The organism is Rhizobium sp. A37_96, assembly GCF_053521765.1.
On record NZ_JBNWDS010000022.1, the window covers coordinates 1 to 55049 of the forward strand.

Sequence of the window (55049 nt, forward strand, 5' to 3'; positions counted from 1 at the left end):
GAACCAGCAATCAGCATCGCAGCCAATCCAGGAAACACCAGAGCGAAGGACTTCGTCGCCAGCAGCGCCGCCGCCCTCGTCAGTGATCGGGCTTATAGATTGGCCGGCATGAAATCGTCAATGGCCAAAATCGATCCTCGTTCATGTTTTTTATAACTTATTGTAATTGCTTTATAATTTATCCAGGCTCGATAAAGTGCTCCATTTGAGAGCCTTCCAGAGCCTCGCATGACATCCGATCGAGTAGGCTTTGTTTTCTCGCGAGACGGATTTTCGAAAATCGACCATCCGGCAATGAACCATCGACGCCAGTTTCCACATCTCCCGCCATCGAACTCTAACAAATGGTCCCGCCAACGTGCTCGTCGCCAAGGCCATTGGACGGACGCAGGCACAATCGTCCGCCTTTAGCCGACCGGAGCCATGAGACCCGCACCGGCGCATGTTTGCGCCGGTGCTTCCTTTGCCGCCAGCCAGGCCCGGCCATTAGGGCCAGAGCCGCTCCTTCACCCAGCCGGCCTTTTCCCGCCGATACCGCAGGCGATGATGCCGGCGCTCGCTATCGCCCTGCCAGAACTCGACCTCATGCGGCATGACGATGAAAAGCGCCCAGCCCGCGGCAACAAGATCGGGTTCCTCCCGCAATCGCCTGTTCTGCAGGGCCAATGAATCCTCGAGGTCCCGCGGCGAGCCCAGAACCTCGCTCTGCCGTCCCGTCAACGCGACCGCCTTGGCGCCCGGCGCACGCGCGCGAAAATCGGCATAGCGCTCGTGGGCCTCGGCCTGAAACGCCATTCCCCGCAAACGCACTTGCCGGCCAAGCTGCGGCCAGTAGAAGGTCAGCGCCACGGACGGATTGGCGGCAATCTGCCGACCCTTCGGGCCGCCGCCCGTCGTTGCGAAGTGCCAGCCGCGCTGGTCGAGGTTCTTCAGGATGAGAACGCGGGCATCCGGCACGCCAGTCTCGTCGATCGTGGACAGCACCATGGCGTGCGGCTCCTTGATACCCGCCTCGATGGCATCGCGCAGCCAGACGGAAAACAGGTCGCGCGGCTCGTCGGGCGTCAGATCCGCCTCGAACGAGGGAAACGGCCCGGCCAGGGATTTCAATGCGCGCAGTTCTTCCCTCACGGTATCCCTCCTCATGGCCGCGCGATGACGAGCCGCAGCGAACCCTCGAAGAAAGGCTGCGTGCGAAGGGCGCCATGGCGACGGTCCCAGGATCCATCGGCCAGATCGCGACCGAGCTCGGCAACGAAACGCTCGCCGACAGAAGCATCGACGAAACTCCATGCGGAATTGGCAAGTCGAGCGCCGGGATCGAGCATTCGCTCAGGCCTGCCGTAATAGGCTTCGCCGAAGCCATCGATGCAATTCAGCGGAATCGGCACTGCCTTGACCTCCACATTACCGCCAAGAGCCGCCGCAATCGCATCCATGGCAGGATAGCGCCTCGCCTCGACGGCGATCATCTCCGGCGCATAGGCGTGCAGCCATGAGCGTTCCAGCAGATCCGGATCGCAGCTCAGCACCAGAACCGGACCGCGCGTGACGCGACGCATCTCGCCGAGCCCTCGCCTGAGATCCGACCATTGATGGACGGTAAAGGTCGCCATCGCGGCATCGAAGCTCTGGTCGGCGAAAGGAAGCTGTTCGGCCGTGCCGTCGATCGCGGCGGGCAGATGTTCCGGCCGCTGGGCCCGCATGGAGGCCGATGGCTCGACGGCGGTCACCTGCCGATCGACCGGCTCGTAGGAGCCCGCCCCCGCGCCGACGTTCAGCACGGTCCTGGCATCTCCAAGGGCGGCGCGGATGAATTCGGCAATATGGGGATCCGGCTGTCGATAGCGGGTATAGCCCGATCCGATCACGCCGTAATTCGCGTCGCCTGCGCTGCCGTCCCGATGTCTGTCTTGCATATCATGCCTCCGTTGCTTCTGGCGGACAAAGCTTCGCCGCACGCGAAAATGCCATCGCATCGCCGCACTATTGTTCGGTGTTGACACTGCCCTTTTGTTTCGTTGGCAAAAAACACGTTATTTTCTGGAAAGAAAACCGATATGTTCGAACACTCGATGTTCGGAAAACGCACATGGCTAGACGAATTCCCTCCCTGAATGCCCTACGCGCCTTTGAAGCGGCCGGCCGACTCGGCCGCATGACGCTCGCCGCAGACGAACTCAATGTGACGCACAGCGCCGTCAGCCGCCAGATACAGCATCTCGAGGAGGTGCTTGGCGTTCCCCTGTTCGAGGGGCCGAAAAATCGGTTGAGGCTCACCGAAGGCGGCGCGACCCTGCTGTCCGGGCTGACGACCGCGTTCGACCAGATGGACCTGTCGGTGCGCGCCGTGGCCGACACCGAAGACGGCCAGCTCGACGTATCCTGCCCCGGCACCTTCACCATGCGCTGGCTCATTCCCCGCCTTTATCGGTTTCAGGCGAACTACCCCAATATAGAGGTGCGCCTGTCGGCTTCATCGAAGCCCGTCGATTTCAACCGCGACGGTTTCGACGTGGCGATCCGGGTTGGCACTGCGCCATGGCCTGCCGGCGCCGACGTCATTTCTCTGTTTCCGGAACAGACGGGTGCCGTGCTCGCTCCGTCACTCCTTGCCGAATCCACGCCTGAATTCGACGGCCTGCCTCAACTCCACACACGCACGCGGCTGCGCGCATGGGGCGACTGGCTCGCCCGGTCTGGACGATCGGTCTCAACCGGGCCGCGCGTCGAGTACGAGCATTTTTACTTCATGCTCGAGGCCGCCAGCGCCGGCCTCGGGGTCTGCGTCGCTCCATGGCCCTATGTCAGCGACGACATCCGCTTTGGCCGGCTGATGGCGCCCTACGGGTTTCTGGAAAGCGGCCATGAATATGTCGCCCTTCGCCGCGCCCGCCGTAACCGGAAATCCGCACTCTTCTGCGAATGGCTGCATAGCGAGGCCGAAACCTACGCGCGCTCCAGCACGCCTCCGAGAAGCTGATATCTAAAGACGCGCATCGAAGCTGCGGGTGGCGACCGTCCGCACGGCAGATCAGCTGATTGGAGAAAAGCCGGCTTTGCTTAGGATCTCCTGTCCGGTCGCCGACAAAAGAAAATCCCGCAGGTGTCTGGTTTCGGCATCCGCATTCCTGCGAGTTGCCATACCGTATTCGATGATCGGCTGAAACTCGCCGGGAATATCGACGACACTGAACGCCCGGTCTACGGCCAGCAGGCGTGCGTTCGAATAATAGCTCATCATCAAATCGACCTCCCCGTCGGTGATCAGGTAGCCGGCTCCCTTGCCCGCCGGGGCAGGCGGCGAGTTGCGGCCGCCGACCAGTTGCAGAGATCGGGATTTCATCGCCTCGCCCCTCCCCGGATATCGGGCTTCGATGCGGTCGAAGACCTCGAAGGCATAGTCGCCGCCCGGATCGTCGCCCGGCGTGGACGTGCCGATCCGCACGGCCGGATCGGATAGAACCGCAAGGAAATTCTCCCTTGTCAGATCAAGGTCGGCGCGCGCGAGCACACAGAGCCGATTGCGGGCAAAGCATATGGCATCTTCCGCAAGCCCAAGCGACGCAAGGCGCCGGGGATGCGCCATATTGGCGGACGTGAAGAGATCGAATCCGACGCCCGCTTCGATCCTTTCCCGCAACAGTCCCGCAGGCCCGAGCGTCAGCGAAATCGCGATGCCGCTTTCCTGCCCGAAGGCATCTATGAGTGCCGGAAAGGCATGACGCAGACTGCCGGCGGACAGGACTTGAACAGCATCGGTCACGGGCGAATTCCTTTCCTGTCTCTTTGCCGGAACAAGGGCACGAAAGCGACGTCCACGGGCTGGCTACTGTCGAGTTTTGCCGAGCGGACGGGGATGCCATAGAGCGCTTCGAGATTGTCTTCCGTCATCACCTCATCGGTGGCGCCGAAGACGGTTCTTGCCTGGTCGAGCATGAGCAGCACCTTATCGGCCACGGCAAGCGCGTGGTTCGGCTGATGCGTGGTGAAAGCGACGGCCAATCCCTCGCGGTCGGCCAGGGTGGCAAGCAGCGACAATACGACGTCCTGGTTCTTGAGGTCCAGCGCCGAGGCAGGCTCGTCGAGCAGCAGCACTGCGTTTTCGCCTGCCAGCGCCCGCGCGATCAGCACCAGCTGACGCTCGCCGCCGGACAGCGACTCGATATTGCGTTGCGCATAGTCGGCCATGCCGGTGAGGCTAAGCGCCTCCATCGACTTATCGACATCGATCTTGCGTGGCGTCCGGAAGAGCCCGATGTGGCGGGCGCGGCCCATCAGCACCACGTCGAGCACCGAATAGGGAAAGGAACCGGAAAACTCCTGCGGCACGAAGCCGGTGCGCGGGTTCAGGTGCATGGTACCGGCAGTCGGCTTCAAGAGCCCTGCCAGCACGCGCAGCAAGGTGGACTTGCCACGCCCGTTCGGCCCGAGAATGGCGGTGATCTCGCCGGCGCTCAGGTCAAAGTCGAGCGCGCGGAACTGCCAGCGCGCGCCATCATAGGATTGGCTGGCTCGTTCCACGCGCAGATTGACCCCATCAGAAACCACGGGCGCCTCTCTGGGTCTGTCTCAGCACCAAGGCGAAGACCGGCGTGCCGATCAGCGCGGTCAGAATGCCGAGCGGGATTTCGGAACCGGTCGCGGTGCGCGCGATGGTGTCGATAACAAGCAGATAGAGCGCGCCGATCAGCAGCGAGGCCGGCATCATCACCCGGTGATCCGGGCCGACGAGCATGCGCGCCATATGCGGAACGACGAGGCCGACCCATCCGATGATGCCGCTGACGGCAACCTGCGCTGCGACGATGCAGGAGACCAGCACCAGGATCAGCCAGCGCAGCGGCTCGACATTGACACCGAGAGCGCGGGCATCCTCGTCGCCGATCGACAGGAGGTTGATGCGCCAGCGCAGGCCCAGCAACAACAGGCTGCCGATGACGACGGGACCGGCGATCAGCCAGAACTTCTCCCAATTGGCCGTCGCAAAGCTGCCGAGCAGCCAGAACACCATGGCCGGCAGCTTGTCTTCGGTATCGGCGAGATATTGCACAAGGCTCACCAGAGCCCCGAAGAAGCCGCTCACCACGACGCCGGCAAGGACCAGCGCGAGGATATTGCGGCGGGCAACGATGCCGTTCAGGGCGTAGACGATGACGAGCGCGGACAGCCCGAATGCGAATGCCGCGCCAAGCAGGCCGTAGCGCGAGAAGCTTAGGAGGATGGCAAGCGTGCCGCCGAATGCGGCGCCGGACGAAACGCCCATCACCTGCGGCCCCACAAGCGGATTGCGGAAAACGCCTTGCAGCGTGGCGCCCGACAGGGCCAAACCGGCACCGGCCAGGAGCGCCAGCAGGATGCGCGGCATACGCACGGTAAAGACGACATTCGCCTCGGTCGCCGTCACCGGCACCTCCGGCGCCGAGATCGGCGCCCAGAGGATCTGCACGACCCGCGGGAATGGAATGTCATAGCGGCCGACCCCGAGCGAAACGACGGCAACGACCGCCAGCAGGATCGCCAGCGCGGCGATCTTGACCCTTGGCCCACTCCGGCGAGAAGCCTCCACACTCATTGCGCGGCGCGATAATCGGTGCGGTAGAACTCCTTGTAATAAGCGTCGGCTTCCTTCTGCATGTCGATATCCTTGAACCGCTCGGGATAGAGTTCCTTCGCCATCCAGAGCTCGCCGAGCGCCATGGCCTCCGGCATCGGATAGCCCCACGCCTTGGCATATTCCGGCATCAGATAGATGCGGCCGTTCTTGACCGCATCGATCGTCTGCCAGGAATCGGCCTTCTTGATTTCATCCACGAGCGTCGGATAGCGCTCCTGAACGAAGATCACCGATGGGTTCCATGTCAGCACGTCCTCCATCGTCACCTGCTTGAAGCCGCTGACCGCGTTGGCCACGTTGCGGGCGCCGGCGCGCTCCATCATCAGGCCGGTATATTTGCCACGTCCATAGGTCGTGAGGTCGGGATTGGCCATATAGACCGGCACGCGCTTGTCTTCGGGAATATCGGCGAGGCGATCGGCAACGAGCTTGCGGGTCTTTTTTGTTACCGCAATCATCTCCTCGCCCTTTTCCTTGCGCCCGAGGACATCGGCAATGAGCCGCACGCCGGTCGCAAAGCCGGAGTCGATCGCGGCCGGCTCATCCTTGACGGAAGGGTTGAGCTTGACTGCTTCTGCCGGCGGCACGTCCAGCAGCGAGATTGCGACGACGGAAAGGCCGGCATCCTCGATCTGCTTCACCATGTCGGCCGGCGCGTAATTGGTCACGAAGACTACGTCCGGCTTCAGTTTCAGCAGTTCCTCGATATTCACTTTCGTAAGACCGCCCGGCATCGGCAAATTCGGCAGCTGCGGCGCGAGGCGCACATAATTGGCGCCAAGCTGCTTTTTCCATTCGTCGAGAACGCCGACCACCTTGTCCATCGCATCGAGCTGAACCGCGATGTTGAGGGTCTGATGCTGCAGGATGACGACGCGGTTGACCGCATCCGGGATATGCACCTGCCGACCGATCTGGTCGGTCACGACACGGTCGGCCCAGGCGGGAGCGGAAAACAACAAACTGCTGAAAAGGATGGCTATTTTAGCGACGGAAAACAAATGACGGAGCTTTAACATGGGCTTCTCCCGAAAGGTCCCCAATCGCTACCATTATATTTCGCTGTATACAACGACGGCCTATCGCACGTGTGACGAGCTTCCCCGCCCGAACGAAATCTGCTGCTTGGCCGCAGGTCGAGCTTACCTGAAGGCACCGATTTGCACGGCGGCGGATGTGGAACCGCCGTTACCTCGTCATGGATCTGGCGCACAGCGCAGCGGTGATGGAATGCCGGCTCCGGTCGACGATTTGCATTCCGCCGGAGATTGCCCCGTCCGCCAGGGTCCAGACGCGACTATCAGTCCGCAGCCGAACGGACCTTCCCGAAATGCAGCGAAAGGTAGGTGCCGAGCACCAGCGCGCCAGCCGCCGCCGCGATACATGTCCCATTGACGCCCAACTCGACCCCAGCGATCTTGCCGAGGGCAAGACTGACGGCGAGATTGAAGCCGCCCCAGAGGAAATTGACGAGGGGCGAGGAATTGCCGACGCCGCGGGGCTTTGCGAATGGTGTCGGGAAGGGAGTGCCCTGAAGCCCGGCCGTCAGGTGGGGCAGGCAGTTGCACAGGAACGCGCCGGCAAAGAAAGAAGCGATATAGGCCATAACAATTACCTGCAGTTGATAACGTAAGAAAAATTCGCGATCGACGAGCTGCCGGATCAGGGCGCGAGCGTGAAGCAATTCGCGGTCTATGTACACCACGGCTTTGCGGCGATGCGCCCGATCGACCGGTTCGGCCGCTCAAAGAATTTCGGGCACCATCTGGCGCAGGATCTTTCTAAGAAGCGGGCGCACGGCGGTCGTCGCGGGCGAGAGGGTGCGCTCCCTTGCGGTGATGATGCTCACTTGTCGGGTGATTGCCGGGTCCGTCAGCGGACGGGCGGCGATCCCGCGGCCGTTCAGCGCGGCAAAGGCGTAGGTCGGCAGTACCGCGACGCCGGCGCCGCTTTCGACCAGCGAAAGCGCGGTGTGAATCTGATGCACCTCCAGATGCGGGCGAAGCGGCAGACCGGCCGTCTCGAAACCGATTTCGGTCAGCAGGCGGATATTGCTCTCTCGCGTGAGAGTGATGACGCGCTGGTCGTGCAACGCCTTCCAGCCCACCTCCTCCAGTGATTTGAAAGGGTGATCCATTTCGATGAAGACCATCAGCCGGTCGCTGAGCACATGCTGGCGGTCTATCCCTTCCTCGTCGGTGTTGAATGTGCCGATGCCGATCTCGTAAAGCCCGTTGCGCACGCGCGGCACGATCAGGTCGGTTCCTACATCCTCGATGCGCAGCTTCAGGCTCGGATGAAGTTTGGCGACTTCCTGCAGAAGCCGTGGAAGGACGGTGGCGCCCAGGAGCGGCGGCGCCGCGATACGAACCAACCCGGTCCGCAGCTCGCTGAGGTCGCGCACGGACTCTACGGCCCGTTCGATTTCGGCGAGTCCCGGCAAGACGCCGGCCGCGAAGATCTGGCCCGCCTCGGTCAATTCCACCCGCCGCGTCGTACGGTCGAAGAGCCGCGTGCCCAACAGCGCCTCGAGATCGTGGATAGCATGGGAGACACCGGCTTGGCTCGTGCGCAGCCGCTCGGCTGCCCGCGAAAAGTTGCCGAGCTCGACGACGGCCTGGAAGCATTTGATCTGGCGTAAATTGATCATGAACCTATCCATACTGAAATTCACATGAATATATGCATATTCCACCTGTTCTTGAATAAAAAAATCTGCTGCTTAATGGCTCGGGAGACAGGATGTCGGCAAAGACGCCGCGTCCACGGCTCGGCATTCGCAATGCACGGAAACGGCGGAAAATAGCCGCGTTTGAGGCATTTCCGCCGGGGTGCGCGACCGACACGCCGTCTTGATACGGTTCCCCGAGCATCCGGGCGATCGAGGAGGATGAATGAAATACGACCGCAAGAACGCCAAGGCTCATTCGCGCGCAACGATGCGCGGCATCTGGGCTGCGGCCAACACGCCTTTTCGCCCGGACGGCGCCATCGATGAGGATGGCTTCCGCCGCAACATGGACCATTGGATCGCTGATCTGGGCATCGACGGCTTCTTCATCGCCGGCAAGCAGGGCGAATTCTTCTCCATGTCTCTGGACGAGCGCAAGCGCCTGTTCGACTTCTCGGTCGAGGCGACCGCCGGCCGGGCGCAGACGATCATGTCCTGTTCCGACCAAAACATGGATGTCGTCGTCGAGCTCGCCAAACATGCGCAGGCCTGCGGCGCCGACTATATCGTCGTTCATGCGCCGATCCTGCATTTCTCCAAAGCGCAGGACGAAACACTGCTGCGCTACTACGAGACGATCTCTTCAAAAGTCGATATCGGCATGGCGCTGTGGTCGCACCCCGATAGCGGCTATCTGATGAGCCCCGAGCTCTGCAACCGCCTCGCTGATATCGAGACCGTGGTTGCCATCAAATATTCCGTGCCGCGCGAGATGTACAAGACGCTCACCGCGCTTGCCGGCGACCGTATTCTCGTTTCCACCGCATCCGAGGAGGAATGGCTCGACAATGTGCTGGAACTCGGCTGGCAGCTCTATCTTTGCTCGTCTCCACCTTACACGCTGCAGACAAAAGTCGACCGGCGCATGCGCGATTACACCGACCTCGCCTTTGCCGGCAGGGCCGCCGAGGCCAAGGCGGTGAGCGCAAGCCTCCAACAGGTCCGCGACGCCTTCAAACGGTCCCGCCCGGCCGAAAAGCCGCACGCCCACCAGAAATACTGGCAGGAGTTGCTGGGACAGGCCGGCGGACCGGTACGCGCTCCATTGCTGGAACTCACCGAGGCAGAGAAGCGGCTGACGCGCGACGCCTTCGAACAAAGCGGACTGAAGCTCGGCTAATCCACAAAAGAGAGGAACGACAATGACCAGACTGAGCGCATTCAATCTTCAGAAATGGATCGACGAGCACCGCCATCTGCTGCAGCCGCCCGTCGGCAACCAGCAGATCTGGAAGGACGGCAACCTGATGGTGACGATCGTCGGCGGCCCGAACCGCCGCACCGACTATCATGACGATCCGTCGGAAGAATTCTTCTATCAGCTCAAGGGCGACATGGTGCTCAAGCTCTATGACGGCAAGGAGTTCTATGACGTCCAGATTCGCGAGGGCGATGTCTTCCTGCTGCCCGCCCATGTCCGCCATTCGCCACAGCGTCCCCAGGAAGGCTCGATCGGTCTCGTCATCGAAGCGGTGCGCGAGGAAGGAGCTCTTGACGCGGTAGAGTGGTATTGCTTTGAATGCACAACCCTGGTTCACCGAGCCGAAGTCGATCTGGAGTCCATCGTTGACGACCTTCCTCCGCTTTACGCGAAATTCTACGCAGATGAGAAACTTCGGACTTGCCCGAAATGCGGAACGATTCATCCCGGCAAGACGCCGCCGGAAGGCTGGGTGAAACTGCAATAACCTCCGCCCCGGGAGAGGCGGAGGGGAACCGTATAAATAAATGCAATAACGAAAATGATGGGGAACCCTATGACATTGAAGAATACCTTACTCGCGCTGACCGTTGCGCTTGCCAGCGCAACCGCCGCGTTCGCGGCCGATCCGGTCAAGATCGGCGTCATCACCACCCTGTCCGGTCCCGGCGGCTATCTCGGCCAGGACGTCCGCGACGGCATGAAGCTCGCAATCGACATGGAGGGCGGCAAGCTCGGTGGCGTGCCGGTCGAACTCGTCGTCGAGGATGATGCCAACAAGCCGGCCAATGGCCGCCAGATCGCCGAAAAGATGATGGGCGACGAAAAGATCAAGCTTCTCACCGGCATCATCTTTTCCAATATCGCCGGCGCAGTGGTGCCGGACGTCGTCGACAACGGTGCGATCTACGTCAGCGCCAATGCCGCGCCGTCCAATCTCGCCGGCCCGGACTGCAATGCGAACTATTTCGTCGTTCCCTGGCAGAACGACTCGCTGCACGAAGCCTCCGGCATTGCGGCCAAGGAACTCGGCTACAAGCGCGCCTTCATTCTGGCGCCGAACTATCAGGCCGGCAAGGACGCACTGGACGGCTTCAAGCGTACCTTTGGCGGCGAGATCGTCGGTGAGGTCTACACCCAGCTCGACCAGACCGACTATTCGGCCGAAATGGCGCAGATCCGTGCGGCGAAACCGGATGTCGTTTTCCAGTTCCACCCCGGCGGGCTCGGCATCGCCTTCCTTCGCCAGTATCAGCAGGCGGGACTGCTCGGCCAGATACCGATGGTGCTCTCCGAACCTTCCAGCGACGCGGTCATCCTGAAGAGCCTCGGCGATGCCGCCGTCGGCCTGAAGGTCACGTCGCACTGGAGCCCGGACTTCGACAATGCCGCCAGCAAGGAACTGGTCGCAAAGTGGAAGGCCACCTATCCGGATCGGCCCCTCACCACCTACGGCACCCAGGGCTATGACGTCGCCCGTCTGATCGCTTCCGCGCTCAAGGCAACCGGCGGCATCGACGATATCGATGCCTTCCGCGCCGCGCTGAAGAAGGCCGATTTCCAGTCGGTACGCGGAAAGTTCAGCTTCGGCCCGAACCAGCATCCGGTGCAGGACTGGTATCTGCTCGAGGTTGTAAAGGGCGCCGATGGCGTGCCGACCACGAAGACCGTGCGCAAGCTTATCGAAAACTACGGCGACATCCACGCCAAGGATTGCAAGCTCTGATCCGTGCGCCAAGGCCCGGGCGACGCCTCGCGCGCCCGGGCCTTCCTGCTTTGGCTTCGATCTCTGCCCGACAAAAGGTCACCGGACCGCCCAATGACTCTTATCCTTGAACAATTGCTCAACGGCCTTCTCTACGGCGTCATGCTGTTCCTGATGGCGGCGGGGCTGACTCTCATCTTCGGCATCATGGGCGTCATCAATCTGGCCCACGGCTCGCTCTACATGGTGGGCGCCTTCGTCGGCACCTGGGTGGCGAACGCCACCGGCAACTTCTGGCTGGGGCTGCCCGCCGCACTGGTCGCCACGACGCTTGTCGGCATCATCGTCGAGCTAGGCGTGATGCGGCGTCTCTATGAGAGGGACCATCTCGACCAGGTTCTGGCGACCTTCGCCCTCATTCTGATCTTCAATGAACTGACGGTGCTGCTGTTCGGCCGCCAGCCGATCTTCCTGCAACTTCCCGACATGCTGTCGCGGCCGATCGAGCTGTTTCCGGGGCTTCTCTATCCGCCCTTTCGCTTGCTGATCATTCTCGTCGGTCTGCTCGTGGCGCTCGGCCTCTATTTGTTGATCAACCGCACGCGCATCGGCATGCTGGTCCGCGCCGGCTCGACCAACCGCGATATGGTGCGAGCGCTCGGCGTCAACATCAAGCTGCTTTACACGGCAATTTTCGGACTGGGTTCGCTGCTGGCCGGGCTGGCCGGTTTCATGATGGGGCCAGTGGTCAGCGTCCAGATCGGCATGGGCGAGCAGATCCTGCTTGCGACCTTCGTGGTGGTCGTCATCGGCGGCGTCGGATCTGTCAAGGGAGCTTTCGTCGCCGGCATCACGCTCGGCGTGCTGGATACCGGCCTTAGAGCCTTCATGCCGGGATTGCTGCGCCACATCATGGCCGGCCCCGATGCGGACGCACTGGGCGCCGGCATCTCCTCCATGGGCATATACCTCTTGATGGCTATCGTGCTGCTCGTCCAGCCCAAGGGCCTCTTTCCAACGAAAGGCTGAGCCATGCGCCGCATTCTTCCCTATCTCGTGCTGATCGTCTGTCTCGCGGCTCTGCCCTATGTCGCGCCCGCGCTCGGCCAACCCGCGCTGCCGAGCCTAGTTGCCCGCGTCATGATCTATGCCATCGCCGCAGCCAGCCTCAACCTCGCGCTCGGCTTCGGCGGCATGGTATCCTTCGGTCACGCCGCCTTCTTCGGCATCGGCAACTATGTCGTCGGCATCCTGTATTTCCACCATGCGGAGGGCGTGCCGCTGTTCGGTTTCATTCCGGGCACGGACCAACTGCTGATCACGATCCCTGTCGCCATCCTCGTTTCCGGCCTGCTGGCGCTCGTCATCGGCGCGCTGGCGCTCAGAACGGGCGGCGTGCAGTTCATCATGATCACGCTTGCCTTCGCCCAGATGCTGTTCGCCTTCTTCGTCTCGCTCAAAACCTATGGCGGCGACGACGGCATCATCGTGCGCAATGCCAATACGCTGTTCGGCATCGGATTGCGTGACAAGACGGCGGTGTATTTCGTGATCCTCGCCGTCGCCGTCCTCTATTTCCTCTGGCTGAACCGCGTGATCGGCTCGTCCTTCGGCACCATGCTCGCCGGCATCCGCCAGAACGAGAAGCGCATGATGTCGCTCGGCATCGAGCCGTTCCGCTATAAGCTCTTTGCCTTCGTGCTGTCCGGCATGGGCGCGGGGCTCGCCGGCGCGCTGATGGCGGTCTTCATGCGCTTTGTAAGCCCCGATACATTGGCCTGGACCAAGTCCGGCGAGTTGATGATCATGATTATCCTCGGGGGCGTCGGCACCTTTGTCGGCCCGATTTTCGGCGCGGCCGCCTTCATCATCCTACAGACCTATCTGGCAAGCTGGACGGAGCACTGGCAGCTTGTTCTCGGCATCCTCCTGCTGGTCGTGGTGCTCGGCACCAAGGGCGGCATCAACGGGGTCTTCGCCCATTTTCGCAAGAGGGCTGCATGACGACGATCCTCGAAACCCACGGCTTGGTAAAGCGCTTCGCCGGACTGACGGCGACCGACAATGTCAGCTTCGCGCTCGATGAGGGCCAGATTCATGCCCTGATCGGCCCGAACGGCGCCGGAAAATCGACGCTCATTCACCAGCTCTGCGGCAATCTGCTGCCGACCGAAGGCCGGATCATGTTCGCCGGCCAGGACGTAACCCGACTGGCGCCTGCGGCCCGCGTGGCTCGGGGGCTGGGGCGCACGTTCCAGGTCACGAGCCTGCTCGGCGAATTCACCGTGCGCCAGAATATGGCCGTCGCCGTCCAGGCAAGGATGGGCCGCAACCTGCGCATTCTCGATCGCATGAACGCCCGCCGCGACGTTTGGGACGAGACCGACGACTTGCTCGGCGGCAGCCCGCTCGGCAGGCGTGCCGACGTCGTTGTCGACGATCTCTCTCATGGGGAGCGAAAGCAGCTCGAGCTTCTGGTCTCCCTGGCCGGCCGGCCGAAGGTTCTGCTGTTGGACGAGCCGATGGCCGGTCTCGGCCATGCCGAAAGCCAGGAGATGATCGACGTGCTGAAAGGCCTTCGCGGCAAGGTAACGATCCTGCTCGTCGAGCACGACATGGACGCCGTCTTCGCCCTTGCCGACCGCATTTCCGTGCTTGTTTACGGGCGGATCATCATGACCGGCAGTGCCGAAGAAATCGCCGCCAGCGCCGAAGTGCGCGAGGCCTATCTCGGAAACGAGGACGAACTATGCTGAGCGTCGAAGAACTTCAAGCCGGCTATGGCCACAGCCAGGTGCTGTTCGATATTTCATTCGAGGTTGCCAAGGGCGAATGCGTGACGCTCATGGGCCGCAACGGCATGGGCAAGACCACGTCGATCAAGACGATCATGGGCCTCGTGCCCGCCCGCGGCGGCAAGGTGACGATCAGCGGCCATCCGATGACCGGACAGCCGACGGAGCGGGTCGCCCGGCTCGGGGTCGGCCTCGTCCCCGAGGGGCGGCAGATCTTTTCGACGTTGACCGTGCGGGAGAATCTGGTGGCGACCGCCGCCAACCGCCAGAAATACGCCGACGGCTGGACGCTGGAACGCGTCTATGAGCTGTTTCCGCGCATGCGCGAACGTGCCGAGCAGAATGCGGGCACGCTTTCAGGCGGGGAGCAGCAGATGCTGGCCATTGGCCGGGCTCTGATGACCAATCCGTGGCTCCTCATTCTCGATGAGGCGACCGAGGGGCTTGCCCCCGTCATTCGCGCCGAAATCTGGGACGTGATCGGAAAATTGCGGGCGGCAGGCCAGTCGATCCTTCTCGTCGATAAGAATCTTGCCGTGCTCAAGCGGCTTGCCGACCGGCACTACATCATCGAAAAAGGACGAAGCGTCTGGTCGGGCAATGGTGCCGATCTCGATCGGGACTATGAGCAGGTGCAGGGCTATGTCGGAATCTGAAGCGATCTGTCTTGTCGGTTGGGGTGCCATCAACCAGCGCGTGGCCGCGCTGCTGGCCGAGCGCGGCTCGCCTTTCGACATCGTCGCCGTGGCTGTCCGCGATCCGGCGCGCGAACGCGACGACCTTCCCCTCGGCGCGCGGCTGATTTCACAACCCGGCGATCTTGCCGCGACCGGCGCGGCACTGGTCGTCGAGGCGGCAGGGCGCAGCAGCGTGCTGCCCTTTGGTCGAGCCGCGCTCGCCGCCGGCATGGACTTCGCCGTCTCGTCCACCTCCGCCCTGGTCGATACGGCAGCGCTGTCCGAGCTGATCGCTCTCGCGGAAACGGGAGGCCGGCAATTGCTGGTGCCTCCCGGCGCGCTCGGCGGGGTCGACGCGCTGGCGGCGGCCTCCCGGCTCAATCTCACGGATGTCGAGCACCGCATCGTCAAGCCGCCCAGGGCCTGGCGCGGCACCGCAGCCGAAACGCTCTGCGACCTCGACGCGCTGCAGGCTCCCCTATCCTTCTTCCAGGGATCGGCGCGGGAAGCGGCCGACCGCTTTCCGCAAAACGCCAACGTCGCCGTCATCACCTCGCTTGCCGGCATCAGCGTCGACCGGACGCGCGTCACGCTGGTTGCCGATCCGGAGGCCCGGCTCAATGCCCACGAGATCCGGGCCGAGGGCGATTTCGGCCTGCTTGAAATCCGCTTGCAGAACCGGCCCCTGGCGACCAACCCGAAGTCCTCGGAGATGACCGCGCTCAATATTGTTCGACTGATCGAAAACCGGGCCGCCGGCCTCGTTCTTTGAGACCCCTTGAGGAGGAAATGATGAACCGCTTCGCCAGCCCGTTGATCGCCGAAGAAACCTGGCCACGAGAACGGCTTGACGTCGATTACAATGCACGCGCCACCGTCGGCGACCGCTTTCCCGACGAGATGCAAGCCTATCGCGAAACCTCGGACGAAGTGCGCAGCGCCTGGCTCCGCTTTGCCGATATTGTCTACGACGGCAAAAGCGGCCAGACGCTCGACATTTTCGGACCCGAGAGCAGCGATGGGCTGCGCCCGGTCTTCCTCTTTATCCATGGGGGCTACTGGCGAGCTCTATCCAAGCAGGATTCTGCCATGATGGCGGGGATGCTGGCCAAAGCAGGCATTATGACCGCCGTCTTGGACTATCGCCTTGCGCCCACCGTCACGCTTTCCGAAATCGTCCGCGAAGTGCGCGCTGCCCTTGCCTTTCTCTGGCAAAATGCCGCCCGCTACGGCATCGATCGCAACCGCATTCATATCGGCGGCAGCTCCGCCGGCGGTCATCTCGCAGCCATGCTGCTCGCCGGCGGATGGCACGAGGATTTCGGCGTGCCCGAAAACGTCGTCAAGTCGGCCCTGCCACTGAGTGGCCTGTTCGAGCTTGCACCGTTGGCGGCGAGCTTCCCCCAGGAATGGCTTTCGCTCGATGCGCAAGACGTGGACGCTTTGAGCCCGATCCGGCATCTGCCTCGGCTTGGCTGCCCGATAGTCGTTGCCTGGGCGGAAAAGGAAGCTCCGGGTTTCAAGCGCCAATCAACCGCCTTCGCGGAGGCATGGGCCGATCTTGGCCATCCAGTACGGATGCTGGAAGTGCCGGGCCGCAACCACTTCGATATCCTCATGGAACTGCGAAGCGACGAGACAGCCCTTTCTCAAGCGCTGCTGACGGTGATGGGCGACTGAACGTCGCCCGCCCGTTACATGGTCAAAACAACATGACGTGGCCGCGAAGCCTCCTCCGTGCCCTGTAATGGACGTCGTCGTCATGCGTGTCGTCGGCATTCAGCTCGAAGAAAGCTGCTCGATCGGCTGCAACACCACGGCGCCCCGGGCGATCGAGTCAGCCGGGGCGGTTCGTCTCTCGTCAATGAAGGAACGGCGCCCTCACTCCACGAGATGCGAGATGGTCTTGACGATCGTATAATGGAGGATGCCCTCGGCTCCGCCCTCGCGGCCGAGGCCGCTGTCCTTGACGCCGCCGAACGGCGTTTCGGCACGGGATGCTTCCAGCGTGTTGATCGAGACATTGCCGGCTTCGAGGCCCCGCGCGATCCGGTCGACATTGGCGGCCGAACGAGCAAACCCGTAAGCTGCAAGCCCGAAGGGCAGCGCGTTTGCTTTTTCCAGCGCCTCGTCGATGGAGCGCACCGGATTGATCAGCGCCAATGGACCAAAAGGTTCTTCCCGCATCGCGCGAGCATCGTCAGGCAGCTCCGCCATCGCCGTCGGCGCGAAGAAATAGCCGCGCTTTTCCAGCCTGTGGCCACCGCACAGGATCCTGGCGCCCTTCGCGCGGCCGTCATCGACCAGCGCCTGCAGCGCCTCTATGCGGCGGTCGTTGGCGACCGGGCCCATCTGCGTTGCCGGATCGAGGCCATCGCCGACCTTGATGGATTGCGCCTTTTCCACGAAAGCCTTCGTGAAGCGCTCGTAGACGCTCTCATGCACGAAGAAGCGTGTGGGTGAGGTGCAGACCTGACCGGAATTGCGGTACTTGCGCGTTGCGCTGCTGATACCGGCTGCGACCGGATCGACGTCGTCACAGACGATCACGGGAGCATGACCTCCAAGTTCCATCAGCGCCGGCTTCATATGCCGGGCGGCGATCTCCGTCAGGTGCTTGCCGACGGCAGTGGAACCGGTGAAGGCGATCATGCGGATTTCGTGACGCGGGATCAGGAACTCGGATATTCTGGCGGGAATGCCGAATACGAGGTTCAGCACGCCTGCCGGCAGGCCGGCATCCTCGAAAGCCCGGGCAATATGCATGACACCGCTCGGCGTTTCCTCCGAAGCCTTCATGATGACGGAGCAGCCCGAGGCGATGGCGCCGGCGATCTTGCGCGCCGGCTGGCTCATCGGGAAATTCCACGGAGAAAAAGCCGCGACAGGGCCGATCGGCTCATGCACGACCATATAGCGGATGCCCGGCTCGCTTGGGATGACGCGGCCATAGAGCCGTACGCATTCGCCGGCATCCCATTCGAAGAACTCGCAGCCACGGATGACTTCAAGCCGCGCCTCGGCGAGCGACTTGCCGTTTTCGACCGTGATCGATCGGGCGATGTCCTCGATGCGCTCGCGCATCAGGGCGGAAGCCTTGAGGATGATCTCCGACCGTTTCCACGGCGAGGTGCGGCTCCAGGCCCGGAAGCCTTCAGCCGCCGCGGCGAGTGCGTCCTCGAGATCCTGCTCACCGGCAACGGCGACGGTTCCGATGACATCCTCGGTTGCCGGATTGATGATCGGCAACGTCTCGACCGTCTTTCGCCAGTTGCCGCCGATGTAAAGCGGAACGTCGGCATTCATCGTCATCTGGGCACCTCCCCGCACGCAAAAAGAACTGGATTTTCAAGCCTGTCAGCTGGATGCCCCATGGATGCAATTCATTCGGTCATATAACAATCCACATAAATCGAATGAATTCATGTCTCCGCTGAATAAATTAGGGTGAGGAGTAGAAGCTTCTCATCGTCATGCAGCGATCAAGTGATGCCGCCGGCATCGCATTCGCGCCTTCCCGGTTCGACCTCGGTTTGCACCGAAGCCTCATCCGGGATAGAGCAGGTTTTCATCCGGTCGCCTCGGCGTCGGGCGACAGCATGAACTGCAATTCATCACTACACGATACGAGACGGACATGACCGACCAGGACGACGACTACATCTATGACGAGGCAACCGGCGAATGGCGCCCCGCTTCCGAAATCGCTGCGGAGAAGGCCAGGGCCGCAGAGGCTCGCGATGCATCCGGCAATGTGCTCGCCGACGGCGATTCCGTCGTGCTGATCAAGGATCTCAAGGTCAAGGGCGCCGGCCAAACGCTGAAGCAAGGGACCGTCATCCGATCGATCCGGCTCACCGAAAACCCGGAAGAGATCGACTGCCGCCACGACACCATCAAAGGGTTGGTCTTGCGCACCGAATTCGTGCGCAAGCGCTGATACGGCTTCGGACACCAAGGCGCCCGCATCTCCGGCGCGGTGCCTTGACGTTCGGCGGGGGGCAGGCATTGCTTTCAAGATGGCGGTTGGGCACCCTGGCGGGATATGCGAACCTCGAATCGATGAATTCGAGTGGCGCGTCGAACCTGCCGGGACCTGCCGGTCGCCAGCCTTCCGGTAAGGTGTTTCGCATTTTTCTGTAAAGTCATGCGGGGTCGCGCACCGTACCTTATATTTCTCATTTGGAGGACAATGAGAAACGCAAAGGTATGGAGGAGTTTACCTTGGCAACGACTGCAGAGGAAAATACAGCACGCATATCCCCCGAAGATGAAAAGCTCAGCCTCGGCGCCAATCTCGCCTACGGCCTTCAACACGTACTCACGATGTATGGCGGCATCGTTGCCGTTCCGCTGATCGTCGGCCAGGCATCGGGGCTCTCGCCATCCGATATCGGTCTGCTCGTGACAGCCTCGCTGTTTGCCGGCGGCCTGGCGACCATCTTGCAGACGATCGGGATACCGTTCTTCGGCAGCCGCCTGCCCCTGGTGCAGGGCGTATCTTTTTCCGGTGTCGCGACGATGATCGCCATCACCGGGCATGGCGGCATCCAGGCGGTTCTCGGCGCGGTCATTGCGGCGTCATTCATTGGCCTCATCATTACGCCGGTGTTTTCGCGCGTCACGCGCTTCTTTCCGCCCCTTGTCACCGGCATCGTCATTACGACCATCGGCCTCACGCTCATGCCGGTTGCGGCGGGCTGGGCGATGGGCGGCAACAGGAACGCGCCGGATTTCGGCAGCCAGGCCAACATTCTGCTCGCGGCCGTAACGCTGTTGATTGTCTTGCTGCTCAGCAAGCTCGCGAGCGCAGCCATATCGAGGCTATCGATCCTGCTTGCCATCATCATCGGCACCGGCATCGCCTATGCCGTGGGCATAGCCGATTTCTCGCGCGTGGCGAACGGACCGTTCGTCGCCCTGCCGCAGATTTTCCACTTCGGCTATCCCGTCTTCGACACGGCGGCGATCATTTCGATGTGCATCGTGATCATGGTAACGCTCGTCGAAACCTCCGCCGACATTCTTGCCGTCGGTGAGATCGTCGGAACCAAGGTCGACGCTCGCCGGCTCGGCGACGGCCTGCGCGCCGATATGCTGTCCAGCATCCTGGCTCCCGTGGTCGGCTCCTTCACACAGAGCGCCTTTGCGCAGAATGTGGGCCTTGTGGCCGTGACCGGCATCAAGAGCCGGTTCGTCGTGGCAACCGGCGGTCTCTTTCTCGTCGCCCTCGGATTGCTGCCGGTCGTCGGCCGTATCGTGGCGGCGGTTCCAAGCTCTGTCCTCGGCGGGGCGGGCCTCGTCCTGTTCGGAACGGTGACCGCGAGCGGGATCAGAACCCTCGCCAAGGTCGACTACGACAACAACATGAACCTCATCATCGTGGCGACCTCGATAGGGTTCGGAATGATCCCGATCGCAGCTCCGGGCTTCTACGAGCATTTCCCGCCGTGGATCGTCACGATTTTCCATTCGGGTATCAGCTCCGCGGCCCTGATGGCGATCATGCTGAACCTGCTGTTCAACCACCTGAAGGTGGGCAATTCGGATCAGCAATCGGTCTTCGTTGCAGGAACGGAACGTCTGATCCGGTATCAGGACGTCGCAGGCCTGCATGACGGCGACTATTTCCTGAACGGCAAGCTCTATGACGCCAACGGTTCGGAGGTGCCCTTGATCCCTGCGGAAGCCCATTGATCGAACGAAGTTAGGCGGCTTGCGGGCGTTCGGCGCCGGCAAGCCGCCTTTTTTGCGCTCGATCGTCATTCATGCGGGCAAGATACCGGTGCCTGCGGTCAGGCCGCCGGCCGGAATACATCCAGAACCGCGCGCGACATAGCTCACCGGGACCTTCCTTCCTCGCTGCCCGTCCGCAAAAAGGCAGCGGCGCGACCGCAAATTGATGCTTTTCACCGTCATCATCCTTGCCGTATCCGTTAGCCACAAGACGCTGGCGAGAGGATACGGCAATGGCGAAGCCCTTCTATTGGAACGAACTCAACACCTATGATTTCGCCGATCTTTCGCCGGATACCACGATCGCGATCCTGCCGATCGCCTCGACGGAACAACACGGTCCGCATCTGCCGATCGCAACCGATGTCGCGATCGCGCAAGGCATGCTGGCGGAGCTGAAGGTCCAGCGCCCCGACGATCTCGACTTCCTCGTTCTGCCGACGCAGGAAATCGGCAAGGCCAATGAACATGTCTACGGTCCCGGCACGCTGTCGCTTAGCGCGGAGCTGTTGATCCCGGTCTGGACCGCAATCGGCGCGAAGGTCGCCGAAGCCGGCATCCGCAAGATGGTCATCGTCAACTCCCACGGCGGAAACCTCGACATCATGGGCATCGTCGCGCGGGAGCTGCGCGTACGGCATCAGATGGCCGTCGTCGCCACGCAATGGACCCGCTTCGGCACGCCTGACGGCATGATCGACGAACACGAGCAGCGCTTCGGCATCCATGGCGGCGACGTCGAAACCTCGCTCATGCTGCATTTCCGGCCCGAGCTCGTGCGGATGGACAAGGCGGAGAACTTCGCCTCCAAGGCGGAATGGATGAAGGCGCATTCAAAATATCTGCAGCCGCTGCCGCCGCATTCGCTCGCCTGGATCGCGCACGATCTCAATCCGAACGGCGTCGTCGGCAATGCCGCAGCCGGTACGGCGGAGAAAGGCGCGCTCATCTGCCGCCACCAGATCGCCGGCTTCATCGAGATGCTGCGCGACCTGCGCGACTATCCGCTCTCCAACCTCTATTCGAAATAAGTATCCGAACGACGACGCTCGGAGGGCATGACGATATGCCCTTTCGCCTGCAGCTCTTCCACCATTCCGGCAAGCTCGGCAAGCAGGTATTCGACGAACAGGCTGGTGGCGGCATCGAGCGGCGCGCGGGCACGGGCGAACAGCTTCATGGGCTGATGGCGTGAATTGGGCTCGGCGAGTGGCCGGAACACCAGCTCGCCCCGCCGGCACTCGGTAATGACGTCGAGCGGATTGAGCAGCGTCAGTCCCGCCCCGCATTTCACCAGCTGCTTCAGCATTTCCGATGCATTGCTCTCCAGCACGGGCTCGACCTGCACGGAAAGTCTCGCCAGCGTCAGATTGATGACATCCCTGAGACTCGTGCCGGGCTGCGCCAACAGCAGCCGCTCCTCCACGACATCGGCAAGGTTGATCGGTCCCGGTCCGATCAAGGGGTGGCCGGGCGGCAGCACGACGCCGATCGGTATGTCGAAATTGCCGAGCGAGCGGATGCCGGGCGTCGCCGGTATGTTGAAGCCGAGGCCGATATCGACCTCTCCCGAGACGACCGGCGCCATGGTCGTCGAGCCGGCATCGTTGCGCAGCTGGATGAACACTCTTGGATGTTCGGAGAGGAAGCGCGCGATGATCTCAGGCAACGGACCGGATGTCAGGCCGACCGTCGCGACCATCCTGATCTTGCCGGCCTGCTGCATCTTCAAACTGCGAATACGGCCCTCCAACCGCTCGTAGTTCTTCAAGACCTCGCGGATGTGCTCGATACAGAGCTCGCCCGCCGCCGTCAGCCGCAAACCGCGCGGCAGGCGTTCGAAGAGCGGCGCACCCATCTCCTCCTCCAGCGCCAGAATCTGCCTGTTGATTGCCGAAGAGGCCACGTTGAGCCGCGCGGCCGCCTTGCGGATGGAGCCGCAGCGGGCAATTTCATTGATGTAGAGAAGTCGTCTCGAGTGCAGCATCTTCGTTCCCATTGCTTATTTTTTGCCCAGGCCGCACAATTTAGGCACAGGCCTGGGAACAGATGCCGAAAAGGCATCAATGCGCACGAATTTTGATGCTTTTCAAAGCGCAACGCAATCGCTCAAATGCAGGAAATGGGCTTCAACAACGACGTCCCATGGCAGATAAAGGGAACAGTCAGCCATGTATAATGTATTGAAGACAAAAGCATTTTTTGCCGCCATGGGTGTGGCTGCGGCGATCGCGGCGGCTGAGCCCGCAAATGCGCTCGACAAAGTCACCTACGGCACCAACTGGCTTGCCCAGGCCGAGCACGGCGGTTTCTACCAGGCCGTCGCCGACGGCACCTACAAAAAATACGGCCTGGACGTCACCATCGTTCAGGGCGGCCCCAACGCCGCCAACCAGGCGCTTCTGGTCTCCGGCAAGCTTGATTTCTACATGGGCGGCCCGCAGCAGGAAATCGATGCGGTCAAGCAGGGTATCCCGATCGTCGACGTCGCAGCGATCTTCCAGAAGGATCCGCAGGTGCTGATCGCCCATCCGGATGCCGGCGTGGAGAAGTTCGAGGACCTTGCCAAACTGCCGACGCTGTTCCTGAGCAAGGACGGCTACATCACCTATTTCGAATGGATGAAGGCGAACTTCCCGGATTTCAAGGACGAACAGTTCAAGCCCTACAATTTCAGCCCGGCGCCCTTCCTGGCCGACAAGCAGTCGGCGCAGCAGGGTTATGTGACCTCCGAGCCCTATGAGATCGAGAAACAGGCCGGCTGGAAGCCGAAAGTCTTCCTGATCGCCGACGCCGGCTACTCCCCCTATTCGACGATGATCACCGCGCAGAAGGCGCTGGTCGACAAGAACCCCGATCTCGTACAGCGCTTCGTCGATGCTTCGATCGAGGGCTGGTACAACTATCTCTACGGCGACAACAAGGCGGCAAACGACCTGATCAAGAAGGACAATCCCGATATGACGGATGGCCAGATCGCCTATTCCATCGCCAAGATGAAGGAATATGGCATCGTCGAATCCGGCGACGCCCTCGACAAGGGCATCGGCTGCATCACCGACGCGCACTACAAGAAGTTCTTCGACGAGATGGTGCAGATCAAGGTCTTCGACGCGGATATCGACTACAAGAAAGCCTTCGACACACAGTTCGTCTGCAAGAGCGTCGGGATGTCGCTGAAGAAGTAGCCGGCCTATTATTCGGCCCGTGGCTCGCCCCTCGCCCCGCTCGCGGGGAGAGGGACATTCTTCCAGCAAGCCTGATCGCTGAAATCGACAGAGAACCACATGATGACCCTATCGGAAACCATTGCGACAAACCGGACGGAAGCACGCAAGCGGCCGCTTGTCGTCATGGATCAGGTCTCCAAGGTCTTCTCGAACGGTACGCTGGCGCTTTCCGGCATGTCGATCAATGTGGAGAGCGGCGAGTTCGTCAGCCTGCTCGGCCCCTCCGGCTGCGGCAAGTCGACGGCCCTGCGCATCATCGCCGGCCTCGGCGGCACGTCCAGCGGCAGGATCGATTGGCCGAGTTCGCGCATCAATACCAAGGGGCTGCCGGACGGCGATATCAGCTTCGTCTTTCAGGAACCGACCCTGCTTCCCTGGAAGACGGTTTTCGGCAACGTCCACCTGCCCCTGAAGCTCAAAGGTATTTCGAAGGCCGCCGCCCATGAACAGATCATGGAGACGTTGGCGACGGTCGGCCTCCAGGACTTTGCCGATGCCTATCCGCGAGAGCTGTCCGGCGGCATGAAGATGCGCGTCTCGATTGCCCGCGCGCTGGTGACGAAGCCGAAGCTGCTGCTGATGGACGAACCCTTTGCCGCGCTCGACGAAATCACCCGCCAGAAGCTGAACGACGATGTCCTGCGCCTCTGGCAGACAACTGGCATCACCGTCATCTTCGTCACGCATTCCGTCTACGAGTCCGCCTATCTCTCCAACCGCATCGTCGTCATGAAGGCGCGGCCCGGACGTGTCCACAGCGACTTTCCGTTGGAAACCCGAGGCGAGCGCGATCCGCTTTATCGTTCATCGGAAGAATATCGCCGGGTTTGCGAGAAAGTGTCGCTTTCCCTGATCGAAGCCATCGGCCGGCAGGAGGCCCATTGATGAGCGACAGCACCAGCCTGCCCGTCAATCTTTCCGTCCAGCCCACTGAGTTGGCCCCTGCCGCGGCGACCGGGCAACGCAATCTCGAACGCGCGCTCGGCGTCTTTGTGCCGGTCCTGACCGTCCTCGTACTGCTTGTTCTCTGGCAGCTTCTGGTCGCCGGCGCCGACATTCCGCAATATATTCTGCCGAGCCCGATAGCCGTCGCCAAGGCGCTCGTTTCCGATTGGGGCATTCTCTGGCCGGCTCTGTGGGTGACGACCGAGATCACCTTCATATCGCTGGTGCTCGCGCTGATCGGCGGCGTCGGCTTCGCCATTTTCCTGGTGCAGTCCCGCTGGATCGAACTCGCTTTCTATCCGCTCGCCGTGATCCTGCAGGTGACGCCGATCGTCGCGATCGCACCGCTGATCCTGATCTATGCGCCGACGCGCGAGTCGGCGCTCCTGATCTGCGGCTTTCTCGTCGCCTTCTTCCCGATCCTGTCCAACATGGTGCAGGGTCTGAAGAGCGTCGATCACAACCTGCTCAATCTCTTCGACCTTTATGGCGCCTCGCGTTGGCAGGCATTGCTGCATCTGAAGCTGCCGGCGGCCCAGCCCTATTTCATGACCGGGCTTCGGATCGGCGGCGGCCTGTCGCTGATCGCATCCGTCGTCGCCGAATTTGCGGCCGGCTCCGGCGGCCCCAATTCCGGTCTCGCCTTCCGCCTGCTCGAAGCACAATACCGCCAGAACATGCCGCGCCTGTTTGCGGCACTCCTGCTCCTGTCGGCCCTTGGCGTCGCCATCTTCGCCTTCACCTCCTTCATTTCATGGCTGAGCCTGCATCGCTGGCATGAGAGCAGCCTCAAGCGGGAAAACTGATGTCCCACGCCTTCATGTCACCACCCAACGCCGCCCGCTTCGCGCTGAGCAACGCCACCGTTCCCGCCGTAACGCTGTCCGGCTTCCAGGCACCTTCCGCCGAAGGCCTCGTCAAGGCCGATATCGTCGTCGCCGACGGCCTCGTAAAGGCCATACTCGCACCCGGAACAGCGCCGGTCGAATATGCCAAAGTCGACATGAGGGACGGCATGGTCTGGCCGACCTTCGCCGACATGCACACCCATCTCGACAAGGGCCATATATGGGAGCGGCGCTCCAATCCGGACGGCAGTTTCATGGGGGCGCTCGATGCCGTGCGCTCCGACCGGGAGGCCAACTGGTCGGCGGACGACGTGCGCAAGCGCATGGAATTCTCGTTGCGTTCGGCCTACGCCCACGGCACCGGCCTGATCCGCACCCATCTCGATTCGCTGGCGCCGCAGCACCGTATTTCCTTCGAAGTCTTCACCTCGGTCCGCGAGGCCTGGAAGGACAGGATCGCGCTGCAGGCCGTCGCCCTCTTCCCGCTCGACAATATGGCGGACGAAGCCTTTTTCGCCGACTTGCTGACGGTCGTTCGCGACGCCGGCGGCTTGATGGGCGGCGTTACCCAGATGAGCCCGGAACTCGATGCGCGGCTCGACAAGCTGATCCGCGCCGCCGCCGACAACGGCCTCGACATCGATCTGCACGTCGACGAGACCGAAGACAAGGAGGTGCTGACGCTGAAGGCTATTGCCGAGGCCGTGCTGCGCAATGGCTTCACCGGCAAAGTCACCGCCGGCCATTGCTGTTCGCTTGCCCGGCAGGATGCGGATGTCGCCCGTGCGACCATCGATCTCGTCGCCAAGGCCGGGATTTCCATCGTCTCGCTGCCGATGTGCAACATGTATCTTCAGGACCGCCATCCCGGCAGCACGCCCCGCTGGCGCGGCGTTACCCTGCTGCACGAGCTGGCCGCGGCCGGCGTTGCCACAGCCGTCTCCTCCGACAACACCCGCGATCCCTTCTATGCCTATGGCGACCTCGATCCTGTCGAAGTGTTCCGCGAGGCCGTCCGAATCCTGCATCTCGACCATCCGCTGGATACGGCGGCAAGAGTCGTCACCACCTCTCCCGCAGACATTCTCGGCCGTCCGGATATCGGCCGTATCGCGGTCGGCCATTCCGCCGATCTCGTTCTTTTCAGCGCCCGGCGCTGGAGCGAATTTCTTTCCCGACCGCAGTCCGACCGCGTCGTCCTTCGCAAGGGCAAGGTGATCGACCGCAGCCTGCCGGACTATCGTGAACTCGACAGCGTCATTGGAGCGTAAAATGCCGGATTACCAGCGCATCAAGAAAGAACTCGAAGGCATCGCCATCGAAGACAATCCGGCGCTCGTGCGCCAGAAAAGCCGGGATTTCTACTGGTATTCGCCGATCCTGAAGGCCCAGCTCGACAATGTCACCGCCGATCTCGTCGTCACGCCGAAGACCGAGGAGGAGGTAATCCGCACGCTGAAGGTCGCCTATGCCCATGACGTTCCCGTCACGCCGCGCGGCGCAGGCACCGGCAATTACGGCCAGGCCATGCCGCTCTCCGGCGGCATCGTCCTCAATCTTGCCGCCATGAACACAATCAAGGAAATCCATCCCGGCCGCGTCATCTGCGAACCCGGCATCGTGATTGCCGAGCTCGACCGCCAGACCAAGGCCCATTCCGGCCAGGAGCTGCGCTTCCACCCCTCGACGGCGCAGACGGCGACGATCGGCGGTTTTATCGCCGGCGGCTCGGGCGGCGTCGGGTCGATCACCTGGGGCGGCCTGCGCGATCTCGGCAATATCCTGCGCCTGCGCGTCGTCACCATGGAGGCGGAACCCCGCGTTCTCGACCTGACCGGCTGGGACCTTACCAAGGTCAGCCATGCCTATGGCACGAACGGCGTCATCACCGAGATCGAAATGCCCTTGGCGCCCGCCTATGACTGGGTGGACGTGCTGGTCGGCTACGACGATTTCATGGATGCCGTCCGCTTTTCCGACGCATTGGCCAAGTGCAACGGCATCCTCGTCAAGGAAATCGCGCCCATCGCGGCACCCATTCCGCACGAATACTTCACCCGCCACAAGCCCTATATCCGCGAGGGTCAGTCGATCGTGGCGCTGATGATCGCGCCGCATTCGATGGACCCCTTCGTCGCGTTCACCCGACAGCAGAAGGGCGAGATCACCTTCCGCTCCGACAAGGTTGAGAGCATGAAGGGCATCCCGCACGCCTATGAGCTCGCCTGGAACCACACGACGCTGCGCGCCATCAAGGTCGATCCGTCGATCACCTATCTGCAGGTGCAGTATCCGGGGCCGGATCATGTCGCGAAGGTCCAGAAGATGGTGGAAATCTTCGGCGACGAGGTGCCCGGCCATCTCGAATTCATCAGGTTCGACGGGCAGATCCAGTGCGCCGGGCTGCCGCTGGTGCGCTATACGTCGGAGGCGCGTCTCGAGGAAATCATCAGGATCCATCAGGACCACGGCTGCCCGATCTTCAACCCGCATCGTTATACGCTGGAGGAAGGCGGCATGAAGCAGACGGACGCCGTCCAGCTTGCCTTCAAGCGGGAAACCGATCCGAAGGGCCTGCTCAATCCCGGCAAGATGATCGCCTGGGACGATCCGAATTTCGACTTCAAATCAGGCAAGAACTACCTCTTCCCGGGCCTTGCGGCGCTGATGGAGGCGTCATGAAGGTCCTCGTCCTTCACTCCCATCCGGTCGAGGAAAGCTTTGGCGCCGCGCTGCACCGTCAGACCATCGAGAGTCTGAGGCGTGCCGGCCACGAAGTCGACGATTGCAACCTTTATGCCGAAGGTTTCGATCCCGTCCTGTCGCGTCACGACCGCGTGATCTACCACGACTATCCTGACAATACCGAGGCGGTAAAATCCTACGTCGAGCGGCTGCAGCGTACCGAGGCCCTTGTTATCGTCACTCCGGTCTGGAATTTTGGTTTTCCGGCCATCCTCAAGGGCTATTTCGACCGGGTCTGGCTCCCTGGCGTCTCCTTCGAACTCGTCGACGGCAAGGTGCGCTCCAAGCTGCAGCATATCCGCAAGCTCGGCGCCGTGCTGACCTATGGCGCCGATCCGTTTCGCGCCTTTGTCGCCGGCAATCCGCCGAAGAAGATCGTCAAGCGCGTGTTGCGGGCGCAGATCAAGCCTTTCGCTCCGGTCGTCTTTCTCGCGCACTACGACATGAACCGCTCGACGGAGGCCACCCGCGGGCGCTTTCTGCTGAAGGTCGATCAGCAGATGCAGCGGTTTTAAGCGGCGTCTCGCAGCATTCCGCGCTTGACCGGTTGATAGCCGGAGACAGCCTCCAAGGCTGTCAATTGTCAATGGCTGGTGCGCAGGTGAGTTGAAGACGGCGTCGGCCGGCTCGCTTTCACCTGACTGCCGCTGAAATCCTTTACCGCCCAGGAAACGCCGATGCACTGCAAATGCGCAGCGTCCACTATTCCAATTTGAATGAGGAAAGTCAGCCGCACCACCAGACTGTCGCGGCGATGCTGACTGTCGTCGAACCATGGCTGGCAGGTGATACTATCCAGCACCTTTTGAAGTAAATCGACTTGCTCCGATGTTAGGTGGTCTCCGGGCAAGCGATGAAAGCGCGCCATTATGCCTTCTCTCCGGCAGGACGCGCAGAAATGAGCTGCGGTTTGCAAGGCAACGACACGCGAATGATCAACAGGCCAAGGCGATAAAACCGCATCCGGAAGATTGCGACACGCTTCGGCCAACCTCGCTCATGTGGTTTCGGCAAGGATAGCACCCTGGAAAACGAGTTTGTCATAGCAAGCCACAGCATTCGTAGGTTCACTTTTTGTCGATTGGCAGGCCGTGGCGATCAACGGTCCCGTTGCGTCGGCAGCCTTTATGTCTACTCCTTCAGGACGCTAGTGAGCTTTCCGAGAGAAGCCTACGTCCATTTTTGACGAGGAAGTGGAGCGCCCATGGCGAGCTTCTCCTTTCGTGGGTATCGAGGCAGGGGGGATTGCACCGCTTGACGACATTCGAGCCCTGCCTTCCCGACACCGAACACCGTGGGAAAGAATCCCCGTCGCAAGCCTTCAGCAGAAGGTGGCGGAACGATAATTGGCGATTGCGGGGTCAGACCCTGTCGCGCGTCAAACCCGTGAGCAAGCCCTATAGCACCAGGTCTTCGACGGCCTTTCTGGCCTTGGGCACTGCGTCCCGCGCCAACGTCGGGATGTTCATCCCTTCGGCCCGAACGGTCTGCACATCCGTGATCCCGATGAAGCCGAGGATCTGGCGCAGGTAAGGCTCGACGAAATCCCACGGACGCCATGGGCCTTCCGTGAAGACGCCGCCCGAAGCCAAAACCAAAATGGCCCTCTTGTCCTTTGCCAGGCCGACAACGCCCTCACCCCCATATTGAAAGGTCCTGCCCGGCCGCACGACCAGATCGACCCAGGCCTTGAGGGCAGATGGAATGCCGAAGTTCCACATCGGCGTGGCGATCACCAGAAGATCGCAGTTCAGAAGCTCATCGGTCAGGTGATCCGACCGGCGTGCCGCCTCCTTGAGGTTTCCTGCCTCGACGGGATCCTTCGTCGAAATGGCGCGAAGCGTCGTTTCGTCCAAATGCGGTAGATGCTCGGCGGCCAGGTTGCGGCGCGTCAGTTCCGCAGACGGATGAAGCGCGGCGAGCCGCGCTGCGAGCGTATCCGCGACCGCGCGGCTCGCCGACTCGCCTCCCCGGGGGCTTACTTCGATCATAAGAATTCGTTTCATGACGATAGCTCTCAATTTCTGTCGGAAGGTTTTGTCAGCGGGCCCGCGCCGTGAGCGCGTTCCAGGCGGCCAGAGAGTCCATGTAGTCTCGCCAATGCGCCACTTTTCGATTTTCGATCCTGATGATCGAGCAGAATCTGTTGTGGTATTTCACCCCGGTCGCAAGGATGGTTCCATGAACTTCGTATTCGATGACAAGGCCCCTGCCGTCATCCGTCGCATGACGAACCAGCTTGTCGGCGGATTGCAGCCTGATGTGGTCGCAATAGCCCCTGAACTGGGCCATCAGACCCGGGCGCCCCTCGATGACGCGGGGCCAACCGGCAATGTCGTAAAGAACCTCGTAGACGACATCGTCTGCGACGATATCGAAGAAGTGCTCGCCATCGACGAGGTCGCCCAGCGCCGTGCGGACCAGGTCGAAATAAGGTCGGGCGGGGTCAAAGACAGCGTATTTCGGATTCGTCATCACAGGCTCTCCAAGCGTTTCGCGTAGTTGCTAACGGAATGAGAGCTACATATATATTGGAAGCTAATTCTGAAAAAGAAGGCACTTTCATTTCAGTAGCTAACACCGAGGTAAGTCATGAAGAAACCGGGCAAATTCGTCGGCCTCGACCCTGCGGCCATATGCAGGAGTTCAGACCCCATGGCGGTGCGGGAACTGCTGACCAAGATCGGAGACAAATGGACGATCTTCGTCATCCTGTCGCTTGATCTTCTCGGCGGCCGGGCGCGATTTTCCGAGCTTGAGCGCTCCGTCCCGGGAATCTCGCAACGAATGCTCTCCGCGACCCTGAAAAATCTCGAGCGCGACGGGCTGGTCGTGCGGGAAGTGTTTCCCGAGGTGCCCCCGCGTGTCGAATACGAGATCACCATCCTGGGAAAAAGCCTGCTGCAACCGACGCAGGGGCTCGTCGATTGGGCCAAGACAAACTGGGAACAGGTTAGAGAAGCACAATCCACCTATGACGCCAGATAGCCGCCGGATGCCCAGGAAGGGAGATACCGCCGGCCCGCCGCCATCGGCTGCCTCGGTGTCGATTGCGCAAAGCGCAACATGCCTCCGATGCATTTCGAGCCGCTCGAGCCGCAATCCTGCCGCCACTCTAATTTCTTATCACGAGACCGATTATAACAATTCGTATGCATAAATAAAACTTGACGCGCGTCAATAATTTACCCTATGAAGCTCTCCGTCCGCTGGCGGGAGGCCGAGCCAGGACGGATGTTCGCTTCTGAGGTCTCATCACAGGGAGGAGCTCCTTTGACCCTATCTTCTTTCACCAAGTCCTTGCTTGTTTCCACCAGCGTCATGTTGGCCGCTGTCGCGGCACATGCCGAGGACATCGGCGTCTCGTTGCTCACCCAGCAACACCCCTTCTACAATGCGCTCGCCAAGGCGATCACGGATGAAGCCGCCGCCAAGAACGTCCAGGTCGAAATGTCGATCGCCAACCAGGACCTGAACAAGCAGCTCGCCGATATCGAAGACTTCATCGTCAAGGGCGTCGACGTGATCATCATGTCGCCCGTCGATAGCAAGGGTGCATTGGCGGCCGTGGCGCGCGCCCAGGCAGCCGGCATCAAGGTCATCACCGTCGACGTTCCGGTCGAAGGCGCCAAGGTCGCGTCCTATATCGGCACGGACAATTACGCCGGCGGCGTAAAGGCCGGTGAACTGATGGCGCAGCAGCTCGGCGGCAAGGGCAATGTCGCCATCATCGACTATCCGCTGGTGCAGTCGGTGGTCAACCGCGTGAACGGCTTCAAGGACGCGATCGCAAAGCATCCCGACATCAAGATCGTCTCGATCCAGACCGGCATCACGCGCGCCGAAGCTCTGGCCGTGGCGCAGAACATGCTGCAGGCCAATCCCGATATCAACGGCATTTTCGGCTTCGGTGACGATGCCGCGCTTGCCGCCTCCGTCGCCGTGAAGTCCGCCGGGCTCGGCGGCAAGGTGAAGGTGATCGGCTTTGACGGCATGCCGGAAGCGATCAAGGCAGTCGACACGGATCCCGACATGGTCGGCGTCATCCAGCAGTTTCCGGATCAGATGGGCAAGCTTGCCGTGGATACGGCCCTCAAGGTCAAGGCCGGCGAAAGCGTTCCGGAAAGCCAGCCCATCGTGCCCGGCGTCTACGTGAAGAAGAACTGATTTTATTTCCTCCCAAGACGGCTTTTCCTCTGGAAAAGACCGCTCCTCCGGCGGCCTGCGTTTCATCGCGGCCGCCGGAACCAGGCAAGAAAAGGTGAGGCATGGCATCCTTGAATGGCAGTCCAATCCTGGAGATCAGGGACGTAACGAAAGTCTTCGGCTCCGTCTCCGCGCTGAAGGGCATGCAGCTGCGTGTCATGCCGGGCCGCGTGCACACGATCCTCGGAGAGAACGGCGCGGGCAAATCGACCCTGATGAAGATCCTTGCCGGCGTCTATCAGCCGACATCGGGCAGCATCCGCCTTGCCGGTGAGCCCTATGCCCCGGCGGGGCCGCAGGATGCGACGAAGGCCGGCCTGACGATCGTCTTTCAGGAACTCAGCCTTTGCAACAACTTGACCGTCGCGGAGAACATCCTCGCGACGCGGGAACCGTCCCGCTACGGCTTCATCAACGACAAGGCGCTCATTCGCGAAGCGGCCGAATTGGTCGCCGAACTCAAGCTGCCCGTTTCCGTCACCGACAAGGTGGGCGATTTGTCGATCGCGCAGCGGCAGTTGGTCGAAATCGCCAAGGGCCTCAGCATCAAGGCCAAGGTCGTCATTCTCGATGAGCCGACATCTTCGCTCAGCGACAACGAGGCGGAAATTCTCTTCGACATCATTGCCCGCCTGAAGGCCCAGGGCGTCGCGATCATCTATGTCTCGCATCGCATGGAAGAGATCATGCGGTTGAGCGACGACATTACGGTCGTGCGCGATGGCAGCTACATCACCACGCGCGACAAGACCGGGACGACGATCGAGGAGCTGATCGCGCTGATGGTCGGCCGCGACATGAACGAGATCTACCCGCCGCGCGATGTGCCCGCACCTTCCGCGGATCAAAAGGCGGCCCTGTCCGTCCAGGGATTGTCGCGCCCGGGCGAGTTCGACAATATCAGCTTCGACGTGCGAGGCGGTGAAATCCTCGGTTTCTTCGGTCTGATCGGCTCCGGACGATCGGAAGTGATGAACACGCTCTTTGGCATGAGGCAGCCCTCCGCGGGCACCATCGCGATCGACGGCAAAAAGATCGCCATCCGCTCGCCCGTCGAAGCCATCGACAGACGCATCGGTTTCGTCACCGAAAACCGCAAGGAAGAAGGCCTCGTCCTTGCCCATAGCGTCGAAACGAACATTTCGATGGTGGCGCTGAAGGACTTTGCCGACGGCTTCGGCTTCCTCAAGCGCCGGCGCGAACGGCAGGCCGCCATGGCGGAGGTCGGTCGCCTCGCCATCAAGACGGCCTCGCTCGAAACCGTGACCGGTTCCCTGTCGGGCGGCAACCAGCAGAAGATCGTTCTGGCGAAGTGGTTGCTGACCAGGCCGCGAATTCTCATCCTCGATGAGCCGACGCGCGGCGTGGATGTCGGGGCCAAGTTCGAAATCTACAAGATCATCCGCCAGTTGGCGGCGGAAGGAACCGCAATCCTGCTGGTGTCCTCCGAGCTGCCGGAAGTCATCGGCATGAGCGATCGCGTCGTCGTGATGAGCGAAGGCCGCATGACGGCAATCGCGGCGCCGGACCAGATGACGCCCGAAAAAATAATGAGCTTTGCGACGGGATTCCTATCATGAGCAACACCAGCGCAGCCAACGCTGCCTATAGCCGAGCCCTCAAGCAGTACGGCGGCATCTTCTTGTCGCTCGTTGCCCTTTGCGTGATCTTTTCCCTCACCAACGGGCGCTTCATGTCGGTCGCCAATTTCCTGAATATCCTTCAGCAGGTGGCCGTCATCGCCATTGCCGCCTTCGGCATGACATGGGTCATCCTGCTTGGCGAGATCGACCTTTCGATCGGTTCCATCATCGCCGTTGCCGGCATGGTCGGGGCGCAATGCATTCTTTTCGGCCTCGGCTTCGTGCCCGCCATCGTCATAACCGTCCTTGCCGGCGCGGCACTCGGCCTGGTGAACGGCGCGCTGACGGCAAAGCTCATGCTGCCATCCTTCATCGTCACGGTGGCGACCATGGGGATTTACCGCGGCCTCGTCAGCCTTCCGACCAACGGCGCCCCGGCGATGATCATGGACCCGAGCTGGACGGCGATCGGCACCCAGAGCTTCATCGGCATTCCGATCGTCATCTGGTTCGTGGCTGTGCTGTTCGTGTTCAACCATATTCTCCTCAGCAAGACCACATTCGGACGCCGGGCCTATCTGACGGGCGGCAACAAGGAAGCGGCGCTCTATTCCGGCATCAAGGTCGACAGGCTGAAGATCACCATCTTCATGATCTCCGGCGTCATGTCGGCCATCAGCGGCATCCTTCTCTCCTCCCGGCTCTTCTCAGCGCAAACCAATGCGGGAATGAGCTACGAACTGGATGCTATCGCGGCTGCCGTCCTTGGTGGTACAAGCCTTTCGGGAGGTGTTGGCACCATGGTCGGCACGTTGATTGGGGCGCTCATCATCGGTGTCCTAAACAACGGCATGAATATGCTGTCCGTTCCCTATTTCTACCAACTCATCGTCAAGGGCGTCGTTATCCTGGTGGCCGTCTATCTGGATGTGCGCGCGAAACGAGCCAAGCAGTAAATCAGGGCACCATTGCACCATGTCGAAAGTCCTTACCATCGGCGAAATTCTGGTCGAAATCGTTGCCACCGATCGCGGAAACGGCTTCCGCGAAGCGGTCCCGCTGATTGGCCCCTTCCCGTCCGGAGCGCCGGCCATCTTCATCGATCAGGTCGGCAAGCTCGGACAGCCTTGCGCCATCATCTCGCGCGTCGGCGATGATGATTTCGGCTGGGTGAACACCAATCGGCTGCAGGAAGACGGCGTCGATATTTCGGGCATCGAAGTCGTTCCCCAGGGCACGACCGGCAGCGCCTTCGTGCGCTATCGCGAGGACGGCAGCCGCGCTTTCGTCTTCAACATTCGCCACAGCGCCTGCGGCACGATCACGCTGTCGGAGAAGACGCTGGCGCTCGTCGACGGTTGCAGCCACATGCACGTCATGGGCACCGCGCTCTATTCTCCAAGCGTGGTCGAGAGCGTGCTGACGGCGGTCGAGCGGATCAAGGCGAACGGCGGAACCGTTTCCTTCGACCCTAACCTGCGCGCGGAAATTCTCGATACGCCCGGCATGCGCGAAGCGCTGCGGACGGTGCTTTCGAAAACGGACCTGTTCCTGCCGAGCGGCGAGGAACTGTTCCTGTTTACCACGGCCAAGACCGAGACGGAGGCCGTCGCGGATCTTCTGGGACGCGGGATCAAGGCCATCGTCATCAAGCGTGGCGCCGCGGGTGCCACCTATCACGATGCGGAACTGCATCTGCATCTTCCGGGCTTCGAGGTCGAGGAAGTCGACCCCACAGGGGCCGGCGACTGCTTCGGCGCCACCTTCGTCACCTTCTGGCTGAGAGGGGCAAGCCCTGCCGATGCCCTTCGCTACGCCAATGCATCGGGAGCGAGGGCTGTCACGAAGGCCGGCCCGATGGAGGGTGCCTCGACGGAGGCCGAGCTTCGTTCCCTTATAGACTCACAAGGAATTGCCTGACATGCAGACCAGCTATCTGTCCGACATCTCGACCTGGCGCGACCGCGCGAGCCTCAAGGGTATCCCCTCGATCTGCTCGGCGCATCCGACCGTTATCGAAGCGGCGATGCTGCATGCCAAGCGCAGGGATTGCCACCTGCTCGTGGAAGCCACCTGCAACCAGGTGAACCAGGACGGCGGCTATACGGGCATGACGCCTGCCGACTTCAAGGAATTTGTCGAAAAGATTGCCGCAAAGACAGGCTTTCCACTGGAACGATTGATCCTTGGCGGCGATCACCTTGGCCCAAATCCCTGGAAAACGCTGCCGGCAGACGAGGCGATGGCGAAGGCCTGCGAGATGATCAGGGCCTATGCCGAGGCGGGGTTCACCAAACTGCATCTCGACACCAGCATGGGCTGCGCCGGCGAGCCGGTCGCCCTCCCCGATGCCCTGACGGCGGAGCGTGCCGCCCGTCTTGCGGCGGTCGCGGAAGAGACGCTTCGGGAGATCCCGGGCGTGAAGCCCGTTTACATCGTCGGCACCGAAGTTCCCATTCCGGGCGGTGCGATGGAGGAGCTCGACGTTCTGGAGGTGACCAAGCCGGAGGCAGCCCTTGAAACGATTGCCGTTCATCGTCGCGCCTTCGAGGCGGCCGGCGTGAGGGAGGCGTTCTCCCGCGTCGTCGGTGCGGTCGTCCAGCCGGGCGTCGAGTTCGGCAACGAGAACGTGATCGCTTACATTCCCGAGAAAGCAGCCGCCCTGAGCGAGACGCTCGCGAGCCTGCCTGGACTGGTCTTCGAAGCCCATTCCACCGACTACCAGAGCCGCGATGCGCTTCGGCAACTGGTGCTGGACGGCTTTGCGATCCTGAAGGTGGGGCCGGGTCTCACCTTCGCGCTTCGGGAAGCCTATTACGGCCTCGATCGGATCGCCGAATTCCTGTTCCCGGACAAACGGCCGGAAACGCTTGTCGCCGTCATCGAACGGGCCCTGACGCACGACCCCAGGAACTGGGAAAAATACTACCATGGCTCGGATTTCGAGCGGCACATCCAACGTCATTTCAGCTATAGCGACCGCATCCGCTACTACTGGCCGCAGCGTGAAATCGCGGAGGCCGTGACGTCGCTTTTCGCGCTGCTGGAAGGCCTCGACATTCCCGAAACGCTGATCAGTCAATACTTGCGCCCGAGCTATCAATCGGTTCGCCAAGGCAAAATTGTGCCGCGCGCCGAGGCACTCGCCCTTGACGCGATCGACCTTGTTTTGGAAGACTATTTCGAAGCCTGCCGGTGACGATTTCCGGACGGGTGCTGAACAGGGCCCCGAAAGAAGTGCCTAAGATCCAGATCGATAACTGCAGGGTGGAACAAGGGTTGTCAGAAAAGCCCATCAAGACCATGGAGGACTTTTCCGAGTTTGTCGGGCTGTCCAGACCAACGGTATCGAAGTACTTCAACGACCCCACATCCGTAAGGAAGAAAACGCGCGACATCATCGAGGCCGCTTTGAAGGATAGCGGCTTCCGACCCAATATCTTCGCCGTGAACCTCAATCGCCGCCGCAGCAACATTCTCGGAATCATCGTTCCCGACACGACCGATCCGTTCTACATGGCGCTGACCCGCCGCATCGAAGTCATCGCCAACGGTTCCGGTTATCTTGCATTCGTCCTCTCGTCGGACGGCGACCCGGCACTGGAAGCCCGCGCGATCGAAACGTTGCGGTCGATGAACGTCGCCGGCGCCGTCATCGCGGCACTTGGCGCCAAGTCTCAGCAAGATACCCTGCATGCCCTGGGACAATCCATCCCGCTCATCTATGTCGACTCTCCTCTGGACGACACCTCTCCATTCGTCGGCACGGACAATCGCCAAAGCTTCAAGCTGATGGTGGAGTATCTGTGCCGGTCGGGCGAGCCGCCCTGCTATCTGGGCATGCCTCTGGTCAACACCAATGCCAGAACGAGAGAGCAGGCCTATGTCGATGCGATGCGGCAGCTGAACAAGGAGCCAGTGGTTCTGCCGATTTCAACCGGCGACACCTGGGATTTCGAGCGGTTCGGCTTCGAGCAGACGGTCCGGTTCATCGAAAGCGGCGGTTTTCCGACCAACACCATCTTATGTGCAAACGATCGGATTGCCTTCGGCGCGATCGCTGCGGCATATCGTGCCGGTATCAAGGTCGGACAGACCGGCCAGGGCGAGCTGAGAATTGCCGGCCATGACGATCACCCGTTGTCGCGCTACGCCTGTCCGCCTATCACGACCGTCGCGCAGGACTACAAGCAGATTGCCCAGGGTGCCATGGATCTTCTATTTCGCATGATCGACCAGGACGATGGGAATGTGACGGCAGTCGACGCTTTGACCATCTTGCTGCATGGAGAAATCATGCTTCGCGGCTCGGCCTGATTGGAAGGGCCGATGCGAGAAGGGCCTCCGCAAGAGGCCCTTTCCGATAAAACTATTCGATAATCTTGACGACCTTGCGCGTCTCCGGCTGAACGATCACTCGCTCATGGTTGACGACGGCATAGGCATAGGTCGGGTTGTCGGGGACCGGTGTTACGACAACAGCCTCGGGCAGCGGCTGACCGACGACGATCTTGTCCTGCACGACGGCCTCGGCCGCAGGCGCCGGCTGTTCCTCGACATAGGTGACGACCTTCTGCGGCGGCGGATCGATTGCGCTTCCGACAATGGCTCCAGCTACACCGCCGACGGCGGCACCCACGGGACCGCCCACGACCGCGCCGGTAACCGCACCGCCCGCGGCCCCTGTGACCGTCGAGGATTGCGCGAAGGCTGACCCAGCGAGAAGGCCAAAGGCGGCCGCCGCTGAAACGATGGTTCTCGTATTCATAGCATTCTCCTTTGCTGTTCGGCTCGTAAGAGCTGAAAGGGGAATGGCTGCGGCATCAGATTGTTCCTCCGGACGGAGGGGCCCGGGCGATCACAACTTGCAGCCCCACGAGAAAATCCGTGAAGGACTGGAGCCCGCCGACGAAGTGCCGACGGGCAGCGCAAATCAGAATTCGTCATCCCGATAGATGACCTTCCCGTTGCAGATCGTCATCACCGGCAAGACGCCGGAGAGTTCATCGCTCGGCACGCTCGTCAGGTCCGCATCGAGAATGACGATGTCGGCGAGATAGCCGGGCGCTAGCTTGCCCTTCCGGTCTTCCTGGAATTCAACCCAGGCGCCTGCGCGTGTATAGGGCATGCAATGCCTGATCGAGCGTCACCGACTGGTCCTTGCCGCCGTCATGCCAGGGCTTGCGGTTGACCGCCGCCTGAATGCTGGCAAGCGGCTCGAGCCGGGAGACCGGCCAGTCGGATGAGAAGACGAGAGGGACCCCGCTCTCCAGAAGCTCGCGGGTACGGAATGCGATGTCTTCGCGTTCGCGACCGATCCGGGGGAGATAGGTTTCCACCGGAAAATCCATTGCGCCCGGCGGATGGGAAGGCTGCATCGAGGCGACCACGTCCAATTCGGCGAAGCGGGGAAAGTCGCTTTCCTGGAGCAGCTCGATATGTTCGATGCGATGACGTCAATCGCGTGGCCCGTTGGCCGTACGGGCGGCTTCATAGGCATTGAGGACCTGCCTGACGGCACCATCGCCGATAGCGTGGACCGCGACCTGCAGGCCCAGGCTGTCGGCAAAGGCAATCGCCTCGTTGAGGTCTCTATCGGAGAACAGCTGCGTGCCGTTATGGTCGGGTGCGTCGGTATAACCATCGACCAGCACGGCGGTGCCGGATTCCACCACGCCATCGGCAAAGATCTTGACGAAATCGCAGGTCAGGAAATCGTTCTGAAACTCCTGCCGCCAGTCGGCGGCAGCCCTGATCTCCGCCGCCGGAGTGCCGGGCTTGAGCAGATACGGCACCCTAACACGGATCGGCAGCGCATCCTTTGCCTGCAGTTCGCGCAGCATGTCGAGCTGGTAGTAGTTGCCGTCCATGTTCTGGATCGACGTGATGCCGTTGCGCGCGCAATAGGCCAGCCCTTCGCGCAAGGCTGCGATATCGCTTGCGCGCTGTTCCTGCGTGATGCCGGAATCCTCCGCCGTCGTGACGGCGCCCAGCTGGTCCCGCCCGCCGGACGGCGAAAGGGCATAGACCCGGTTCATCGCCGGCGCCTCGCGCAGTTCGCCGGTCGCAAGGCCATCCGGCCCGGTGACGACCTCGCTGCCGTGCCCGACGTCCGCGCCCTTGTCGATTCCGGCGAGTGTCAATGCCAGCGTATTGGCCCAGCCGGTATGATGGTCGGCGGAGGCAATGAACAACGGAATGTCCGGGCAGGCGGCATCGAGATCCTCGCGGCGCGGCATCCGCTCGTCGGTAATAAAATTGTAGGGAGCGGAGTGTCCAACGATAAAATCCAGCTCCGGATTTTGCGCGCGCCAGGCGGTAATCCGCGCCCTCAGTTCGTCAATACCCTTAACATCGGCGACCGGAAGCTGCTGCAGCGACACGCTGCCGCCGAATATATGCAGATGCGCTTCGTTGAAGCCCGGCAGGATGGTCGCGCCCTTGGCGTCGATGACCTGTGTTTTCGGTCCCCGCAGCACCTCGCATTCCGCCTCCGAGCCGACCCGTACGATCCGATTGCCGATAATGGCTATGCTTTGCGCCAGTGGACGATCCGCATCCATGGTGCGGATCGCACCGTTGCGGATGATGGTATCTGCGGTAATGGTCATGCCTCTCTCCCTGATATGAACCAGATCCGCAAAGGAGCCTCACTTTGCGGTTCGTCTCGAATAAAGCTTCAGGCGGCCGCGGTGATGTGCTTCACGCCCTGAAAGCCCGCCAGTCCCCATGGGCCGAGTTCGCGGCCGATGCCGCTGGCCTTGAAGCCGCCCCACGCGCTTTCGGGATAGACGATCTGCGGCGTGTTCACCCAGATATGCCCCGCCTCGAGTTTGTCGGCGATGCGTCCCGCCCGATCGGCGTCACCCGCGACGACGCTTCCGGCCAGCCCGTAGCTGGACGCGTTGGCAAGCTCGATCGCTTCCGCGTCCGTGGCGAAGCTGCGCGTCGCAAGCACCGGGCCGAATATCTCCTCGGTCCATACCCGGCTCGTGGTCGTAACGTTGCGATAGATGGTCGGCGCGACAAGATGGCCTTCGCCGAGCGCATGACCGCCGGTGGTGCAATCGCAGCCTTCGCTGCGTGCTACGTCGAAATAATTGAGCACCTTCCGGAATTGCGCGGCAGTGGTCAGCGGACCCATATCGCAACGCCCGGCAAAAGGAGAGGCAACGGCCATGCCGCGAACACGCTCGACGAGCGCCTCCATCAGCTTTGCCTCGATCGCCTCGTGAACAAGCAGGCGCGAGGTTGCCGAGCAAACCTGCCCCGCGTTGAAGAATATCCCGAGCGCGACGCACTCGACGGCAAGCGCGAGATCGGCGTCTTCTGTCACGACGATGGCGGATTTTCCGCCAAGCTCCAGCGTCACCGGCAGCCCATGCGCCGAAGCGGCCGCCATGACTTTCGTTCCGACGGCGTTGGACCCGGTAAACGAAATCTTTCGCAAGGCGCGGGCGCCGGTCAACGCCATGCCGACCTCTGCCGCGCCGGTGACGATATTGAGCACACCCGGCGGCAGGCCGATCTCGTTGGCAATGACGCCATAAATCAGCTCGGCGAGCGGCGTCGCCTCGGATGGCTTGAGAACGGCGGTGCAACCGGCGGCGAGAGCAGGGGCAATCTTCCAGGCGCTCGTCACCAGCGGGAAATTCCATGGCACGATCAAGCCGACGGGACCGATCGCTTCATGCCGCACACGCCCCCTGTGCGCTCCCTCGCCGAGGCTTGACTGCGCATCCTGGCGCTCGTCGAGCGTGTCGGCGAGTTTTGCGTAATAATCAAATGTCGCCACGGCGTCGCCGAGGTCGATTTCAGCCTCGGGACGCGGCTTGCCGCCGTTCGTCATCTGGATGACGCGCAATTCGTCGGCGTGGCGTTCCAGTCCGCGGGCAAAGCCGCGCAGATAGTGTGCCCGAACCGCAGACGGCATCGCAGCCCAGCTCGAAAACGCATGTTCCGCAGCGGAAACGGCGCGGCTGACGTCTTCCGCACGAGCGGCGGCGATCCGGGTGACTGGGGCTCCGGTGGAAGGATCAAGAACCTCGATGGCCGCCGGCGCTTCGCCGCGCTCCCAAACGCCGTTGATAAAAATGGTTTCGTCACGATGGAGGTCAGTCATGTCAAGCTCCAGTTTCCGGGGTCAGGATAGAGGAAAGCCCAGGCTTCCGACGATCTTCAGCCAGAGTTTGCGCCAGCCTCCCTTGCTGTCGGCCGTATCGAGCGCATGCATGGTCAAGCACGCGCCCAGATAACGGAAAGGCTCGGGTGGAATGACGTTCGGCATCGTCCGCGCAAATTCGAGGTTCAGTTCCGGCCGTGCGGAGCCGGCAAGCTTCGCCAGCCCGATCTCCGCACCGAAACGGCTGGCGGAAACGCCGAAACCGGAATAGCCGCCCGCATAGATCACCTTGCCGCCGTGATAGGTCTGGAAATGCACGGCCATGCGGGTGGTAAGCGCGATGGGGCCGCTCCATGCGTGAGTGAAGCGAATATCGTCGAGCTGGGGAAACGTGCGGAAAAATGCGTCGGCCAGCCGGCCGTAAGGGGCCGGAGTCCGGTCGAGCTCGGGATCGCGAGGACTGCCGTAGAAATAGCCCAGACGCCCTCCGAACAATATCCGGTTGTCGCGGGTAAGCCGCATGTAGTTGAGCTGCGTGCGCGTATCATAGATGCCTTGGCGATTGCGCCAGCCGATGCGGTCCATCTGCTCGGGGGTCAGCGGCTCGGTCATCAGGATACGGTCGCGAACCATGGCGACGCGCTTCTTGATGCGATCATGACCGGCGGCGAAGGCGTTCGTTGCCAGAAGGACCTGCCTGGCGCGGATCTCGCCGTCGCGCGAGGTAACGGTCACCGCGTTGCCCTCATCCTCGAGGCGCTTGAGCGGGCTGTGCTCATGAATGCGCACGCCAAGCGACAGAGCCGCGCGTTTCAGGCCCCAGGCCAATTTTGCCGGATGCAAGGTGCCGCTGTTCTTGCGCGCCCAAAGTCCACCTTCGAACAAGGGCGAATTGACCTCTGCGCGCGTTGCCTGAGCATCCAGCAACTGCACCTCATGACCGTGCGTCCTGTGAAGCTCGTATTCCTCGCGAAGGGTCGGAAGGTTTTCGCGGCCCACGGCAACGGTCAACTCGCCGTTCCATTCGGCGTCGCAATCGATCTGGTGCTGGGCAATCGTCCTGAGGAAGCCGGCAATATTGTTCTGACCGAGCACCTCGAGCTGCGCCAGATCCCTGGGGAAGATCCGAATTGCGTTGTGCAGCCCATGCATTACCGAGGTCGATACGATCGCTCCGGGCCGCCCCGAAGCTCCAGACGCGATCGTCTCGGCTTCGATCAGCAGGACATCCCGTTCCGGGTTGGCCTCCTTGGCTATTATCGCGGCCCAAAGCCCGGTGAACCCGCCCCCGACGATGAGAAGGTCCGTCTCCGTTTTCCCGATCAGCGGCGCTTCGGGTTTGGGAGCGCCGGCTGTGTCGAGCCAGTAGGGATAGAATGTGACGCTGGCGAGTGCACGATTCGAAAGCATTGAGTTCTCTTGGATCGTCTTCATGAAAAGCAGACGCGCGGCGGCGTCTGCTCATGATTCATCGGCCGTTCAGCCATTCAGCAGAACGTAGACCTTGCGCAACGTTTCCAGGACCTCGAATCGGCCCTCGAAACCCTTGGGAACGATGTAACTGTCGCCCGGTCCGAATACTTCCGTCTTGCCGTCCTGGCCCGTCAGGGCAACCCGGCCCGAAAGCACGATGCAGAACTCGCTGGTCTCGGGGTAGCTCAGCGTCTCGGCATAGGGCGTGCATTCCCAGGTGCCGACCAGGAACTTGCCGTCCTTGGTTTCGTAGTGCATCGCACCGCTCTCCTCGGGCTTGCCGCTCAGGACCGCTTCGGGCGGAACGACAGCGCAAGGTTCAAGCGCACCGGTGCTAAGTCCTTCGCTGGACAATCGAATGATGGAATTCACCTCAAGCTCCTCTTCGTGCAGCCCATGGAAGCAGGCCGCCTTGATGAGGAGATTTGTAGAGACCGACCAGCAAAGGGAAAATCACGCTTTACATTTGTTTGGATTTGCTCCTCTCAATGAATGCATGAAAATTTCTGGCACAGACCTTCATCTCCTGGCCGTATTCGACAGCGTCGTCCGCAATGGAGGTTTTTCGGCGGCCCAGGCCGAACTTGGCCTCAGCCAGCCGACGATATCGAACCATATTACCGCGCTCGAGGCCCGGCTTGGGGTCATCCTTTGCCAACGCGGGCGGCGCGGATTCCAGATGACGGAAAAGGGGCGCCATGTGCATGAGATCGCCGTCGATCTCCTGCGCCGCATAGACGTCCACTCCACCGCTTTGACATCCCTGAAAGGCAGCCTGGTCGGCCAGTTGAAAATAGCCGTCGTGGATTGCATCGCCACGGATACGACGCTGAAACTGACCGATGCGATCATGAGGCTGACGGAAAAGGCGCCCGGCATCCGGCTGGAACTGGAGGTCGACACGCCCGGATCGATCCTGCGCAGGGTTTCCGATGGCGACATTCACGCAGGCATCGGCAGCTTCGATACGAGGATCAAGGGACTTTCCTATTCCGACCTCTATATGGAAAGCCACTCGCTCTATTGCGGGAAGGCACATGTGCTCTTCGCCATGCCGGAGGAACAGATCACGCAAGAGCATATGGACCAGTGTGTCTGGGTCCATCGCGGTTACTGGAGCCGGCAGCGAAAAAAGGCGCAGCAGGTCATCGAGGCAGACCGGATCGTCGATCAGATCGAAGCGCAGATCCTGTTCGTGCTGAGCGGCGCCTATGTCGGGCTTCTGCCCGACCACGCCGCCGCCCGCTATGTCCTGGAGGGGCGGCTGAGGCGGCTGCCGCCGCATGAAGACAATTTCAGCTGCCAGATGCAGCTGGTGCAGAAGAGCGGACAGCATCCCCGCACCTTTCAGCTGTTCAAGGAAACATTGATCGGCCTGCACCGCCCCCATGCCGCCAAGGCGGGCAAGTCGTCCTGACAACGGCAGGGTTTGACGAGATGGAATGCCCTCGCCGGCATTACATTCGGATTTCTCAACGCAAATTCCTGCACATTGGAATGTTACTGCCACGGAACTGTCTCCAATCTGCTCGGAGTGTGAACTTTCGAGTGGATCAATGGTATTCAATCAGCCCTTAGGTGGTAACGAAATGCCCCGTTTCGGCGGGCCGGTCACAATGATGCGTCTGCCCGCGGCGAAAACAGCCGAAGGGCTGGACGCCTGCTTTGTCGGCATTCCCATGGATATCGGCACGTCGAACCGATCCGGTACGCGGATGGGCCCCCGGCAGATCCGGGACGAGAGCCGGATGATCCGGCCTTACAATATGGCGACGGGGGCCGCCCCCTTCGAGCGGCTTCAGGTTGCCGACATCGGCGATGTGCCGATCAATACCTTCGACCTGAAAAAGTCGGTCGACATCATCACCGAATTCTATCGCGGGATTTTCAGGCACGGAGCCAAGCCGCTGACGCTCGGCGGCGACCACACGCTGACCTGGCCGATCCTGCGGGCCGTCAAGGAGAAGCACGGACCCGTTGCTCTCATTCACGTCGACGCGCATTCCGATACGAACGAGCATATGTTCGGCGAAACCGTCGCCCATGGCTGCCCGTTCCGCCGCGCCTTCGAGGACGGCTGCCTCCAGAACGACAAGGTGTTCCAGATCGGCCTGCGCGGCACCGGCTACAGCCCCGACGATTTCAACTGGGGGCGCAAGCAGGGTTGGACGTGCATCCAGGCGGAGGAGTGCTGGTGGAAATCGTTGACGCCGCTGATGGCTGAGATCCGCGCGAAAATCGGCGATGCGCCGGTCTATCTGAGCTATGACATCGACAGCCTCGATCCGGCTTTCGCGCCAGGCACCGGAACCGTCGAAGTGGCGGGCCTCACCACGCAGCAGGGCCTTGAAATCATCCGTGGCTGCGCGGGCCTCAACCTTGTCGGCGGTGACCTCGTGGAAGTGTCGCCGCCATACGATCCGTCGGGCAACACGGCGGTAATCGCGGCAAACTTCCTTTACGAGATGCTTTGCGTGCTGCCCGGCGTGGCGAAACAGTCATAGCCGGCACGCCAGCCTATAGTGGAGGAGAGAATTATTGATAGAAGTTGATCGCGTCAGTATCCGGTTTGGAGTTGGGCCGGGAGCATTCGTCGCGCTGGACGATGTGTCCGTGACGGTGAAGGAGAAGGAGTTTTTTACCCTTCTCGGCCCGTCGGGTTGCGGGAAGACAACGCTTCTGCGCTCCATCGCGGGGTTTATCAGACCCCATTCCGGCGCCATCCGGCTCGGTGGCAAGGACATTCTGGGCTTGCCACCCTTTGAGCGGCCGGTAAACACCGTTTTTCAGAACTACGCCTTGTTTCCGCACATGACGGTCGCCGAAAATGTCGGCTTCGGCCTGGCCATGCTGAACCGCCCGAAGCAGGAAATCTCCCGGACCGTGGAGGAAATGCTGGCGCTGGTGAAGATGTCGCCCATGGCCAGCCGGCGCCCGGCGGAGCTTTCCGGCGGCCAGCAGCAGCGTGTGGCGCTGGCTCGCGCTCTCGCCCCGAAACCAAAGGTTCTCCTGCTCGATGAATCGCTGTCTGCGCTCGATCTGAAGCTGCGTAAGGAAATGCAGATCGAGCTGAAGCGGCTGCAGGCCGCAACCGGCATCACCTTCATCTTCGTCACGCACGATCAGGAGGAAGCTCTCACCATGAGCGACCGCATCGCCGTGATGAGCGCCGGCCGGATCCTCCAGATCGGCACCCCGCGCGATATCTACGACCATCCTTCCCGCCGGTTCGTAGCCGACTTCATCGGCGACACCAACTTCGTCGAGGCGGTCTATCTCGATGCCGGTACGGTAGAGTTGCCGGGTGGCACTCGGATGAGCCCGCGAATGCCCGAGGGAGCAGCGCCGGCGGCGGGGAAGGTAACCCTGGCGGTCCGTCCCGAACACGCGCAGCTGCAGGAGGACATCGCCGACGCACCGCTTTCGGGCGTGCTGGACGACGTCGTCTATTGCGGAACCGACACGCATTTCCATCTTGCGCTCGCCGACGGCGCGCGTTTCGTCGTGCGCCGGCAAAACAACCCGAGCCAGATGGCCGCCTTCCAGCCCGGCCAGCGCCTCGGCATCCGGTTCGAGCCGCAAGCGGCCCAGGTGTTGGGAGACTGACACGATGGCACAGCTTGCAACGCGACTGCCCGACATCATCGCTGCCGAGCGGCGGGAAAGCCGCAACCGGTGGCTCATGCTTCTTCCCGCGCTGGTGATCCTGTTGGCCGCCGCCATCGGGCCACTGCTCGTCGTGGTGGTCTATTCCTTCCTGACCGCCGGCGACTACGGCGGAGTGGTCTGGCATTTTTCCTGGGACGGCTGGATCGGCGTCTTTGCGTCCCGCGATCCGTTCGACGGCACGCTCAGCCTTGCCGATGCCCACATCATGATCCTGTGGCGCTCCGTCAAGCTTTCGCTGCTGACGACGTTCTTTTGCATCGTATTCGGCTTTCCGACAGCCTATTTCATCGCCACCCGGCCTCCCCGGCAGCGCGATTTCTGGATGTTGCTGATTACCATTCCCTTCTGGACGAACCTGTTGATCCGCACATTCGCCATCATGGGATTGATCCGCAACGAAGGCATCCTGAACGGCATCCTGCTCTCGCTAGGGGTCATCCAGCAGCCGATACAGATGATGTTTACCGACTTCGCCATCCTGCTCGGCATGGTCTACGTCTTCCTGCCGCTGATGGTCCTGCCGCTTTACGCCTCCATGGAGCGGCTTGATTTCTCCCTGATCGAGGCCGCTTTCGACCTCTATGCGACCCGCAGCCGCGTATTGCGCAAGATCATCATACCGGCCGTGAAGCCCGGTATCGTCGCGGGGTCGATCCTTGTCTTCGTACCGTCTCTGGGCGCCTACGTGACCCCACGAATTCTTGGCGGCGGCACGCAGCTCATGCTGGGCAACCTCATCGAGCTCCAGTTCGGACAGGCGCGCAACTGGCCGCTTGGCGCCGCTCTGTCGCTGACACTGCTGCTCGTGGTGACCGTGGCACTGATATTCTACGTGCGCTCGGCGGGAGCCGAGGGAGATCGACATGGCTGAATCTCGCAAGACCTTCGACCTGCGGCGGCAGACCGGTTTCACGACGATTGCCATTTTCAGCTTCGTCATGCTGTATCTGCCCATTATCCTGATGGTCGTCTTCTCGTTCAACAGCGGGCTGGCGCTGACGAGCTGGAGCGGCTTTTCGCTGACCTGGTATGTCTCCGCCTGGCACAACGAGCTCGTGCAGGAAGCGACATTGCGTTCGATGCTGATCGCTGCGGCAGCGACGATCATCTCGACCACCGTTGCGGTGCTTGCCGCGCTGCCGATGACGCGCGGCAAGAACTTCAGGGGGAGGACCACCATCTTCGCGCTCATCAATCAGCCGCTGATGGTGCCGGAAATCGTGACCGCGGTCGCGCTTCTCGTCGTCTTTGCGGCGATCAAGGTGCAGACCGGCTATTCGGGCATCGGCTACCTCATTCTCGCCCATTCCGCTTTCTGCATTCCCTTTGCGTTCATGCCGGTTCGCGCCCGCCTCCAGGGCATGGACGCAACACTGGAACAGGCGGCGGCCGATCTCTATGCAAGACCGTGGCGCAGCTTCCGCTACATCACCTTTCCCTTGCTTTGGCCCGGCATCCTAGCCGGCGCCATGCTGGCATTCGTGACCTCGCTGGACGACGTGGTCATCACCGAATTCGTGAAAAGCGCCGGACAGGACACCCTCCCAACCTACATGCTGGGACAGATGCGCCGCAATCTGACGCCGGAAATCAACGCGATCTCGACCATTCTGCTGGTCATTTCCGTGATCATGGTCGTCGCTTTCTTCTTCGCAAGCCGTGAAAAACGATAGCGCAGACAAGAACAACCAAAGAGGAGAACCAATGAAAACCTTTCTTTCCGCCCTTACCATTGCTGCCCTGAACGCAGCACCTGCCCTGGCAGACGGCCAGCTGAACATCTATAACTGGGGTAACTATACGCCTCCGGATCTCGTCAAGAAGTTCGAAGACACCTACCATGTGAAGGTCACCGTCACGGACTACGACAGCAACGACACCGCCCTTGCCAAGGTGGAGGCCGGTGGTCACGGCTTCGACATCGTCGTTCCGGCGGGGATCTACGTGCCGATCTGGATCGAGAAAGGCCTTCTGCTCGAGGCCCGGCCGGACCAGATGGAGAATTTCAAGAACGTCGACCCGAAATGGCGCAATCCTGAGTTCGACCCGGGCCGCCACTACACCGTACCCTGGCAATGGGGAACGGTCGGGATTTCAGTGAACCGGGATGTCTACAAGGGCGACATCAACACTTCCGCCATCCTCTTCAATCCGCCGCCGGAGCTGAAGGGCAAGATCAACATCGTGCCGGAGATGAACGATCTCATGGCGCTGGCCGTAAACTACGTGGGCGGCAAGACCTGCTCCAACGACATGACCGTCCTGAAGAAGGTGCGCGACCTGCTCGTTGCGGCCAAGCCGAACTGGCTTTCCATGGATTACGGCACCGTCGAGCAGCTGGCCCAGGGCGACATCGCAGCCGGCATGAACTGGAATGGCTCGTCCTTCCGCAGCCGGCTGGTCAATCCGAAACTGGAATTCGGTTTCCCGCAGGAAGGCTTTCCCGTGTTCATGGACAATGTGGCGATTTTGGCCGACGCCAAGAATGTCGACAATGCCAAGCTTTTCATGAACTTCATCATGACGCCGGAGAACGCCGCGATGATTTCGGCATATGCTCGCTACGGCAACGGGATTATGGGTTCCGACGCCTACATGCCCGAAGACATGAAAACCGCGCCCGAAGTCAACATCCCGCCGAAGCTGGCCGGCGCCGGGTTCCCGGCCCAGACGTGCTCACCCGAAGTCATGAAGATCTATACCAAGATCTGGACCGATCTTCAGAAATAAACGACAGGAAGCCGCGAGCCATGCTCGCGGCTTCCTTCACATCTTGCAGACATGATCCTGCATAGCGAATTCACGGCTCGGGCAATCGCCCGGCAATGCAGCAATGCCACCAGCGCCGCCTGAGCGACGCTGGTGTCTTATTGTCAGTTCCGCAGCGTCAATGCCGGATTATGTGCGAAGAAGTTGTGCGGCTCAATGTGGATCGTCTTCCACTCGGTCGACATGACAGGCCAATCCTCCATGCGCGGGATATGATGGAAGCCTGCGGTGAACCAGGTGACGATATCCTTGCCCATCAATGGCTTGTTGGCCTTGACCCATTCCGGCAGCGTGTCGGAACCGTCGCTCTGCATGGCGAACTTGCCGCCGGCATATTGCTGGTTCGGGTCGTAGACCGTGTTCCATACCGAATATTCGATATAGGCATTGCGCTTCATCGGCGGGTCCTTGACGAAGTCGAAGGGGCCGTAGGCCACGTCACCGTGATGGATCATCCAGCCCGGCTCCTGGCCGAGATAGCCTTTGCGCGAAGGGTCGGAGATCATGAAGTAGCGCGGCTTCATTGCCGAGAGCTGATAGCGCGCCTCCATTTCCGTCTTCGGCATCGTATGCTGGACCGTCCACATCGAGCGACGCGGGTTCTTCGCGTCGACCTTGGCCGGGACGATATCCATCGTGCCGAAATGGTTGGCCGGCTGATCGACGTCGAAGTCGATGCGGAAGTTGAAATAGTGGTCGTGATTTGCGGCCACCAGATTTGGCGCGATGAGCGTGCCGTGCGCGGTGTCCGCGGCGGCGGTCGGATCATCCATCGAGGTCGACTGAACGCCCTTGACGGCATCGAGGCCGGTCGCGCCGATCATGATGCGGATCTGGCCGTCCGGCTGCAGCCGGTAGTCGATAAGATAATCGTAATTGCCGACTTCCGACGCCGTGCGCACGACAAGCTCGCTGCCCGGCCGGCCTTCCGCCGGAACCGGCTTGTCTGGCGTCTGCGCAAAGACCTCGAAATGACGCCACGCCGGATCGCCGATGCTGCGCTCGAAGACGCAGATGGCGTTCGGGATGGTCAGCGGGTTGCCCTTGTCGTCAGCGATGGTCGCCGGCAGGAAGGTCGCGTAGCTCGGGCAGTCGAGGCCGGCCCGCAGCGGGCTGAGGAACAGGCCGAAACCGTATTCTCCGCTGTCCATGTAGGTGCGCCAGTACCAGCCCTCGGTCGGGTCCATGTAAGGCACGAAGACTTCCGAGAGATGCGACTGGTAGATCACCGAGCGCCAGGTATCGCCGTCCTTCACGTCGAGGTTGGAGAGGACGAGGCCCGGGCGCTTGTCGACGCGGAAATTGAAGCGCCACATGTCCCATTCGAGATGATTGCCCGATATCTTGTAGTTCGGGCCGCCCTGCTGCGAGAGCGTCGCGAGATTGGTCTGCGGGCGCAGCGGCTCGCGCTCGGCCACTTCCTTCTCGGTATAGCCCCAATTGTCCTTCGGACCTTCGATGGCGCCGGTGTCGATCACCTTCAACACCTTTTTCTTGCCGATGTCGTAGACGGCAAAGAGGCCCTCGATCGGCTTGGCGTAGTAGTTCGATCCCTCCGGAACGCGGTAGCAAGGCACCTTCATCAGGCGGGAATTCTGGTATTCCTCGGTAAAGAAGTTGCCGGCCGTCAGCGGCAGGCAGAAGGCCTGGTCCGGCGTGAGGCCGCGCTTCTTGAGGCCTGCGATCATCTGCGGATCGCCAAGCACGCCCTGCAGGGCGTCCATGAACTCGGTGAAGAGCACCATGGGCTGCCCCTTGATCGGCATCGTGCTCTCGACCGTGCCCTTGGTGATGTTGACGACGGCTTCCTTGAAGCCCTGCGGGCTCGTCAGCTGCACTTTCGCCTCGCGGTCGAGCGGCTTGTCGCCGTCCTTCCACTGCAGGACGTCGGCCTTGGCCGGTTCCTTCAGTTCGATCAGCGGATAGAGCGTGTTGTCGTCGACCACCTTCTGCTCACGCAGGATCTGGTTGATCTTCTGGTACTCGTCCGCCGTCAGCCCATCGAGCGGGTGGCTCATCGCTGTGGACGCGCAAAGCGTCAGCAGCAGCCCGGCCGAAGCCAGATAATGCTTCATGTTCATTTTCATCCTCCCTGTCCTATGCCTTCCAAGATCAAGCGAATATCACCTGGATATCCGTGTATTCCTTCAGCCCTTCCTCGGCGAATTCGACGCCGAAGCCGGATGCCTTCACGCCGCCGAAAGGCGCATTGGGCTGGATCGCGCCGTGCTTGTTGATCCAGACCGAGCCGCATTCCATGCGCGCGGCCACGGCCTTCGCCGCCGATATGTCCGAGGACCAGACGGAGCCGCCGAGGCCGTTCGGGCTGTCATTCGCCATGCGGACGGCATCGTCGACATCAGCGTATTTGATGACGGGCAGCGCCGGGCCGAACTGCTCCTCGTCCACCAGCGCATCGCCATTCGAAAGGCCGGCGACAATGGTCGGCGGAAAGAACAATCCTTCGCCCGGCGCGCCGCCGAGCAGCACCTTGCCACGGCCTGCCGCATCGGCAACAAGCCGGCTTAGCTTTTCGAACTGCATGCGGTTCTGCACCGGACCGAGAATGCTCGTTTCCTCCATGCCGTTGCCGACCGGAATGTTGCGGGCATAGGCGACCAGCGCCTCGCAGACGGCATCATGAATCGACTCGTGCACATAGAGACGCTTCAGCGCGGCACAGGTCTGACCGTTGTTGATGAAGGCGCCCCAGAAAAGACCTTCGGCGATCTTGTCCGGATCGGCATCGGGCAGGACGATGCCGGCATCGTTGCCGCCGAGTTCCAGCGTCAGCCGCTTCATGTTGGAGGCGGCCGATTGCATGACCTTCTGGCCGGTGGCAATGGAGCCGGTGAAGACGATCTTGTTGATGCCGGGATGGGCCGCCATGGCGGCGCCGAGATTGAAGCCCTTGTCGTCCGATGTCACGACATTCAGCACGCCGGGCGGCAGCACCTCGTTCATGATCTCGACAAGGCGCAGCGTCGAGAGCGGGGTGAGCGGCGACGGCTTGACGACGACGGTGTTGCCGGTGCGCAGCGCCGGCATGATATGCCAGATCGCGATCATGACCGGGAAGTTCCATGGGGTGATCGAGCCGACGACGCCGACCGGCTTGCGATGCAGTTCCACGCGGCCTTCGGCATTGTCCTGCAGCACCTTGACCGGAAGCGAAAGCCCGGTCGTATAGCCCGCCCAGGCGACCGTACCGCCCATTTCCCACCGCGAGCCGAGACCATTCAGCGGCTTGCCCTGCTCGAGCGTGATGATGGTGGCAAGCTCGTCGGCGTGCTCCTCGATGCGGGAGGTCACGGCGGAACAAATGCGCTGCAGTTCGCTGTCGCTGCGCGCGGACCACCCGGAGAACGCCGCGCGGGCAGCATCGACCGCCCGGTCGAGGTCAGCCGCACCCAGATTGGGCGCGCGGCCGGCTTCCTGACCGGTTGCCGGGTTGGTCACCACGAAATCTGCTTCGCCCGCCACGGACGTCCCGCCGATGGTTGCAGAATAAAACGCCATTGCCAGTTTCCTCCACTGTATCCCGGTCGAAAGCCGGGAATTGGGGGAAGCTTAAGCCAGGAACGAGCGTCAGACTTGGACGGAAGCGTCCGGACTGTTGGACAAAAGCGTCAATGGCAGCGAGTGGCGGCGCCTGGCGTCATGCCGTATTTTTTGCGGAACTCACGATAGAAATAGGAGAGATCGTTGAAACCGGCGTCATAGGCGATCGCAGCGATGCCGTCGCCGGCCATATCGGCGGCACGGGCGCAAAGCCGGCTATGGGCTATCTCAAGACGGCGATTCAAAAGACGATGTCCCGGCGTTTCGCCCAGCGCCTGGAAATGCCGCTGCAGCATGCGCTCGGACACGTTGAGACGGCCGGCAAGCTCCCGCGGGCCGAAGGCCGGATCGGCGCCATAGCGATCGATCAGGGCAAGCGCCCGCGAAAGCAGGGTTTCCGGCGCGGCGGTGCCGCGGGCCGACTGAAGATAAGCACCCATCAGACAGAGGAATGCCTCGCCGAGCTGCGGCTGAGCGGCCGGGCCATCGAGCATCTTGGTCACCACCGCGCGCATGGCCAGCCACAAGGGGTCGCTCCGGCTGATCGAGATGCCGCCGACAAAGGCATCGCCAAAACGGTGGACCATCTCCTCGCGCGGAAGGTGGATCGAAACCTGGCTTGAGCGGATGCCTCCATAGGAGAAACGCGACGGCCGGACGGAATCGACCAGGAACATGTCGCCGGGATCGAGATGAGCCACCTGGCCGTTCTGCTCGACGCGACAGTGGCCGGCATCCTGGATGAGAAGGAAAAAGTGCTCTCCGGGATCCTGGCGGATCGCCTTGGTCCCGCGCTCGACGTGCTTGCTGGCATCGAGCCCGACGATCGCGGTTTCGAACAACCCTATGCGCCGGGTCGCGACATCGCCGGCGACAATGCCGGACGACAGCGCCGGTTCAAGACTGAACGCGCCGCAGACCTTGCGGATCTCCGCCTCGAGAACCTCCACCGGCACCGGTATATGCACTGGCGCTACCAACGACTGCATGGTCCCCTCCCCTGGCCTTTGCAGAACATTTTCAGCCTTATATCACATTTTTACAGAAAACATCCTAGTTTCTGTAATGTTCAGGCAGCTATTGCCCGAACCATTTGCCTTCGTTCGATCCGAGGTCGGCCGTGGAAAAACAGGGCGACGACGGATCGTATCTTGCGGAGGCTTTTCCAGCGGGCGAAAACACCGGGCAAGGAGCCGATCCAGACGATCACATCTGGCCGCCGTTGATCCTTTCGCCAAGAGAACCCGGCCGAATCGAACAAAAGTCGGCCTTTGCCTTACATAATCGAATGCCCGCTGCCGCTAGAAAGCACCTCCATGGAAATGGGAGTGCCTGCAATGGATTTCGAAGCATTTTTTAAGGGCGAGCTTGACGGACTTCACGGTGAGGGCCGTTACCGGGTCTTCGCCGATCTCGAACGCCGCCGAGGCAATTTC

53 protein-coding genes and 1 pseudogene are annotated in these 55049 nt (G+C 61.6%); 32 read left to right on the forward strand and 22 right to left on the reverse strand.

From position 1 onward, the window contains the following. Nucleotides 1–486 precede the first annotated feature (486 nt). Both ACQZ6J_RS30855 and ACQZ6J_RS30860 read right to left on the reverse strand, forming a co-directional pair. Complete coding sequence (locus ACQZ6J_RS30855; protein ID WP_449086816.1) at nucleotides 487–1131, reverse strand: pyridoxine/pyridoxamine 5'-phosphate oxidase; 645 nt, start codon at nucleotides 1129–1131, stop codon at nucleotides 487–489. Nucleotides 1132–1142: 11 nt separating this feature from the next. Then, the gene (locus ACQZ6J_RS30860) at nucleotides 1143–1919 is read right to left on the reverse strand and encodes a class I SAM-dependent methyltransferase (RefSeq protein WP_449086817.1); all 777 of its coding nucleotides are present in this window, start codon (nucleotides 1917–1919) and stop codon (nucleotides 1143–1145) included. Between the two features lie 173 nt (nucleotides 1920–2092). On the opposite strand from ACQZ6J_RS30860, the gene ACQZ6J_RS30865 reads away from it, so the two are divergent. Then, nucleotides 2093–2983 carry a LysR family transcriptional regulator gene (locus ACQZ6J_RS30865; RefSeq protein ID WP_449086818.1) on the forward strand — a complete coding sequence of 297 codons (891 nt, stop codon included), beginning with the start codon at nucleotides 2093–2095 and terminating at the stop codon, nucleotides 2981–2983. A 51-nt stretch (nucleotides 2984–3034) separates the two neighbouring features. Here ACQZ6J_RS30865 and ACQZ6J_RS30870 read toward each other — a convergent pair whose 3' ends face one another. The 6 genes from ACQZ6J_RS30870 to ACQZ6J_RS30895 all read right to left on the reverse strand — a co-directional run bounded on the left by ACQZ6J_RS30870 (nucleotide 3035) and on the right by ACQZ6J_RS30895 (nucleotide 8267). After that, a complete protein-coding gene (locus ACQZ6J_RS30870) occupies nucleotides 3035–3766 on the reverse strand; it encodes a molybdate ABC transporter substrate-binding protein (protein ID WP_449086819.1) in 732 nt (243 codons plus the stop codon). After that, nucleotides 3763–4551 carry an ABC transporter ATP-binding protein gene (locus ACQZ6J_RS30875; RefSeq protein WP_449086820.1) on the reverse strand — a complete coding sequence of 263 codons (789 nt, stop codon included), beginning with the start codon at nucleotides 4549–4551 and terminating at the stop codon, nucleotides 3763–3765. The genes ACQZ6J_RS30870 and ACQZ6J_RS30875 overlap by 4 nt, the downstream gene beginning before the upstream one ends. Beyond that, nucleotides 4541–5575, reverse strand: a complete 1035-nt coding sequence (locus ACQZ6J_RS30880; RefSeq protein ID WP_163992751.1) for a FecCD family ABC transporter permease — start codon at nucleotides 5573–5575, stop codon at nucleotides 4541–4543. The genes ACQZ6J_RS30875 and ACQZ6J_RS30880 overlap by 11 nt, the downstream gene beginning before the upstream one ends. After that, nucleotides 5572–6636, reverse strand: a complete 1065-nt coding sequence (locus ACQZ6J_RS30885; RefSeq protein ID WP_449086821.1) for an ABC transporter substrate-binding protein — start codon at nucleotides 6634–6636, stop codon at nucleotides 5572–5574. The genes ACQZ6J_RS30880 and ACQZ6J_RS30885 overlap by 4 nt, the downstream gene beginning before the upstream one ends. Nucleotides 6637–6917: 281 nt before the next feature. After that, a complete protein-coding gene (locus tag ACQZ6J_RS30890; protein WP_449086822.1) occupies nucleotides 6918–7223 on the reverse strand; it encodes a hypothetical protein in 306 nt (101 codons plus the stop codon). 138 nt (nucleotides 7224–7361) lie between these two features. Beyond that, a complete protein-coding gene (locus ACQZ6J_RS30895; RefSeq protein ID WP_163992745.1) occupies nucleotides 7362–8267 on the reverse strand; it encodes a LysR family transcriptional regulator in 906 nt (301 codons plus the stop codon). Between the two features lie 244 nt (nucleotides 8268–8511). On the opposite strand from ACQZ6J_RS30895, the gene ACQZ6J_RS30900 reads away from it, so the two are divergent. The 9 genes from ACQZ6J_RS30900 (at nucleotide 8512) to ACQZ6J_RS30940 (ending at nucleotide 16406) form a co-directional block, all read left to right on the forward strand. Further along, a complete protein-coding gene (locus ACQZ6J_RS30900) occupies nucleotides 8512–9468 on the forward strand; it encodes a dihydrodipicolinate synthase family protein (protein ID WP_449086823.1) in 957 nt (318 codons plus the stop codon). Nucleotides 9469–9490: 22 nt separating this feature from the next. Further along, nucleotides 9491–10036, forward strand: a complete 546-nt coding sequence (locus ACQZ6J_RS30905) for a 3-hydroxyanthranilate 3,4-dioxygenase (protein ID WP_163992741.1) — start codon at nucleotides 9491–9493, stop codon at nucleotides 10034–10036. Nucleotides 10037–10105: 69 nt separating this feature from the next. Further along, nucleotides 10106–11275 carry an ABC transporter substrate-binding protein gene (locus ACQZ6J_RS30910; protein WP_163992739.1) on the forward strand — a complete coding sequence of 390 codons (1170 nt, stop codon included), beginning with the start codon at nucleotides 10106–10108 and terminating at the stop codon, nucleotides 11273–11275. 93 nt (nucleotides 11276–11368) lie between these two features. Then, nucleotides 11369–12283 carry a branched-chain amino acid ABC transporter permease gene (locus ACQZ6J_RS30915; RefSeq protein ID WP_163992737.1) on the forward strand — a complete coding sequence of 305 codons (915 nt, stop codon included), beginning with the start codon at nucleotides 11369–11371 and terminating at the stop codon, nucleotides 12281–12283. Nucleotides 12284–12286: 3 nt separating this feature from the next. Continuing rightward, complete coding sequence (locus ACQZ6J_RS30920; RefSeq protein ID WP_449086824.1) at nucleotides 12287–13258, forward strand: branched-chain amino acid ABC transporter permease; 972 nt, start codon at nucleotides 12287–12289, stop codon at nucleotides 13256–13258. Next, the gene (locus tag ACQZ6J_RS30925; RefSeq protein WP_449086825.1) at nucleotides 13255–14010 is read left to right on the forward strand and encodes an ABC transporter ATP-binding protein; all 756 of its coding nucleotides are present in this window, start codon (nucleotides 13255–13257) and stop codon (nucleotides 14008–14010) included. Before ACQZ6J_RS30920 ends, ACQZ6J_RS30925 begins: the two co-directional genes overlap by 4 nt. Beyond that, nucleotides 14004–14705 carry an ABC transporter ATP-binding protein gene (locus ACQZ6J_RS30930; protein ID WP_449086826.1) on the forward strand — a complete coding sequence of 234 codons (702 nt, stop codon included), beginning with the start codon at nucleotides 14004–14006 and terminating at the stop codon, nucleotides 14703–14705. The genes ACQZ6J_RS30925 and ACQZ6J_RS30930 overlap by 7 nt, the downstream gene beginning before the upstream one ends. Next, nucleotides 14692–15498, forward strand: coding sequence for an aspartate dehydrogenase (locus ACQZ6J_RS30935; protein WP_449086827.1), 807 nt, complete (start codon nucleotides 14692–14694; stop codon nucleotides 15496–15498). The genes ACQZ6J_RS30930 and ACQZ6J_RS30935 overlap by 14 nt, the downstream gene beginning before the upstream one ends. Nucleotides 15499–15518: 20 nt before the next feature. Next, nucleotides 15519–16406 (forward strand): alpha/beta hydrolase, encoded by an 888-nt coding sequence (locus ACQZ6J_RS30940; protein ID WP_449086828.1) that lies wholly within the window; start codon nucleotides 15519–15521, stop codon nucleotides 16404–16406. A gap of 201 nt (nucleotides 16407–16607) precedes the next feature. On the opposite strand, the gene ACQZ6J_RS30945 is transcribed toward ACQZ6J_RS30940, so the two are convergent. Continuing rightward, entirely contained in the window at nucleotides 16608–18032 is a 1425-nt protein-coding gene (locus ACQZ6J_RS30945) for an NAD-dependent succinate-semialdehyde dehydrogenase (RefSeq protein WP_449086849.1), read from the reverse strand. 331 nt (nucleotides 18033–18363) lie between these two features. Here ACQZ6J_RS30945 and ACQZ6J_RS30950 point away from each other — a divergent pair, with 331 nt between their 5' ends. From ACQZ6J_RS30950 to ACQZ6J_RS30960, 3 genes are all read left to right on the forward strand, one after another. Further along, nucleotides 18364–18666 carry an alkylphosphonate utilization protein gene (locus ACQZ6J_RS30950; protein ID WP_163992718.1) on the forward strand — a complete coding sequence of 101 codons (303 nt, stop codon included), beginning with the start codon at nucleotides 18364–18366 and terminating at the stop codon, nucleotides 18664–18666. 284 nt (nucleotides 18667–18950) lie between these two features. Further along, nucleotides 18951–20423, forward strand: a complete 1473-nt coding sequence (locus tag ACQZ6J_RS30955; RefSeq protein ID WP_449086829.1) for a nucleobase:cation symporter-2 family protein — start codon at nucleotides 18951–18953, stop codon at nucleotides 20421–20423. Nucleotides 20424–20695: 272 nt separating this feature from the next. Further along, a complete protein-coding gene (locus ACQZ6J_RS30960) occupies nucleotides 20696–21493 on the forward strand; it encodes a creatininase family protein (protein ID WP_449086830.1) in 798 nt (265 codons plus the stop codon). Here the strand turns inward: ACQZ6J_RS30960 and ACQZ6J_RS30965 are convergent. Further along, nucleotides 21481–22449 (reverse strand): LysR substrate-binding domain-containing protein, encoded by a 969-nt coding sequence (locus ACQZ6J_RS30965; protein WP_449086850.1) that lies wholly within the window; start codon nucleotides 22447–22449, stop codon nucleotides 21481–21483. The genes ACQZ6J_RS30960 and ACQZ6J_RS30965 overlap by 13 nt on opposite strands. A 184-nt stretch (nucleotides 22450–22633) precedes the next feature. On the opposite strand from ACQZ6J_RS30965, the gene ACQZ6J_RS30970 reads away from it, so the two are divergent. The 6 genes from ACQZ6J_RS30970 (at nucleotide 22634) to ACQZ6J_RS30995 (ending at nucleotide 28745) form a co-directional block, all read left to right on the forward strand. Further along, nucleotides 22634–23650: an ABC transporter substrate-binding protein gene (locus tag ACQZ6J_RS30970; RefSeq protein ID WP_163992709.1), complete on the forward strand. Its 1017-nt coding sequence runs from the start codon at nucleotides 22634–22636 to the stop codon at nucleotides 23648–23650. Nucleotides 23651–23752: 102 nt separating this feature from the next. After that, nucleotides 23753–24577 carry an ABC transporter ATP-binding protein gene (locus ACQZ6J_RS30975; protein WP_449086851.1) on the forward strand — a complete coding sequence of 275 codons (825 nt, stop codon included), beginning with the start codon at nucleotides 23753–23755 and terminating at the stop codon, nucleotides 24575–24577. Beyond that, nucleotides 24577–25443, forward strand: a complete 867-nt coding sequence (locus ACQZ6J_RS30980; protein WP_449086831.1) for an ABC transporter permease — start codon at nucleotides 24577–24579, stop codon at nucleotides 25441–25443. The genes ACQZ6J_RS30975 and ACQZ6J_RS30980 overlap by 1 nt, the downstream gene beginning before the upstream one ends. Continuing rightward, entirely contained in the window at nucleotides 25443–26756 is a 1314-nt protein-coding gene (locus ACQZ6J_RS30985; RefSeq protein WP_449086832.1) for a cytosine deaminase, read from the forward strand. Before ACQZ6J_RS30980 ends, ACQZ6J_RS30985 begins: the two co-directional genes overlap by 1 nt. 1 nt (nucleotide 26757) lies before the next feature. Next, complete coding sequence (locus ACQZ6J_RS30990; protein WP_449086833.1) at nucleotides 26758–28167, forward strand: FAD-binding oxidoreductase; 1410 nt, start codon at nucleotides 26758–26760, stop codon at nucleotides 28165–28167. Beyond that, entirely contained in the window at nucleotides 28164–28745 is a 582-nt protein-coding gene (locus tag ACQZ6J_RS30995) for an NAD(P)H-dependent oxidoreductase (protein ID WP_449086834.1), read from the forward strand. Before ACQZ6J_RS30990 ends, ACQZ6J_RS30995 begins: the two co-directional genes overlap by 4 nt. 68 nt (nucleotides 28746–28813) lie before the next feature. On the opposite strand, the gene ACQZ6J_RS31000 is transcribed toward ACQZ6J_RS30995, so the two are convergent. From ACQZ6J_RS31000 to ACQZ6J_RS31010, 3 genes are all read right to left on the reverse strand, one after another. Continuing rightward, on the reverse strand, nucleotides 28814–29098 hold the full coding sequence (locus ACQZ6J_RS31000; RefSeq protein ID WP_163992701.1) for a hypothetical protein: 285 nt from the start codon (nucleotides 29096–29098) through the stop codon (nucleotides 28814–28816). Between the two features lie 529 nt (nucleotides 29099–29627). Further along, on the reverse strand, nucleotides 29628–30236 hold the full coding sequence (locus ACQZ6J_RS31005; protein WP_449086835.1) for an FMN-dependent NADH-azoreductase: 609 nt from the start codon (nucleotides 30234–30236) through the stop codon (nucleotides 29628–29630). 34 nt (nucleotides 30237–30270) lie between these two features. Continuing rightward, nucleotides 30271–30705, reverse strand: a complete 435-nt coding sequence (locus ACQZ6J_RS31010) for a nuclear transport factor 2 family protein (protein WP_449086836.1) — start codon at nucleotides 30703–30705, stop codon at nucleotides 30271–30273. Nucleotides 30706–30822: 117 nt separating this feature from the next. Between ACQZ6J_RS31010 and ACQZ6J_RS31015 the strand changes: the two genes are divergently transcribed. From ACQZ6J_RS31015 to ACQZ6J_RS31045, 7 genes are all read left to right on the forward strand, one after another. Further along, nucleotides 30823–31218, forward strand: coding sequence for a winged helix-turn-helix transcriptional regulator (locus ACQZ6J_RS31015; RefSeq protein WP_449086837.1), 396 nt, complete (start codon nucleotides 30823–30825; stop codon nucleotides 31216–31218). Nucleotides 31219–31551: 333 nt separating this feature from the next. Next, nucleotides 31552–32397 (forward strand): substrate-binding domain-containing protein, encoded by an 846-nt coding sequence (locus ACQZ6J_RS31020; RefSeq protein WP_246726095.1) that lies wholly within the window; start codon nucleotides 31552–31554, stop codon nucleotides 32395–32397. A 110-nt stretch (nucleotides 32398–32507) separates the two neighbouring features. Beyond that, nucleotides 32508–34016, forward strand: coding sequence for a sugar ABC transporter ATP-binding protein (locus ACQZ6J_RS31025; protein ID WP_449086852.1), 1509 nt, complete (start codon nucleotides 32508–32510; stop codon nucleotides 34014–34016). Then, complete coding sequence (locus tag ACQZ6J_RS31030; RefSeq protein WP_449086838.1) at nucleotides 34013–34975, forward strand: ABC transporter permease; 963 nt, start codon at nucleotides 34013–34015, stop codon at nucleotides 34973–34975. Before ACQZ6J_RS31025 ends, ACQZ6J_RS31030 begins: the two co-directional genes overlap by 4 nt. A gap of 19 nt (nucleotides 34976–34994) precedes the next feature. Beyond that, nucleotides 34995–35939 carry a tagatose kinase gene (locus ACQZ6J_RS31035; RefSeq protein WP_449086839.1) on the forward strand — a complete coding sequence of 315 codons (945 nt, stop codon included), beginning with the start codon at nucleotides 34995–34997 and terminating at the stop codon, nucleotides 35937–35939. A 1-nt stretch (nucleotide 35940) separates the two neighbouring features. Then, nucleotides 35941–37218, forward strand: a complete 1278-nt coding sequence (locus ACQZ6J_RS31040) for a D-tagatose-bisphosphate aldolase, class II, non-catalytic subunit (RefSeq protein ID WP_449086840.1) — start codon at nucleotides 35941–35943, stop codon at nucleotides 37216–37218. Nucleotides 37219–37322: 104 nt separating this feature from the next. Further along, nucleotides 37323–38336 carry a LacI family DNA-binding transcriptional regulator gene (locus ACQZ6J_RS31045; RefSeq protein ID WP_449086853.1) on the forward strand — a complete coding sequence of 338 codons (1014 nt, stop codon included), beginning with the start codon at nucleotides 37323–37325 and terminating at the stop codon, nucleotides 38334–38336. Nucleotides 38337–38388: 52 nt separating this feature from the next. Here ACQZ6J_RS31045 and ACQZ6J_RS31050 read toward each other — a convergent pair whose 3' ends face one another. The 6 genes and pseudogenes from ACQZ6J_RS31050 to ACQZ6J_RS31075 all read right to left on the reverse strand — a co-directional run bounded on the left by ACQZ6J_RS31050 (nucleotide 38389) and on the right by ACQZ6J_RS31075 (nucleotide 43986). Further along, on the reverse strand, nucleotides 38389–38787 hold the full coding sequence (locus ACQZ6J_RS31050; RefSeq protein ID WP_163992684.1) for a DUF1236 domain-containing protein: 399 nt from the start codon (nucleotides 38785–38787) through the stop codon (nucleotides 38389–38391). Between the two features lie 165 nt (nucleotides 38788–38952). Then, nucleotides 38953–39147 (reverse strand): amidohydrolase family protein, encoded by a 195-nt coding sequence (locus tag ACQZ6J_RS31055; protein WP_449086841.1) that lies wholly within the window; start codon nucleotides 39145–39147, stop codon nucleotides 38953–38955. Next, nucleotides 39116–40630: pseudogene (locus ACQZ6J_RS31060) on the reverse strand (amidohydrolase). Before ACQZ6J_RS31060 ends, ACQZ6J_RS31055 begins: the two are co-directional and overlap by 32 nt. 68 nt (nucleotides 40631–40698) lie before the next feature. Continuing rightward, nucleotides 40699–42141 carry an aldehyde dehydrogenase family protein gene (locus ACQZ6J_RS31065; RefSeq protein ID WP_449086842.1) on the reverse strand — a complete coding sequence of 481 codons (1443 nt, stop codon included), beginning with the start codon at nucleotides 42139–42141 and terminating at the stop codon, nucleotides 40699–40701. 21 nt (nucleotides 42142–42162) lie between these two features. Then, nucleotides 42163–43551, reverse strand: coding sequence for an NAD(P)/FAD-dependent oxidoreductase (locus tag ACQZ6J_RS31070; RefSeq protein ID WP_449086843.1), 1389 nt, complete (start codon nucleotides 43549–43551; stop codon nucleotides 42163–42165). 69 nt (nucleotides 43552–43620) lie between these two features. After that, nucleotides 43621–43986 (reverse strand): cupin domain-containing protein, encoded by a 366-nt coding sequence (locus ACQZ6J_RS31075; protein ID WP_449086844.1) that lies wholly within the window; start codon nucleotides 43984–43986, stop codon nucleotides 43621–43623. Between the two features lie 124 nt (nucleotides 43987–44110). Here ACQZ6J_RS31075 and ACQZ6J_RS31080 point away from each other — a divergent pair, with 124 nt between their 5' ends. From ACQZ6J_RS31080 to ACQZ6J_RS31105, 6 genes are all read left to right on the forward strand, one after another. After that, a complete protein-coding gene (locus tag ACQZ6J_RS31080; protein WP_163992673.1) occupies nucleotides 44111–45031 on the forward strand; it encodes a LysR family transcriptional regulator in 921 nt (306 codons plus the stop codon). 172 nt (nucleotides 45032–45203) lie between these two features. Further along, nucleotides 45204–46118, forward strand: a complete 915-nt coding sequence (gene speB / locus ACQZ6J_RS31085; protein ID WP_449086845.1) for an agmatinase — start codon at nucleotides 45204–45206, stop codon at nucleotides 46116–46118. Between the two features lie 34 nt (nucleotides 46119–46152). Further along, entirely contained in the window at nucleotides 46153–47220 is a 1068-nt protein-coding gene (locus ACQZ6J_RS31090; RefSeq protein WP_449086846.1) for an ABC transporter ATP-binding protein, read from the forward strand. Nucleotides 47221–47224: 4 nt separating this feature from the next. Further along, nucleotides 47225–48154: an ABC transporter permease gene (locus ACQZ6J_RS31095; RefSeq protein WP_163992668.1), complete on the forward strand. Its 930-nt coding sequence runs from the start codon at nucleotides 47225–47227 to the stop codon at nucleotides 48152–48154. Further along, a complete protein-coding gene (locus ACQZ6J_RS31100) occupies nucleotides 48147–48956 on the forward strand; it encodes an ABC transporter permease (RefSeq protein ID WP_163992666.1) in 810 nt (269 codons plus the stop codon). Before ACQZ6J_RS31095 ends, ACQZ6J_RS31100 begins: the two co-directional genes overlap by 8 nt. A 31-nt stretch (nucleotides 48957–48987) precedes the next feature. After that, the gene (locus ACQZ6J_RS31105; protein WP_449086847.1) at nucleotides 48988–50013 is read left to right on the forward strand and encodes an extracellular solute-binding protein; all 1026 of its coding nucleotides are present in this window, start codon (nucleotides 48988–48990) and stop codon (nucleotides 50011–50013) included. Between the two features lie 143 nt (nucleotides 50014–50156). Here the strand turns inward: ACQZ6J_RS31105 and ACQZ6J_RS31110 are convergent, their stop codons facing one another. The 3 genes from ACQZ6J_RS31110 to ACQZ6J_RS31120 all read right to left on the reverse strand — a co-directional run bounded on the left by ACQZ6J_RS31110 (nucleotide 50157) and on the right by ACQZ6J_RS31120 (nucleotide 54602). After that, on the reverse strand, nucleotides 50157–52133 hold the full coding sequence (locus ACQZ6J_RS31110; RefSeq protein WP_449086848.1) for a copper amine oxidase: 1977 nt from the start codon (nucleotides 52131–52133) through the stop codon (nucleotides 50157–50159). A gap of 31 nt (nucleotides 52134–52164) precedes the next feature. Then, a complete protein-coding gene (locus tag ACQZ6J_RS31115; protein WP_163992662.1) occupies nucleotides 52165–53571 on the reverse strand; it encodes an aldehyde dehydrogenase family protein in 1407 nt (468 codons plus the stop codon). A 110-nt stretch (nucleotides 53572–53681) separates the two neighbouring features. Further along, entirely contained in the window at nucleotides 53682–54602 is a 921-nt protein-coding gene (locus ACQZ6J_RS31120; RefSeq protein WP_163992660.1) for a helix-turn-helix domain-containing protein, read from the reverse strand. Nucleotides 54603–55049 lie beyond the last annotated feature (447 nt).

Excerpts from the sequence above, each read along its gene's own strand:
- ACQZ6J_RS31030 (WP_449086838.1), top strand. The coding sequence starts at position 34,013 with ATGAGCAACACCAGCGCAGCCAACGCTGCCTATAGCCGAGCCCTCAAG.
- ACQZ6J_RS30880 (WP_163992751.1), bottom strand. The coding sequence starts at position 5,575 with ATGAGTGTGGAGGCTTCTCGCCGGAGTGGGCCAAGGGTCAAGATCGCC.
- ACQZ6J_RS30995 (WP_449086834.1), top strand. The coding sequence starts at position 28,164 with ATGAAGGTCCTCGTCCTTCACTCCCATCCGGTCGAGGAAAGCTTTGGC.
- ACQZ6J_RS31070 (WP_449086843.1), bottom strand. The coding sequence starts at position 43,551 with ATGCTTTCGAATCGTGCACTCGCCAGCGTCACATTCTATCCCTACTGG.
- ACQZ6J_RS31100 (WP_163992666.1), top strand. The coding sequence starts at position 48,147 with ATGGCTGAATCTCGCAAGACCTTCGACCTGCGGCGGCAGACCGGTTTC.
- ACQZ6J_RS30895 (WP_163992745.1), bottom strand. The coding sequence starts at position 8,267 with ATGATCAATTTACGCCAGATCAAATGCTTCCAGGCCGTCGTCGAGCTC.
- ACQZ6J_RS30965 (WP_449086850.1), bottom strand. The coding sequence starts at position 22,449 with ATGCTGCACTCGAGACGACTTCTCTACATCAATGAAATTGCCCGCTGC.
- ACQZ6J_RS31045 (WP_449086853.1), top strand. The coding sequence starts at position 37,323 with ATGGAGGACTTTTCCGAGTTTGTCGGGCTGTCCAGACCAACGGTATCG.
- ACQZ6J_RS30930 (WP_449086826.1), top strand. The coding sequence starts at position 14,004 with ATGCTGAGCGTCGAAGAACTTCAAGCCGGCTATGGCCACAGCCAGGTG.
- ACQZ6J_RS30865 (WP_449086818.1), top strand. The coding sequence starts at position 2,093 with ATGGCTAGACGAATTCCCTCCCTGAATGCCCTACGCGCCTTTGAAGCG.
- ACQZ6J_RS31120 (WP_163992660.1), bottom strand. The coding sequence starts at position 54,602 with ATGCAGTCGTTGGTAGCGCCAGTGCATATACCGGTGCCGGTGGAGGTT.
- ACQZ6J_RS30905 (WP_163992741.1), top strand. The coding sequence starts at position 9,491 with ATGACCAGACTGAGCGCATTCAATCTTCAGAAATGGATCGACGAGCAC.
- ACQZ6J_RS31095 (WP_163992668.1), top strand. The coding sequence starts at position 47,225 with ATGGCACAGCTTGCAACGCGACTGCCCGACATCATCGCTGCCGAGCGG.
- ACQZ6J_RS31080 (WP_163992673.1), top strand. The coding sequence starts at position 44,111 with ATGAAAATTTCTGGCACAGACCTTCATCTCCTGGCCGTATTCGACAGC.
- ACQZ6J_RS31015 (WP_449086837.1), top strand. The coding sequence starts at position 30,823 with ATGAAGAAACCGGGCAAATTCGTCGGCCTCGACCCTGCGGCCATATGC.
- ACQZ6J_RS31065 (WP_449086842.1), bottom strand. The coding sequence starts at position 42,141 with ATGACTGACCTCCATCGTGACGAAACCATTTTTATCAACGGCGTTTGG.
- ACQZ6J_RS30900 (WP_449086823.1), top strand. The coding sequence starts at position 8,512 with ATGAAATACGACCGCAAGAACGCCAAGGCTCATTCGCGCGCAACGATG.
- ACQZ6J_RS30990 (WP_449086833.1), top strand. The coding sequence starts at position 26,758 with ATGCCGGATTACCAGCGCATCAAGAAAGAACTCGAAGGCATCGCCATC.
- ACQZ6J_RS31005 (WP_449086835.1), bottom strand. The coding sequence starts at position 30,236 with ATGAAACGAATTCTTATGATCGAAGTAAGCCCCCGGGGAGGCGAGTCG.
- ACQZ6J_RS30975 (WP_449086851.1), top strand. The coding sequence starts at position 23,753 with ATGACCCTATCGGAAACCATTGCGACAAACCGGACGGAAGCACGCAAG.
- ACQZ6J_RS30925 (WP_449086825.1), top strand. The coding sequence starts at position 13,255 with ATGACGACGATCCTCGAAACCCACGGCTTGGTAAAGCGCTTCGCCGGA.
- ACQZ6J_RS31000 (WP_163992701.1), bottom strand. The coding sequence starts at position 29,098 with ATGGCGCGCTTTCATCGCTTGCCCGGAGACCACCTAACATCGGAGCAA.
- ACQZ6J_RS30860 (WP_449086817.1), bottom strand. The coding sequence starts at position 1,919 with ATGCAAGACAGACATCGGGACGGCAGCGCAGGCGACGCGAATTACGGC.
- ACQZ6J_RS30935 (WP_449086827.1), top strand. The coding sequence starts at position 14,692 with ATGTCGGAATCTGAAGCGATCTGTCTTGTCGGTTGGGGTGCCATCAAC.
- ACQZ6J_RS30915 (WP_163992737.1), top strand. The coding sequence starts at position 11,369 with ATGACTCTTATCCTTGAACAATTGCTCAACGGCCTTCTCTACGGCGTC.
- ACQZ6J_RS30920 (WP_449086824.1), top strand. The coding sequence starts at position 12,287 with ATGCGCCGCATTCTTCCCTATCTCGTGCTGATCGTCTGTCTCGCGGCT.
- ACQZ6J_RS30985 (WP_449086832.1), top strand. The coding sequence starts at position 25,443 with ATGTCCCACGCCTTCATGTCACCACCCAACGCCGCCCGCTTCGCGCTG.
- ACQZ6J_RS31110 (WP_449086848.1), bottom strand. The coding sequence starts at position 52,133 with ATGAACATGAAGCATTATCTGGCTTCGGCCGGGCTGCTGCTGACGCTT.
- ACQZ6J_RS30910 (WP_163992739.1), top strand. The coding sequence starts at position 10,106 with ATGACATTGAAGAATACCTTACTCGCGCTGACCGTTGCGCTTGCCAGC.
- ACQZ6J_RS30960 (WP_449086830.1), top strand. The coding sequence starts at position 20,696 with ATGGCGAAGCCCTTCTATTGGAACGAACTCAACACCTATGATTTCGCC.
- speB (WP_449086845.1), top strand. The coding sequence starts at position 45,204 with ATGCCCCGTTTCGGCGGGCCGGTCACAATGATGCGTCTGCCCGCGGCG.
- ACQZ6J_RS31020 (WP_246726095.1), top strand. The coding sequence starts at position 31,552 with ATGTTGGCCGCTGTCGCGGCACATGCCGAGGACATCGGCGTCTCGTTG.
- ACQZ6J_RS31105 (WP_449086847.1), top strand. The coding sequence starts at position 48,988 with ATGAAAACCTTTCTTTCCGCCCTTACCATTGCTGCCCTGAACGCAGCA.
- ACQZ6J_RS31040 (WP_449086840.1), top strand. The coding sequence starts at position 35,941 with ATGCAGACCAGCTATCTGTCCGACATCTCGACCTGGCGCGACCGCGCG.
- ACQZ6J_RS30940 (WP_449086828.1), top strand. The coding sequence starts at position 15,519 with ATGAACCGCTTCGCCAGCCCGTTGATCGCCGAAGAAACCTGGCCACGA.
- ACQZ6J_RS30890 (WP_449086822.1), bottom strand. The coding sequence starts at position 7,223 with ATGGCCTATATCGCTTCTTTCTTTGCCGGCGCGTTCCTGTGCAACTGC.
- ACQZ6J_RS31115 (WP_163992662.1), bottom strand. The coding sequence starts at position 53,571 with ATGGCGTTTTATTCTGCAACCATCGGCGGGACGTCCGTGGCGGGCGAA.
- ACQZ6J_RS31035 (WP_449086839.1), top strand. The coding sequence starts at position 34,995 with ATGTCGAAAGTCCTTACCATCGGCGAAATTCTGGTCGAAATCGTTGCC.
- ACQZ6J_RS30885 (WP_449086821.1), bottom strand. The coding sequence starts at position 6,636 with ATGTTAAAGCTCCGTCATTTGTTTTCCGTCGCTAAAATAGCCATCCTT.
- ACQZ6J_RS30980 (WP_449086831.1), top strand. The coding sequence starts at position 24,577 with ATGAGCGACAGCACCAGCCTGCCCGTCAATCTTTCCGTCCAGCCCACT.
- ACQZ6J_RS31050 (WP_163992684.1), bottom strand. The coding sequence starts at position 38,787 with ATGAATACGAGAACCATCGTTTCAGCGGCGGCCGCCTTTGGCCTTCTC.
- ACQZ6J_RS30945 (WP_449086849.1), bottom strand. The coding sequence starts at position 18,032 with ATGAATGCCGACGTTCCGCTTTACATCGGCGGCAACTGGCGAAAGACG.
- ACQZ6J_RS30970 (WP_163992709.1), top strand. The coding sequence starts at position 22,634 with ATGTATAATGTATTGAAGACAAAAGCATTTTTTGCCGCCATGGGTGTG.
- ACQZ6J_RS31010 (WP_449086836.1), bottom strand. The coding sequence starts at position 30,705 with ATGACGAATCCGAAATACGCTGTCTTTGACCCCGCCCGACCTTATTTC.
- ACQZ6J_RS31055 (WP_449086841.1), bottom strand. The coding sequence starts at position 39,147 with ATGCCCTATACACGCGCAGGCGCCTGGGTTGAATTCCAGGAAGACCGG.
- ACQZ6J_RS30950 (WP_163992718.1), top strand. The coding sequence starts at position 18,364 with ATGACCGACCAGGACGACGACTACATCTATGACGAGGCAACCGGCGAA.